Consider the following 51,138-nt stretch of genomic DNA (forward strand, 5'->3'; position numbering starts at 1 on the left):
CTCGACCCGGGTGAGGAAGCGTTCGCGGCACTGACCAGCTTCGCGGTCGAGCAGACGATCGGCAGCGCGTCCCTGACGGCGATCGGCGCGTTCCAACGGGCCACTGTCGGCTGGTTCGACCTGGAGGCGAAGCGCTATCGAAAAATCCCGGTAGACGAGCAATGCGAGGTCCTGAGCGCGATCGGTGATGTCGCGACGGGCGATGATGGCAAGCCAAGTCTTCATGTCCACGCGGTGCTTGGCTTGAGCGACGGCACGACCAGGGGCGGCCATCTGCTCGAAGGCACCGTTCGGCCGACATTGGAAGTCACCGTGGTGGAAACGCCGGGTCACCTGCGTCGCCGCAAGCGCGCCGAGTTCGGTGTGGCTTTGATCGATCTCGGCGGCTGAGGTGTCTTTGCGGGCGCTTCGCCGAGGGGCGCGACGCCCCGGAGAGCGATGGTTCAATGACGCACAGGTTCGCCCTTCCCCTGGACACGCCGCCCATGGAGGCCAAGGCCGCCGACGCCCTGCCGGAGGGGGAAGGCCTTTGGCAATACGAGCCCAAATGGGACGGGTTTCGCTGCCTCGCCTTCAAGGGCGACACGGATGTCGACTTGCGCGCCAAATCCGGCAAACCTCTTGGCCGTTACTTCCCGGAACTCGTCGCCATGCTGCAGCAGGTGGGGGCCCGCAACTTCGTCGTCGATGGCGAAATCGTCATCGAGCTCGATGGCCAGCTATCCTTCGACGCGCTGCAGATGCGGCTTCACCCGGCCGAAAGCCGCATCCGCAAGCTGAGCGCGCAAACGCCTGCCCGGCTGATCCTGTTCGACATGCCGGCCGCGCCGGGCGGGACGATCCTGCTTGGCGCGCCGTTGTCGCGACGCCGCCGGGCGGTCGAGGACTTCGTTCGCGATTGCGCCAAACCCGGCTTGCGGCTCTCGCCCAGCGCGACCGATCCGGCGGCCGCCAGGCGCTGGCTGGAAGGGGCCGGCCATGGTCCCACCGACGGCGTCGTCGCCAAATTGCTGGCCGATCCCTACCGGCCGGGCGAACGCGCGATGGTCAAGGTCAAACGGTTGCGCACGGCCGACTGCGTGGTTGGCGGATTCCGCTATCTGACCGGAAGCAGGGAGGTCGGCTCGCTGCTGCTCGGCCTTTATGATGAGAGCGGCAAACTCGACCATGTCGGCTTTACCTCGACCATCGGCAGGGATGACCGGGCCCGTGTCACCCGAGAGCTGGAAAAGCTGCGTGGCGGACCCGGCTTCACCGGCAAGGCGCCGGGCGGACCGAGCCGCTGGAGCACGCAGCGCAGCGGCGAATGGGAGCCCCTGCGGCCGGAACTGGTGGTCGAGGTCCGCTTCGATCATGTCACCGGCGACAGGTTCCGACATGGCACCAAACTGTTGCGCTGGCGTCCGGACAAGGCACCGCGCCAGTGCACCATGCGGCAAATCGAGTGACGCAGTTCGCGCCACGGGCGCGCCCGCTGGCCGGAGGCGCCCTCCAGGTCGCCTCTTTGCGAAATGGCTGGAACAACCGCCCCGATGGCAAGTTGTGCCCCAGCTACACCGCCGGTGGGCTTCACGATAATTGATAATTGGAGATGACAATCATGGCGACTGCGAAGAAAGCGGCACCGAAGGGCCTTGAAGCCCTGTTCCTCGACGGGCTGAAGGACATTTATTATGCCGAGAAGAAAATCCTGAAGGCGCTGCCGAAAATGGCGAAGGGCGCCGAATCCGAAGATGTTTCGGCGGCGTTCGAGAAACATCTGCAGGAGACCGAGAACCAGGTCGACCGCCTCGAACAGATTTTCGAGCTTCTCGACAAGCCGGCCCGAGGCAAGACCTGTCCGGCCATCGACGGCATCATCGAAGAGGGTTCGGAAGTCCTCCAGGAATATAAGGGCGACCCCGCGCTGGACGCTGGGCTGGTCGGAGCGGCGCAGGCCGTCGAACACTACGAGATCGCGCGCTATGGCACGCTCATCGCCTGGGCCGAACAACTCGGCAAGAGCGACGTGGTCAAACTCCTCAACGAGACCCTTGAGGAAGAGACGGCGACCGACAAGGCACTTTCCAGCCTTGGCGAGGGCGGCGTCAATGAACGTGCCCTGGAACAGGCCGCCTAACTGGCGAGCTATTGCCCCGGGCGCAAGGCGATCCGGGGCAACTCCCCGGATTTCGGAGAACGACGATGGACCCCAGCAAAACAAAGCAACCCGCAGTGCAGCCCGAAGACGCAGTGCAGGCCGAAGACGCGGCAGAAACCGAAGGTCCCGTGATCGAGCAGCAGGACTGGGACGCGCTCGCAGGCGCGAAAATCCTTCCCGACGACGCCGAGGTGGAGGACGAGGCTGAGGGCGACTTGCCCGAGGAAGATGACGACAATGCCTACCAGGAAAGCGACGAGGCATTGCCCGACGACGTCGAGGAGGCGGCCATCTCACGCGATCCTTCAAGGGAAGGCGGCCACGCCGACGACGAGTGACCAAACGACGTCCGCAATCGGGTCAGCCGGCCGCATGCAACGGGGGCTCTTCATTCTCATCAGGGTTGGGTAACGGCGCCTCATCGGGCAATCCGTCCGGCTCCGGTTCGCCGATCGGCTTGGGCTTCCAGTTGGGAGCGGGCATGGGCACGTCGCGGTTGGGGTCGGGTTCTCTCGGATCGGGCATCAAATCTGTCTCTCTTTCGGCGGCCTCTCTTTCGCCGGACCGGGCGGGTTGACCGCAGCACCTATCACCATGCAGAGCCCGTCCCGAGCGCTCGGGACGGGCTCGATGCCACAGGGGTTGGCTAGCGATTTTTGTGGCTTTGCTCGCCAGCTCTCACATGCTGTTCATGGGTCCCGCCGCGCATATTGCCGGAGCTGTCGCCTTGCTGGCGCTGGTTGCCACCGGCCGCCTGCTGCTGGCGGTTCTTGTCGTCCATGTTCTTGTGGCTCTGCTGGCCTGCTTTCACATGTTGCTCATGGCTACCACCTTTATTGGGCATTCTTCTTCTCCTTTGAGTTACCGAGGCGAACGGCCGCCTCGAGGGCCAAAGAAACTGGCGGCCCGGACGTTCCGTCACATAATATTTCGTGAACCGTGCCGCCGAAGCTTGAACGTGTCGAGGAAACTCGATCGGAGTTGAGTTCGAGAGCCCGTCAGCGAACCTGAAACCAACCGATCGCCAAGGCCAGGGAGCCGCGCTGAGGCTCGCAATTAGCCGCCACAATGCCGGTATCGCGTCTTTCCTCTCCACGGATCTGAATTGCGCGCTACCCAGGCACCAACGTCTTCAGCATCGAAGCGACGCGCATAATGATCGGGACTAGGACGATTATCAGGCTCAGCGGAAACAGACATGTGGCCAGCGGAAAAAGCATCTTGATAGGCAAGGCATTGGCCTTTTCCTCGGCGCGCAGGATTCGCATCTGGCGCATTTCCTTGCTGTAGACGCGAAGGCTCTTTGTTACGCTGGAGCCAAGTTCTTCCGATTGCCGGAACAGCACGGCAAGCGACCTGGCCTCGTCGATGCGCAGGCGGGTCGAAAGGTTCGTCAATGCATCGCGCAAGCGCCGGCCGCCGCGAACCTCAAGCATCATGATGGTAAGGTGCAGCCCGAAATCGGGCCGGGTCGACATGAACTCTCGTGCGACACGATCGGCCGCCGCTTCGACGCTCAGGCCGGCGTCGACGCAAACGATCAACATATCCATGAAATCGGGAAAGATCCTGCGATAGGCTCTCTCCTTGGCAACTCCCATGCGTTCGAGCACGACGCCGGCGATGAAAAAAACAAGGCCACCGCACAACATGGATATCGAGGTTGCGAGCGTTCTGGAAACGCTCACCATATAGTGTTCGAAAACCAGAAACGTGCCAAGCAACACCAGTAAGGAAACCACGGCACGCGCGGTCTGAAATATTGCACTCGCCTGCGGCGAAAAGAACCCGGCTCGCAAAAGCCGGTTCGGCAAGGAATTCGAATTCGTGTCCTTCCTGACCACATTGAAATAGTGTTTGACGAAGGCACCATAATTGTCATCGATTATTTCGGAGGCAGGACCGTAATAGGAACTGCCACCCGCCTCACCGTCGGTCACGACATCTGCCAGCCTGGACGCCACTTCGCGTTGGCTCGCAATCCTTCCAACGACGACCGTTGAAAAGAGCAGAACGCCAGCGAAAGTAGCTAGGAGGATCAGTGTTTCAGTCATCTATCGCACTCAAAATTCGAAATTCACAAGTTTATAAAGAATATAATTCCCTATTGCCATCACGGTGAAGGCGATCGATAAAATAACGTTGCTATATCCACTTTGCCATACAGGATCGAAATATGTCGGCACTAGTGTGCTGATCATAAGATAAAGGCCGAACGGGAATGCTGACATAATTATGGCTGTTATCCTGCCTTCAGAGGACAACGCCCTGACCTTCGCCCGAAGGATCGCTCGTTCGCGGACCACATTCGCCAGGTTCTCCAGGATCTCAACAAAGTTGCCGCCTGTTCCACGCTGGACGCTCATCGAGATCGCCAGAAGCTTCAGGTCCTCCGCTCCGACGCGCTCGATCATGTTCAGCATTGCATCGTTGAGATCGGTTCCGTAGGTGAGTTCGTCACTGAGCATGCCGAACTCCGTCCCAATGGGATCGGGCAACTCCCGTGAGACCAGGGAAATCGATATCGGCAATGGATGCCCGGCCGAAAGGCTCCGGGTCACCACGTCTAGGGTGCCGGGTAACTGGGCCGTGAATTTTCTTATCCGCGCTGCCCGCGCGCGCATCATGTAGACAAACGGCAAGGCGACCAAAAAGAAGACTATGAGGATGATCTTCGGAATTGCCGAAACGCCGAAGTAGCTCAGCAACAACCAGACGAGCACCGCAGCCACGGGCGCATAGATCGCCAACCTCAAAACGTTTATTTTCAGCCCGGATTGTGCGAACAGCCGCCGCAGCTGGACCACTGGCTTGATGCCGCCTCGATCATAGTCGAGCGCCCTTTCGCGAACCATCCCCTTGAAGACGCCAAGGCCGTCCTCGTTGCCTTGCAGAAGTTTGAGTCGGTAGTTCAGCGCGCTGCTTCGCCGGAAGTGGTTCGCGATGGTCCCCGTGACCCGTTCGAATATGATCAGGCCACCAATAAAAACCGCTGCGTAGACGAGCATGAGTTCCATTGCACACCTACACCAGGGAGCGAGTCGGATCGAAAATATCGCCCGGCAGTTGGAAGCCCAGTTCGGCGATGTGCTCGAGGAACCGCGGACGGATGCCGGTTGCCCGAAACTGTCCGTTCACTCTGTTCAAGTCGTCGACGCCAAGCTTCTGGAACTTCATGATCTCCTGCATCTGGACGACGTCGCCCTCCATGCCGGTGATTTCGGTAACTGAAACCAGACGCCGCGTGCCGTCGTGAAGACGCTCCACCTGGACGATCAGGGTGATTGCCGAAGCGATCTGGGACTTGATGCTCAGCTGCGACATCGGCATGCCCGCCATGCCGATCATTTGCTCAAGCCTGGAGACCGCATCCCGCGGCGTGTTGGCGTGAATCGTCGTCATCGATCCTTCGTGACCTGTGTTCATGGCCTGCAGCATGTCGAAGGCTTCCTCGCCGCGGACCTCGCCCACGATAATCCTGTCGGGCCGCATGCGAAGTGCGTTCTTCAGGAGTTCGCGCTGGCGGATTTCGCCGCGCCCGTCCAGCGTCGGTGGCCGCGTTTCGAGTCGACCGACATGGGGTTGCTGCAGCTGCAATTCGGCGGCGTCTTCGATCGTGATCAGGCGCTCGCGATTTGAAATCTGCGACGAAAGCGCGTTGAGCATGGTGGTCTTTCCGGAGCCGGTTCCTCCGGAGATGATCATCGACACCTTGCCCTTGACGGCCGCGGTCAGCAGAACCTGCATCGCCTTGGCCATCGAATGACTTTCGACAAGGCGGTCGAGCGTATACGGCCGACGTGAAAACTTGCGGATCGAGACGAGCGGACCGTCGATCGCGACCGGCCTGATGGCGGCGTTCACGCGGGATCCGTCGGGAAGTCGCGCGTCGACCAGCGGCGAAGACTCGTCCACACGTCGCCCGACGGCCGTGACGATCTTGTTGATCACGCGCATAAGGTGATCTTCGTCCTTGAACCGGATAGGCGTATCCTCGATCTGGCCATAGCGCTCGATATAGACGTGCTCGTGGCTGTTGATCAGGATGTCGGAAATAGTATCGTCCTTGAGCAACGGCTCTATCGGACCCAGCCCGAGCATTTCGTCGGTGATATCGCTGATCAGGCCGTCGAGTTCACGCGCATTGAGGGGGAAATTCCGCGCCCGGACGTATTCGCGCACCAGCGGCCGGATCTCCGCCGCGAGTTCGTCATTCTGCGCCGTCTCAAGCAGTCCGAGATTGATACGGTCCAGAAGATAGCGGTGCAGGTTCACCCGCTCCGAAACCATGTCGGGGCCAAGAGAACCTCCCTCCACCGGTTTCGGGTCCTCGGTCAGCGGCGGCACGGAAGGAGCGGCTTCGGTCTTCTCGATGAGCGCAAGGTCTGCGCCTGCGCCAGGTGCCTGTTCCGGCAGGCCCTCGGATCGTGACCTGTAAAATCTCCCAATGATCCCGTTGGCCATACCGCCCGCTCTTCCTATTCGACAATCACTTTTGCGCCAATGCGCACCTCGCCGTAGAGCTCCAGCACATCAGCGTTCGTCATGCGAAAACAGCCGGAAGAAACGAAGCCGCCGATCGAGGGCGCATCGTTGGTCCCGTGGATGCGGTAGAGAGTGTCGCGCTGCCCCTTGAACAGATAGATCGCGCGCGCGCCAAGCGGATTGTAGGGACCCGCCGGCATCATTTCCGGCAGCCGCGGGTCGCGCTGGCGCATCTCGGCCGGCGGTCGCCATTCTGGCCATTCGGCCTTGTCGCCGACGCGCACTGTGCCGGTCCATACGAACCCATCCTTGGCCACGCCGATCGAGTATCGGGCGACCTTGCCCGGCGCCACGACGAAGTCGAGCGTTCGCGCCGCGGTCGAGATCAGGATTGTTCCCGGCTTTTCCCTGGTCTCCGTCGCAATGACGTGCCTGGTGACCGGCCCAAGGCTCTTCGGCACCGGGTCGCTTCGTCGCTCCGTCGCGTCAGCTCTGCCAATACCGGCGACGGCCAATAACAAAAGACCGGCTCCGACGCCGCCGCGCGTGAGGCGGCCTATTCGGCCCAGACCGGTCATTTGACGGCCTCGGCAAGTTTTTCGATCTGGCGGACGAATTTCGAGCGGGGGTTGACTTCGGCCGGCAGCATGCCGCGATTGATTGCCTCGTTCATGGTGCCCCAGTCGTCCTCGACGACCATGGCGCTCGATTGCTTGAAGATGTTGTTGGCGTCCTTCTTGCCGATGCCGAAGCTGAAGAGACGCCTGCGATGCTTGTTGGCGATGACCTTGACGGCAATATCGTCGCTTCTGAGCTTCTTGATCCGGTTGTAGACTTCCTTGGCCTGCTGCAGGCCGGGGATGGTCAATTCGGTGACCAGATGGATGGAATTGACCGCGGCCAGCAGTTCATCCTTCCAGTTCGTCTCGTAATAGGGGATGTCGACCACGGTGTGATTGTTCTGGAGAGACACGACGTCCAGCATCCGCAGGACAAGCTCGCCGCCGGAGGGAGCCATGGAGACGCCGGGTTGCCGGAACGACAGCAGCGAAAAGCCGCGCTGGTGCTTTTTCTTGATAATGTCGATGAATTCCAGATCGACCCGCGATGGTTGGGCGATGATCGGCCGCAAATCATAGTCATTGGGCGTATTCAGGTAATGACCGCAGGCGCCGGTGGTAAAATCGAGATCGAACAGGGCAACGCTGACTTGCGTCTTCTTCGCCGTGCGGGCAAGCGCATCGGCCAGCGAGATGGCGACGGAGGTTCCGCCGGCTCCGCCCACCGCCGAGACGACCGCATGCACATGGTTGCCGCCTGAATGCGCCATCTGCACATTTCCGGTCACGGCTTCCAGGAAGCTCTTGCGGTCCAGCGGCTTTCTCACCCAGTCGCTGCCGTTGAGCTTCAGCAGCAGCCGCATGTGCTGGTCGGTCAGTGGATCGGAAACCACGATCAGCGGAAGCGCGGCGAACTTGCGCCGCAGTTCCTGTGCGGCGCTGCTTTCGAGAAGGGTGCCATCGCCGGCGTCGAGCACCAGCAAATCGTAGCTTGCCGGATCGACCGCCAGGCGCTTGTCGAGCAGCGCGCCGTGATCCTTCACCTCGGAGTCGTATTGCGAGAGCGCCGACAGCGAGCTCTGCATGAACTCGGACGCCGCCTGATCCGCCGAGGCGATCAGCACCTTTATTCTTCTCGAAAAGTTCATATGGCTTGTCATCCGAGAATGCCCGATGTTTCCACTGCCGTGGTCAGCTGCCCGAGTTCGTGTTCAGATCCTCGCTTGTGACGGTCACCGGCAAGGCTGGCACCGTAACATTATTGAGACCTAATAAAGCGCCAAGTAAAGGCAGATTGAAAGTGATGCCGAGAACTTCCATGCGTATGGTTAGCACGGCGCCTGCCGGCCTTCCGTAATAGCCAAGTCCCGACATCATGTAGGTGACGCGAACGTTGTTTATCCCGATGCGCGGGTTCAGTTGGCACATTGCGGGGCTTCCGGTGCCGATCGCTTGGCATGTTGTCGCCCCGGGGGCGCCATACACGATGCGGTTGAGTTCCGAGGTGCAGGCCGGTCTGCCGGTGCATGTCCATGGGCCAAGCGCGCCGACCGGTATGGCCACGCCGCCGTTCGTGCTGCCGGATGCCAGGGCTGTCACGGTGACGGGATCGAAACCGGTTACCATCGAACTCGAAACCGCCACCTTGCGCGCGCCGAATTGCAGCGCCTTGACGGTCTGGTTCCACTGGAACATCGCGTAGCCGAACTCGACGAAGGCGGCGAAGACCAGCAAGACCAAAGGAAATACGATCAGCCCTTCGGCGAGTGTTGCACCGGACTCCTCATGAGCGAAGGATCGGAACGGAGAGGCCTTCACCATCCGATATACCTCTCTTCATGATAGGCCCGGATGGTGAGGTTGGCGAGGCCAAGCCAGCCGAACAGCGGTGAATTGCTATAAGCAAGTGACGTGCTCGCGACTGTGACCGGTTTCCCCGCACGCGTAACCGTGGCGAATACGATCGCACTTCCGCTCGGCCCCCATCCCGGAACCCGCAGCGCTGTGGCGGCGGGGTCGGACGTTCCGTAATAGGCGATACGCCGGGCGACTGTGTCGCTGCATTGCGACACGTAGCCGGAAAGCGCATTGCTTGGCTGGCAGCGCGCAAGATAGCGCGCCGCGTCACGCAGCCCGGTCTCGACCTGCTCCTTCTCCCAGAACATGTTGCCGAATTCGAGGATGCCAACGGAAAACAGCGTGACGAACGGCACGATCAGCAACGCCTCGGCGAGGACCGCGCCGCGCTCGTCGCGGTGGAATCGTTCGAGAGTCCGCTTCAGCCGCGTGATCATCGGACCAATTGCGCCTCCTCGCGCAGGAACGTTTCCCAGGCTTCCGCTGCCGTGCAAGCCAATGACGCCGACAATTTCAGCCGTCTCATCGGCCTTGTCACGAACATGCTGACGAATGCTTTCCGGTTGGTGGTCCAGTTCGACGCCGCCATGGTCATCATCGAACCAGATAGGATTCTTCACGCATGAACTGGTCCAGGGAGCCGTTGCCTTGGCCTCCGGTGACATCGACGATTTCGAACGTGATCGGCTTCACGGAGCCGGTGGAGGATTCAACATCGCTCTTGTCCGTTTTCTCGACGGGGTTCGTTAGAAAAACGCTAGCGAAGCTGTCTGGCTTCAGGGTCGTCTTGCCATTGATGGTGGAGTGTTTTGTGCTGTCTTGGAAGTCGTGGCAGTTGACGATCGCAGCGAAGATCACTCGCCTGTCCGGCAACTTGGTGACACTGGACGGGTCGTGACAGGCGACAGCCCCCGTTTCCTTGTTTTTACCGATTCCCGTCTCGTTGATCAAATTGTTGTCGATCTCGTATTTGTAGACATCATAGCGGGAGGGAGGGAAAGAGGTGCCCAAGGGGTTCGTTGCGCTCGGAATCGCCGGCATTGTCGACTGCGGATGGTTCGTCTTCCAATATAGGTCTCGGCTCTGGCTCCACGTGCTGTCGGTCATTCCGGTGCTCGAGTCGTAGTTGTTCCCCAGCGGGAAACCCATCGCGTTCGCGACAACGTCATCGGATGCAAACTTTGAACAATTACTGGATTTCGAGGCCCCCTTGCGGACGTTTATAGAGGGGCGCCACAGCGGGTCGTTTTTGTACTGAGGCTTGTTGATGCTGTTGGCATACACATCGAACCGAACATTAATGCCGGCGTAGACCGGGCCAAAATTCACGCCGGTTTTTGTCACGACTGACCGTTTGCTGTAACAGGCACCGGCTGCACCCTTTCCAAAGGACTCCCTCAGATCCATGTCGGTGTCCAATAGCCCGAAATTTCCGGCGCCAGGTGTCGCTCCCGCCTGAAGTGACAGTATCTGCCGGCCATAGGTCAGGCCTTGTTTGAACGCATCCGGCAGAGAAAGCCCCTGAGCTTCGAAAGGATTGCAGATGAACATCGGCGTTATGTCACAGGCCGAGGCGTCATAAACGGCTACCGCTTCAGCCTGGAAATTCACCGTGGATCTCGTCAAGCCGACAGGTATCGGAAAGAGCGAGGTCATGGCGCGCGGCGTGGATCTCACAAGCAGATAGACTGCCTGCGTTCCATTCGTCGTCTGGTGCGCGGTTATCCAGGCGCTGTCGATCCGAGTGTCGTCGCTGACCGGAATGGTATCGAGGTAGATCGCGCTAACCTGCGTGTTGTCGATAATCGCCGCACCGCTGTTTCCCCCGCGCGCCTGGTTCTTCACCAGAGCGGCGAGCGCGGCGTTGGCCCTCGTGATCGAATCCGTCCTGCCATCGAGTTCGCGAGCGCCGGCAAGCGCCAGCCCGTCGACGGCATTCTGCAGATCGGTATGGAGATTATTGCCGCGCGACACATCGATGACCAGCAGGCTGAAGCCCAGAAGCATCGGCATGGCAATCAGTGTCAATGCCGTGACATAGCCACGGTCGTCGAACAGCACATCGAGTATCTTCCGTCTCATACCAGACCCCAGTGTCGGCTTTCGCCGCACCCAGCTTCGCAAACCCCGGAGCCGCCGCCTGCTCCCTGTCCTGTCCTCGTTTGTTCGTCCTCAGTTCGTGGCCGCGGCCTCGGTCGTGGCTACCGCCGGCACCGGCACGACCACCGCGGTTGGCGCATAGCGCTGCTGCGCCCTTGCAACCACGCGTCCGTCGCCGCCGATCCTGGTGTTCCACGCGCCCGGCGGGAACGGGTTAATCGTCTGAATGCCGATATTGGCCTGCGGGGCGTCGCCAAGGCCGAGCGTCACCGAATCCCTGTGCGCCATGTAATCGGCGCAACCGCTCATCAGCAGGCATGCGCCGAGCACGGCAGCGGCCGTCCTATTTCTTGCCGACGGCATACGCGCCTCCGAAATCGAGATCGATGATGTGACCGTAGGGCCCGATGACGCCCTTTCCATCCTTGAAGCCCCGCATCATGTCCTTGTCGACTTCCAGCATGCCGAGCATGAACATATCCACGTCGTTGCCCGGCCGCGTCTGGTCCAGCGGCGAATGCAGCTTCTCGTCGGGCGAGGCCGGCCGCACGATGCGCGGCGTGACCACGATCACCAGGTCGCTCTCCCGTTTCTGGAACGAGGTGGAGCGAAACAGCGTCCCAAGCACGGGGACCTGGCCAAGCCAGGGCATTTGCTGGACGTCGCCGGCGTTGACCGTCTGCAACAAGCCGGCCATGGCGAAGCTCTGCCCGTCACGCAGCTCGATCGTGGCGTAGGCCTTGCGCGAAATGAAGCCGGGATTGCCGTTGACGGTAACCGACCGGTCGATTTCGCTGACTTCCGGCTCGATCACGAGATTGACGAGCCCATTGTCGAGGACGATCGGTGTGAAGGAGAGTTTCACGCCATAGGGTCGGTAGCTGATTTCGGTCGCGAGCTGTCCGCCGGTGGTCACCGCGCGCGTAATTGGCACCTCTCCGCCGGCATGGAAGCTGGCCGTGGTTCCGCTCATCGTCACAAGATTCGGCTGCGCCAGCCGGCGGACGAGACCCTTTGCCTCCAGGGCGTTGATGACGACATCGATGCGCCAGCCGGAAACTTCCAGCACCTTGGCGATCATCTCCCCGAACGGGGTGCCGTTCTGCGTGGCGACGGCGCCGACTTCTGTCTGGAGTTGATGCGTGTCATCGTTGACGCCAATGTGAAGCCGGGGAGCCGCGGTAAAGAGACCGCCGCTCGCACTTACACCATTGAACCCGATCCCGAGATCCCGCCCCGCGCTGCGCGATGCCTCGATGATGCGCACCTCCAGCATCACCTGCTGGGCGTCGGAAACGCGAACCTGGTTCAACACGGGTTGGCTCGAATATTGCTGCGCGATCTCGAGCACCCGCGCAAGATCGACGCCGTCCTTGACCACGCCGGTAAGCCGAATGCGGTCGTTGACGTTGGTGACGGTCAGCTTCGAACTCGGCACCGCCGAGCGGATCGCCGTCTGGATTTCATCGAAATCGAGCATGATGCGCACGTCGATGACGCCGAGAAGATTTTTCGCGTCGTCATAGATCGAGATGTTGGTGGCACCCGATCCCTTTCCCTGGATATAGAGCGAGCGTTCCGTCAGCGGCACGACGTCGGCTACCGCCGGATTGCCAACCACGAGATCGGCGAAACGGCGGCTGGTGGTGATCGTCATCGTGCTGCCGGGCGCGACCTTCACATAGGCGACGGTTCCCCCGCCGATCGTGATGTTCTTCTGCTGGGCGTGCACCGGCGCGACGAGGCCCGCGAGAAGAGAGGTGGCCAAAAAGACAATTGCGCCGAGAACACGCGTCAGCCTCGAGATCCCCGCTCCTGTGCCTTCAAGTTGGCGATTGCCCATGCTTCGTTACCCCGTCCTCGGCCGCTCTCGAATGGCTTCTTGTCAGTTTAGCGGCGGGACCCGATATTCTTCCCGCTTGGTATTGCGCGAAACGCCAATTACCACGAAGTCCGGTTTCGGCGCCGCAACCAAAACCGGTTTCTCCACAATAACAGGTTTTTGCTTAAGCTTGTCTTCCATCGCGCCGACGCGCGTGCCAAGCGTGTCGCCCACCTTTCTTACGAGCTTCTCCAGATCGGTAAGTCTATTTTGGTCAGCGCCATCATTCTTCAGCGTCTGCGCCATCGGTCCGCCGCCGAGATCGGCAAGCGTCACCGGCTGCGTCTGTTCCACGCCAGAGGAAGCAACATTGCGCAGCGCCAGCGACAGCGTGCCGACATTGGCGGCGAGCGTCAGCTTTTGCGCCTCGGTGGTCGTGACTTCGAAAGTCACGGTCTTGACGACGGAGGGCTTGTCGGTGCGGTCGTCCGCTGTCTGGTCGGCGGCGAGAACCTTGACCCCCTGAAGCAGCACGTCGACAAAGGTCTGGTCGCTTTTGGCCTCTTCATGGACCACCCGCGTCAGCAGGATGTCGACGCGGTCGCCAGGCAGGACGAAACCGGCGACGCCAAGCACGTCATTGACGCGGATCGACACCGCCTTCATGCCTTCGGTGAGTGCCGCCGACAATGTCGCGCGCTGACCGGCGCCGGTGATCTTGGAGGCGAGCACCGGCTCGTCCTTTTCCATCGCCGACATGACGTAGCGAAGCGTGCCGTCCGTGCCGAGCAGATCCTCCGGCTTGCGGAAGGCGCCGGCCGGCAGTTCTCCGGTCGGCCATGCGAGAGCCCTGACATCCTCGGGCTTGACCTGCTCGCCGAAGCGCAGCGCGCGCGTGGCGACAACGATCGTCTCCCCGGCCGCAGGTTCGGCCAGGCCGGCCTGCTGCGCGAGAATGTCGCGCTGGGTGGCGAGATAGGATCGGACGCCGAAGACCGCCAGCAACGCCAGCGCGACCGAGACAAGCAGACTTATGATGGTGGAGCTTTTCATCTAACGGCCCCCGCCGTAACTTTTTCGCCCAGACGAAAGAATCAATCAATCAAGATAATAACTAGATAACAAGCGGCCGACAAAGCCGCTTATTGTCTATGCAGCATTTGTGCCGCGATCAAAAGGCGGCAGGCAAGCCGCCTTTTGACGCCATCGATGTTAGGACGGGGCGGAGAGATTCGTGCTGAACCATGAACCCCAGCTCGTCCACGCGCTAGCCAGGTTGACACCGACCGCCAGCACTGCGGCGATGACGCCTCCAACAAGCAGGCCGAGGAGAACGAGGTATTCCGAAAGCGCGATGCCGTCCTCTTCGCGGGCGAAGGCACGGAACATGCTGATCAATTTGGTCATGATGATACTCCTAAACATGACGTTTCCATTTACCAGTCCGCGAGAGGAGCCCCCAGCGCCAGACAGGGGTTATTAATATCTCGTTAATAAGCGTTTCGTCAATTAGCTAACACTGATGGTACCTTTCTGACTTGGTTTATGGTAAATTAACAACAATCCCATGCAGCTGCTCTTCCTTGGCGACGAAGTAGCTCCAAAGGAGTAGGTCCAGAGGAGGTGCGCGTCGAAACACGACAACGACCATCCGTTGGCGGCCGCGACGCTGCCCCAGGCTGCGTTCAGCCTCAGGTATCCGACTGCTTAGCCCGCCGTTTCCTGGCCCCGATCAAGTTGCCGATGGCTGCGATCGTGGCGGATGCGCCCGCGGCTTTCGCCGGGCATAATCATACCGCATGATTCGACCGGTCAGGCGTCCGGCAACATGCCAAGATGTGGGGGCAGGCGGGATGGAATTCCTCGGGGTGTTGGCTATCGTAGCAGCGGCGGGATTGATCCTCATTGCCGCATGGCAGGACTTCCAAGCTTGGAAAATACGCAACTGGACGGTTCTGGCGCTTGTTGCGGACTATGCGCTTCTGGCTTTGATCCGCTGGGCGAACCCGGCTGGGGCCGGCATTCTTGCGGGGATCGATAGCGCTTCACCGCTCCAGGGCGACCTTGCCGCCGCCCTGTTGCTGCTGACGATCGGCTTCGTGCTGTGGGCCTTGCGGATGCTGGGGGCCGGCGACGCGAAGCTGTTCTTCCCGATCGGCCTGTTCGTCGGGCTGAACCATCTGTTCTCGTTCGCCGTCGGGCTTGCGGCCGGAGGGGTTGTCGTCAGCCTCGCCTTGCAGTTTCCCGTGCCGCTGCAATATCAGGCATGGCCGGCGCTGTCCCGCATCGAAGAGATCCGAAAATCACGCAAGGTGCCTTATGGCGTCATCATGGCCGCCGCAGCGCTGATTGCGATGTACCTGCGTTATTTCGCGGCTTGACAGCCTTGCGATGCAGCTTTTGTCGAGTTGCTTCGGATTACCTTCAAGAGCTACATAACGCTGGCGTGCGAACATGTGGGACAGTCCGTCGCGACCGTTGATGATCGCGCGTGGGCCCTTGAAGTCCAAATGCTGGAGGTCAATGAAGTTCGTCCAGATCGCGGCCGGTGAACCAGCCTTCCTTCATGCCGGTGACGGCAAGCTTGGCGGCTACGGCAGGATCGAGAGCAAGGGCCGGATTCTGATGGATTGGCTGGCCCGTCTCTCGCTCGGCGCGCTCGTAGTTCTTCTCCCGTGTGAGTTGGACGAAGCCGCGCCCATGCCATGGGTAATAGCGGAGGTTCTTCTTGCGCCACGCTTCGGACAGCCGGTAGGCCTCGACCACCGGACAGATGGTGTGCGCAGTCTCCCAGAAGCTGGTGGGCAGCACATAGGCGCGAACTGGTTGCGCAGCAGGCCCCTGCCGCTTGCATTCATCGATAAGCATGCGGGTGCAGCCCAGGGACAGGTCCACGGCAGTTCCTTTCCGCCCTTGCGGGCAGGTTGAGAATGTGGGGGAGAAATGCTTATATTGGTCGCGTGGGGCGCAATATTTTCATTGTTTTGGCGGTGACGGTCGGCTTCGCGCTGGCCGATTTACTTTGGCTGCCGTTCTCCACGGTCAGCCTTGACCCGCGAAACTTTATCGAACTCGCGAAAACTGCGATTGTCTTAGCCGGCTCCTACGGCATCGGACGCTTCGTAGTTTTCCGCCTGCGAGGCGTTGACAGCCAGGCGGCGCGGATCATGCGGAGGCTCGCGGTGAGCCTGAAGGCAATCGCCGTCGCGGGCGCTCTGTTCATTCCTCTCGGCTTCACCAGCGCCGTTTTTATGTACCTGGCTTCGGCGACAACGAGGCCCCTGATGGATGCGACCTTTGCCGATCTTGACGCCGCCATGGGCTTCGATTGGATGGCATTTTTGGCGCTGACCGACGGAGTGCCCGCCGTCGCTATGACGCTCATCTTTGCCTATCACAGCCTGACGCCGCAAGTGGTACTGCTGTTCGCCGGCCACAGCCTTGCGAGAAAGGCAGACCAGCTATTCGAACTCGTGGCTTTGCTTGCCGTCTCTTCTGCCTTCACCGGCCCGCTTATGGCCTTGATGCCGGCCGCCGGTGCTTATGCATATTTCCGCCCGGCCCCGGACAAGTACGCCAGTTTCACTAGCGATGCCGGAATGTGGCATTACGCCGAACTTCTGCGGCTTCGTTCAGGTGAGGAATTCCACCTCATCGTGGCGCAATCACAAGGTCTCGTGACTTTCCCGTCCTATCACACCGTGCTGGCCATTCTGGTCGTATATTCATTGCGCGAGTTCCGCTGGCTGGCGATCCCTCTTGCCTTGCTCAACGCCACAATGATCGTAGCCACACTGCCTGAGGGCGGCCACCATTTGATCGATGTCATCGTTGGCGTTTTGATAGCTACGGCAACGATCGCAATCGTACGAGGCTTCCAATCTCTTAGAACCGCATCGCCAGCTACTGCCAGCAGTGAAGATGCCCCTTCACCTGCTCGCATGCGTTGATCAGGGGCGAAGGGCCGAACGGCCCCCACTCATTGGCCCAGGTGGCCGTAGCGATGGCGCCGACCACCGCGAGGGCCGCACCGGCCACCACCGCGGAATGCCTGGTCCGCCTCTCGACCTTCTGCTTGGCGGTCGACCGCGCAATCACGTCGCGTATGACGGACAGATGGCTGGCGGCGCAGGTCAGCGCGACGACCGCAAAAAGGCCGACACCAATAGCGGGAAAGCTGCTGAAATCCAGCGTCCAGTCTGTCAGCGATGCCGGGCCGATGCCGATCTCGGCGTTGCCTGCGGAAAAGACCCCTGCCCGGCCCATCGACAGGAACAGCATCAGGAAGGCAAGATGGGCATGGACAAATCGCGCCCTGCCGGTTGGACGGGAATAGAAGGCAATGACGACGCCGGCAAGTGCGGCGGTGGCGAAGACGACGAAGGCAGCGGCATCGCCGGAGCCCGGCAGCCCGGCAACCAGATAGACAGGCTCGCGGACCAGCGGGGCGAGAGCCAGAAAACCCTGCCAGGCGGCCGGATCGGCGGGTGACGCGCCAAGCCGGTAGGCGGCCGCGACGAACGCCGCGCCAAGCCCGAAGGTCAGCGCGGGCCCAAGGTAGATCAACCTGGCGGCATATTTCAGCATCGGTCGTCCCCGCAACATCTTGCAGGGACGATGAACTTCTTCCGTTAAGAATTGGTTCCGCGCAAACCTACTTGCGGACCTTGCTGTAGGTTACTTTTCCGTCGGGCGACACGATCCGCTCGAACTGGACCGGGTTCGCCGGACGGACAGGTTCCGGACGCACTTCCTTCGGCTGTTGCGGCGGAGCGCTCAGAACGATTTCATTTGACGGCTCAGCGACGATACCCGCAGGGTCGCCGGCTTCTCCGAGCGCCTGCAAACGCCCGGCCATATCCCGGTTTTCGCCGGTGAGCTTCGCCACCTGCTCCTCGAGCCGCGCGGTCTGGTCGAGCAGCGCTGAGATCCGCTTGTTCAGTTCCTCGAACTGGCTTTGGACACCTTGGTTGACCGTGTCCAACTGCCTGGAAAGCCGCGTCTCGAATTGGCCAAGGCCGGAAAGCCGATCCTCGAGCGTGGCAACTTCGCGGATCGACTGGAAGAGAAAGATCAGCATGACGACCATGCCGATGGCGAAAGCAAGCGAGATGATGTTCAACGTGATGGCTATGCCACCGGCCACTCCGGCCTTCTGCATCAAGGGCTCCGGCGCCGCCGCCGGCGGCCCCGAGTTCTCAGGATACACCACGGATCCCGGTTGGTTGTCGACGAAGCTAAGCATGGCCGCCTCGCCGGACTGGTTCTTTCAAGGGAGGAGGCCGAGCCGTCCGGTCCATGTCAGTGCAGCCGTCCTTCGGAACCCGCCGCGAAGACATGGCGTCACGTCCGCTTCGCCAACGACGTGCTGTTGGCCAGTAGCTGGAGGTTGTTTGCGGTCGTCTCGTTCGACGGGTCGAGCTCGTAGGCTTTCAGGAAATTGCGACGGGCCTGCCGGAGATTTCCACGCAGAAGATAGGAGTAGCCGACATTGTTGTAGTATTCCGGCCGCCCCCCGATCATCGATGCAAGCTGGCGATAGGCTAGGTCGGACGTGTCGAAACGGCCGATCTCGTCGGCCGAGGCGGCAAGGCCGAGCCAAGCCTGCGGGTCCTTGGGAAACAACTCGACCGAACGCTTGAAGAGCGCGTAGGACATTCCGTAGTTCTTTTCCTTGAACTGGGTTTTGCCCAGTGCGATCAGCTCGTCGGTCTTGTAGAACGACACGTCGGGCAGATCCTTCACGGAGGCGGCGCTGTCGCCATAGGATGACATATCTCCGGTCTGGCAACTGGCCAGAAACAAAACGGCGACGGCAACTGCCGCCAAACTCCCCAGTCCCCTGAACACGCTTCTGGACCTTTCCCCGTCCCCAACACCCAATCTTACCGTCCCAAGACTCATCCTACCAAAACTTGCTATAGGCCGGATAAGGAAAATCCAACAGCGCCATACAGTTTATTAGATACTTCTGAACAAGATGTTGCAAAAATGCCCCGCTTCCCGACCGGACTACGACATGCTGGCTGAGAACCTGTTCATGTGCGCCACTGCTGAAGTTGACCGGGCGGTGCTTTCGCGCCGCCGGCATTGTTTGGGTGAAGCACTAGGCCTTGACGATTTGTTCCAGCGAAGGATAGCCGTGTGGTCTGGACTGCTGCTGGTGGCATTCATGATCCTCGCCTTTCCGCCCCAGGCGCTCGCGTTCAAGCCCGGCGGCTGTCTTAGGGTGGTTGGCGTCGATCGTTGGGACTTCCTTTATATACGGGAGCAACCGGACCACCGTTCCGCGAAGGTAGGAGCGATCGACCCGGAAAGCATCTCTCCGATTGTGATCACCGGCGCCTGCACCCCGCCCGGCGCGCCGCCAAGACGGCTTTGGTGCCCGATCAAATACTATGTCACCAAAGAGGCAATCCGCAGCGGGTTCGTAAAGGCCTTCTATACGAAGGAAGTGCCCTGTCCTCCGAGCCTTGACTTCTATCGGGAGTGACTTGAGCGCGGCCGGATCAGGCCGAGGCATGCAGCCGCTTCGTCTCAAAGCGATCCCCGTCCCGAATGATCGCGCGATTGACACATGCGCTCATGAGGCCGGTGCCAAGCTTCCACTCGCATTGAGCAGGAAGCCGGCCAATGAAAACGCCGGCCGCCACGATCAGGAGGCTGACAAAGACCACCAGAATTCGCACAGATTGCCGAAGCATAAGCTACAGCGCCCCAAGGTTCGATCCACCCAAGTTAGGGAGCTTCGGCTAATTCGACGTTAAGAGCAGCGTTAACGCTTTCTTAAGAACGAAGTTGCGGGCGCGGTTAAGAAATGCTTCATTCTCCGCTGGGCAGGGAGGGTGGCTCATGAAAATCTGGTCGTTCGACTTCGCGGGGCGCCTGATCCTCATGCTGGTTTTTGCATTTTTCGTGCTTAACGGGATTGGGCGTCTCGTCGCACTCGTTGGCGACGCGCAAATGTCTCCAGACGACTTCATGCTCCAATTCGTCTCGCGGGCGTCTTCGCTCGTCTTCTCCACGCTGATGGTCACTTTTACCATCATCCGGCTCCCGCCGAAGGATATCAGCCTTGGCTGGGCGCCGCGCATCGCGGCTGTCTGCGGAACCTTTATGCTCACGACTATCGCCATCATGGTTCGCCCAACACCGGCAGAGGGTATGCAAACCATCGCGGCATTGCTGGTTTTCGCGGGCATGACGGGCTCTGCTTATTGCCTTCTCTGGCTCGGCCGATCGTTTTCGATCGATGCGCAGGCACGCCGATTGGTAACGCGCGGTCCTTATGCCATTGTCCGTCATCCACTTTATCTCGCGGAATCGCTCTTCATGGTCGGAGCCGTCGCGGCCAATCCGTCACCCCTGGTCATCACGTCGGTCGCGATGAATTTCGCGATTCAATACTGGCGGATCTTGAACGAAGAACGCGTCTTGTCCTTGGCCTTTCCAGAATATGTCTCGTACTCGCGAAAGGTGCCGATGCTCGTTCCTTTTTCGCGAAGGTTGACGCTAGCCGCGCATTGATGGCCAGCAGTCGCGGGTCGGTTCCGGTAGGGGAGCGACCCCACATTCATCGCTGATCCGGTGCCGCTTGGCATTGCGCTGGGACTGTTCATTGAAAAGCAAACGGGCTTTTTGTGGCGCGCTTTTAAGGGCAGCACGTGTCGTCATCGGCATTGGCCAACGAGAACTGGCGAAGCTCACCGGAATGGCCGGCGTACGATCCTGCGCATCGAGCGCAATGACGAAACGGTCGCGGTGGAAACCCGCCGCAGCATCGTGCGGCCGCCGTACCGACGCGGGTCGAATCTATCCGGCCACGACGGCGTCGTGAAGCCAGTCGCCGGCGATTGTCCCGCGCAGTCCCAAATCACGTACGCTATCCATGTGGTTGCGATCCTTGAGCACGCCCTTCGACACATCTAGGCCCTGCCCCGTCAGGCGGTCAGCAAACAAGCTGGCCTGCTGGTGAAAAGGTTCCGTCTCCCGCTCGCCGACCAACACCGTGACTTTCGTCCGGGGAGAGTGGGATTTGCTCAGCGGCGAAAATGCCTCAACTTCCGTGTCGGTGAGACCTATCAAAGGCTCGAGGAAGGAATGCTGAAGGGGCTTCAAATCGTAAAGCCCGCCGAGCAGGAGTGCCGCCGAAGGGGCCGAACCCTCGTTGAACAAAAAGGTCGCCAGATGCGCCCCGGCGGAATGGCCGCTGACGCTTAGCCGGCTGGGATCGCCGCCATGGCCGGCAATATTATCCAGCACCCATTGCCTCGCGCGCCGGACCTGGTCGACGATTGCCGCCATCCTGACGGCAGGCATCAGCGCATAGTCGATCACGACCGCGATTGCCCCCGCGCTCGTCACCGTTTCGGCAATGTAGGAATAGTCGTTTCTGGTGAACATGCGCCAGTAGCCGCCATGGATGAAGATGTGCACAGGAAGGTCCTTACGCGGCCCCTCCGGAAAGAACAGGTCGAGGCGCTCGGCCTCGTGCGGGCCATAGGCGACATCCGCCAGCATGGGCAGCGCTGCCCGCGTCGCGGCGCTGCGGGCGACGATATCGGCCACGATGTCATCGAAATCGGCAACGTGGTCGCGGGTGCGAAAAGGATCCTTCGACATGGTGTCCGCTCAGAAGGTTACAGCGATGTATTTGGCCTCCATGAACTCGGCGATGCCGTGATGCTGGCCCCCTTCCCGCCCGAGGCCGCTCTGCTTTACCCCGCCGAAGGGCGCGGCGGGATCCGACATCAAGCCGCGGTTGAGGCCGATCATGCCGGCCTCGATCTCCGAGGCCACCCGCATACCGCGGGCCACATCGCGCGTGTAGAGATAGGCGGCGAGGCCGTATTCGGTGTTGTTGGCGTGGAGGATGGCTTGCGCCTCGCTTTCGAAGCGGGTGATGGGCGCCACCGGGCCGAAGATCTCCTCATGCGCCATATTGGCGTCCGGCGAGACTTCGGACAGGACGGTCGGAGGATAGAAAAAGCCATCTCCTTCAAGCACCGAGCCGCCGCACAACACTTTGGCACCCCGATTGACCGCATCCTTGACCAGCCGGTCGATCTTGTCGACCGCCTTCCTGGTGATCATGGGTCCACATTCCGTCTCTGCCCTGGTGCCGGCGCCGATCTTGAGCGCGGCCATGCGCCGGGACAGGCCATCGGCGAACGCATCGTGGATGCCCGACTGGACGTAAATGCGGTTGGCGGCGGTACAGGCTTCGCCGGCATTGCGCATTTTGGCGATCATGGCGCCATCGAGGGCCGCATCGAGATCGGCATCGTCGAAGACGATGAAGGGCGCGTTGCCGCCAAGCTCCATGGAACAGGAGATCACATGCTTGGCGGCCTCGGCAAGCAAGGCCCGGCCGATCCCGGTCGAGCCGGTGAAGGAGAGCTTCCTGACGCGCGGATCGGCCAGCATGGCCGACGTCAGGGGGCCGGGTGTCGACGTCGTCAGCACGTTCACGACGCCGTCCGGGACGCCGGCTTCGCTGTAGAGCGCGGCGAGTGCATAGGCGGTCAGCGGCGTCTCGCTGGCCGGCTTCAGAATGACCGTGCAGCCTGCCGCGAGGGCCGGTGCGATCTTGCGTGTCGCCATCGCGGCGGGGAAATTCCACGGCGTGATGAGGACGCAGATGCCGATCGGCTGATAGTCGACCACGATCCGGTTGGTTCCGGATGGAGCGATGCCGAACTCGCCGGTAATGCGAACCGCCTCCTCGGCGTTCCAGCGGAAGAATTCGGCTGCATAGGCGACCTCGCCGCGCGCGTCGCGCAGGGCCTTGCCGTTCTCCAGCGAGATCAGCATGGCAAGCGTCTCCGACCGCTCGACCATCAGCTCGAAACAGCGCCTGAGAATTTCCGAGCGCTTGCGCGGCGCTGTCTCGCGCCACCCCTTGGCGGCCTTGGCCGCTGCCCCGACCGCGGCGGCGGCATCCTCCAGGGTCGCATCGGGGACCGCCGCGATCACCGCGCCGGAGGATGGATCGGTGACCTCAATGAGCCCGCCGTCGGACGACGGCAGCCATTGTCCGCCAATGTAGAGCCGGTGCGGGAAACCCCGCACATCGTAGAGGTCCTGGTCGAGCTGGAAGGCATTGTGGGGAAGGTTCATCGTCTTGGTCCTGACATTCACATGGCGCAAGCGGTGAGATCGCCGTCATAGGCCGCCTGGACAAGGCGGCGCATGGCGGCGAGGTCGAACGGGCGCGGGTTGTTCTTGATCAGGCGATCGATGCCGAGCGCCTGCTCGGCGGTCCAGTCGAGCTTGTCGGCCGGAAGCCCCAGACCGGCCAGCGTCGGAGTGATGCCGACCGCCGCGAACAAGCGCCTAATCTCCTCGATGGTCGCGCCGGCCATTTCGTCGATGCCACGACCGTTCGGCTCGAGGCCAAGAGCAATCCCTATCTCGGCGATCTCAGCCGCGGCCACACGCCTGTTGTAGCTCATGACATAAGGCATCATCGTCGCCACCCCTAGCCCATGCGGCGTTTGTGTGAGCGCGCCGGCCGGGTATTGCACCGCGTGCGCCGCCGCGGTGCCGGCGGTGCCGAACGCGCAACCCGCCGCCAGCGCGCCCATCATCACGTCAGAGCGCGCCTCTGCGTCGCCGCCGTCAGTAAACGCCTTCTCCAGGCTGCGGCCGAGCAGTTTGACGGCCAGCAGCGCGAAATGGTCGGTCAGCGGCGTCTTGCCGATGAAGACGTGGCGCTGCGGCAGGCTGAAGTCACCGTCCCGGCGCATGGCCGTGAAGGCCTCGATCGCATGCGTGAGGGCGTCTGCACCGGCGATCGCCGTCAAGCCCGGCGGACAAGTCATTGTCAGTTCGGGGTCGCAGATGGCAACGGCGGCAATGAGGTGAGGGCTCGATATGCCGACTTTGAGCGTGCGGTCCGGATCGGATATCACCGCGACGGGTGTCACCTCCGACCCTGTGCCCGCCGTGGTCGGCACGGCGATGAGCGGCAGCGTCGGCCCCGGAACCTTGAACTCGCCGTAGTAGTCCTGCAGCTCGCCGCCGTGGCTGATCAGCAAGGCTGCGCATTTGGCGAAATCGAGACAGCTGCCGCCGCCGATGCCGATCACCATATCGGGCCCAAAGCCCCGCGCTTGCTCGACGCACACCGCCACGGAGTCGCGCGGCACATCCGGCAGGACATCGTCATGGACCAGCACTTCGATCGACGCTGCCTGCAAGGATGCCATGATTTCGGCGAACACGGCCGTACCGGCGAAACGCTCGTCGGTGCAGACCAGGGCGCGTCGGCCGTAGCGAGCGGCCACGACTGGCAGTGCATGGCGTTGCCGCTTCCCGAATAGAATTTCGCGTGGGAGCCGGAGGGCTGTGAGAAGGCTCATGACAGGCTGCATCCTTGAGGAGTGTCGGAGAACTCGCATTGCAAAATCCGCACCGAAGATCCTGAACTGAACGGCACCGATAAGATCGTATAGGATATAGTATTGCATCGGTCAAACCCTCGTGTTAGCAGTCTCCCCTGTCGAGAGGCGAAAGAATGCAACCTGTCATTTTGAGCAATAATGGTGAAGCACCCACGGGAGCGGGTCGCATCCAGCGCGCGAGCAGCCTGGCCGAGGACGTCTACGAGGCCATTTTCGCGCAGCTGATGTCGCTGAAGATCGCGCCCGGTTCGCGCATCACCGTCGACAATCTGGTCAAGGAGTTCGACGTTTCCCATACGCCGATCCGCGAAGCGCTCGGGCGTCTGGAAGGCGAAGGCCTGGTTCTGAAGACGCATCTGATCGGATACCGCGCCGCACCGCAGATCAGCCGGCGCCGTTTCGACGAATTGTACGAAATGCGTCTCCTGCTCGAACCGCACGGCGCGGCGAAGGCCGCTGCCGCGATGGACGAGGCCAAACTCGGCACGCTGCTGGAGGCAGCAGGCGTGATGTCGCGCCGCGAGGGCAAGGACGAGCGTCTGCGCTACTCAAACTTCGCCCGGCAGGACGCGATCTTCCACGACAAGATCATGGAATATGCCGAAAACGAGCTCATTCGCGAGACGCTGGGTTATCAACACACCCACTTCCACATTTTTCGCCTGATGTACCACTCCCGCGTGACCGAGGAGGCGCTGGACGAGCATGAGGCGATCCTTGCCGCGTTCGGTTCGGCCGATCCCGATGCGGCCGCGAAAGCAATGCGCGCCCACATCGAGCACTCGCGCGATCGCCTGCTGCCGGCCTTCGATTGAGGCTAAACCGATGTCCGCGCCGCTGACCACCAACGATAACGCCGAGGGATACTACTTCCCCAACTCACCATTCTGAGGACGGACAAAGCCAATGCGGGGTGCCGCATGGCTCGCCCGGCTTTTTTTCACACGACAGAGGAACCGACTATGTCAGGCAAGAAAATATTGATGCTCACCGGCGAGTTCACCGAGGAGTACGAGATCTTCGTCTACCAGCAGGCGATGGAAGCCGTCGGTCACACCGTCCACGTGGTCTGCCCGGACAAGAAGGCCGGAGATCTCATCAAGACCTCCCTGCACGACTTTGAGGGCGACCAGACCTACACCGAGAAGCTCGGCCATTTTCAGGTGATCAACAAGACGTTTGCCGAGGCGGAAAAGCAGCTCGATCAATACCACGCCGTATACTGCGCTGGCGGCCGCGGCCCGGAATACATCCGCACGGATAAGCGTGTGCAAGCCATGGTGCGCCACTTCCACGACACCCGGAAACCGATTTTCACGATCTGCCATGGGGTCCAGATTCTGATTGCCGTGGACGGCGTCGTGCGCGGCAAGAAGGTCGGCGCGCTCGCCGCCTGCGAACCGGAAGTGACGTTGGCAGGCGGAACCTATGTCGACCTCTCGCCGACGGAGGCCTATGTCGACGGCACAATGGTGTCGGCCAAGGGTTGGACAGCCCTCGCTGCCTTCATCCGCGAATGCCTGAAGGTGCTCGGGACCGAGATCCGCCATAACTAAACAAGGCCGGCGCACGTCAACAATGCGCCGATTTCCGTTGTTGCAAGGTGTGCAGGCCACGCTCCAATGGTAGCCGCTCGCATCCGCACTTTGAAGTATGCCCTTGGTCGATGAGATCGAGGCCCACCGGCGCCAATCAATCGAAGAAGCCGGCATCCTCCGCCAGCAAATACTTCCTGGCGCCTTCGACGTCGATGTCGAGACCTAGCCCCGGTGCTTCCAGCAGATCCACCATGCTGTCCTTCACGATCTGCTTGGGCAGGCCGATGACGATGTCGTTCCACCAGGGGTCCGAGGCGCTGGGATATTCGAACGCGACATAGTTGGCGGGCAAGGTGGCGCAGACATTGATCAGCGCGCCTAGGCCCAGCAGGCCGTTCGCGGTGCCGTGCGGCGCCATCAGGATTGAGTGCATATAGGCGTGCTCGGCGACCCATTTTAGCTCCGCAATGCCGCCAATGTCGGCAGGATCGGGGCCGATGACGCGCACCGCCTGCGTCTCGATCAGCTCCTTGAAATTGTGCCTGAGGTAAATCTGCTCGCCGGTATGGATCGGCGTCGAGGTGGAGCTGGTCAGCTCCCGGTAGGCCTGCGGATTGACCCACGGTACATAGTCGCCGGTCAGCATGTCCTCGAGCCACATCAAATTGTATTTCTCGACCGCGCGAGCGAACTTGATCGCATCGGGCAGCATCCAGCCCGGGCCGCAGTCGAGTGCCAGGCTGACCTTGTCCCCCAGCACTTCCTTCATCGCGATCACGCAGTCGAGCATGTGGTTGAAACCACGTTCGCTGATCACGCCCTGATCCATCGCACCATGATAGCCGGCCTTCTTCTGCGTCACGCCGTAATGGAAGTCCTCGATAGTGTCCTTCATGTTGGAATGGAACGAGATTCCTTGCTTGACCATGAAGAAGTTCTGCGGCTGCTCCATCATCCATTTGACGTCGGCAGCGTAGTCCTCCGGACGGTCGCCCGTGCGCTTTTGGCGGATCGAGCCGTTGTAGACGCGCACCTTGTCGCGCACCTTGCCGCCTAGCAGCTTGTAGGCCGGCACGCCAGCGGCCTTGCCGGCTATGTCCCACAGCGCATGTTCGATGGCGCTGACCGCCGCACCATAGGGCTTGAAAGAGCCGCGTTGGCGGATCTTCAACATGACCCGCTCGACGTCGGTCGGATCCTCGCCGATCACGGCCTCGCGGAAATGCAGCACCCATGGCTTGAGATAAGGCTTGGTGTACTCGACCTCGCCAAGGCCGTAGAGACCTTCGTCGGTGACGATACGGACGATGGGATGTTTGCCGATTACGGCGCACCGCAGGTCGGTGATCTTCATCATGGCGCAGTCCTATTTCACAGACGAGAACGCTGTCGGCGTGAGCAGCTGGCTGCTGATATTGGCAATGATCTGCCCGTCGCGCTCAGACTCGTCCCGGGCCCTGTGCCATGCCGGATCGGTGACGAAAGCCGCCCATTTCGCCTCACGCTCGGCCAGCGATTCCCAGGCGAGGAAATAGGTGAGGCGATTGCTGTTTTCGCCGATCGCCGTGGTGAAAAACCCGGCTTGGCGGATGCCATGCCTCTCCCAGATGGCCAGCGTTTGGTCGGAAAAGCGCTTGAGCAAAGTCGGCAGTCTGCCCGGCAGGCAGTCATAGATACGCAGTTCGTAGATCATGGTTTCGTCCGTTTCTTTCTTCGCCTCTCCCTTGGGAGCAGTCGACACGAATGGTCGGTCGTTGGCCCTGTGAGCCTGGGAATGAGGGCAAGGGGTCTGGGCTAACTCCAGGTCCGGTCCCAGCTATATTCATTGTCCCAATGCTCGGTGGATTGCCATATCCCCGTGACACCGGGCTGCAGATGCTGGGTGAGCACCTCGTCGATCACATCGTCTATGCCCAGCCCCGGCTTGTCGGACACGGTGATGAAGCCGTCCTTGACAAGCGGCTTGGGCAGGCCGGTGACGATATCGTCCCACCAGCCGACATCGGCGGAGTGGTATTCGAGCGCCATGAAGTTCTCGGTCGCGGTGGCGACATGCGCGGCGGCCATCGCGGCGATCGGACTTTCGGCCATATGGATCGCCATGGCGACACCGTGATCCTGCGCCATATCGCCGATCTTCTTGGTCTCGAGAATGCCCCCACTGGTGAGCAGGTCGGGGTGGATGACCGAGAGGCCGCCGCTCTTGAGCAGCGGCTCGAAGCCTTCCTTGAGGTAGATGTCCTCGCCGGTGCAGATCGGCACCGTGGTAGCCTGCTGCAATTGCCGGTACTGCTCGGTGTATTGCCAGGGGATCACGTCCTCCAGCCATGCCGGAACGTATTTCTCGATACGGCGCGACAGGCGTATACCATCCTGCAGCGAGATGTGGCCGACATGGTCGATGGCAAGCGGGATCTCGTATCCGATGACCTCGCGAACCTCGTGGATATACTGCTCGAGCAGGTCTATCCCCTTTTCGGTGAAATGCAGGCCTGTGAACGGGTGCTGCACGTTCTGCGCGTCATAAGCGAGATTGCGGGCCTTTCGCTCCTCGAACGAGCCACCGCGGCCGCGCGGGTTGCCGTGAAACCCTTCGAGCGCGCCGGCGGGTGCGACCACGGCGCCCGGGACATGGGCGATCTGCATCAAGCCCAGGTCCATCTTCAAGAAGGTGAACCCGCGGCCCATCCGTTCCTTGAGGCGCTTGCCGGTTTCGGTGCCGCTGGGTTTCTCGGCGTCGGTATCGCAATAGACGCGCACGTGATCGCGAAACTTGCCGCCCAGCATCTGGTAGATCGGCACGCCATAGGCCTTGCCGGCGAGGTCCCACAAAGCGATTTCGACCGCCGAGACGCCGCCGCCCTGCCGGCCGTGCCCACCGAACTGCTTGATCCGGCGAAACAGGCGGTCGATGTCGCACGGGTTCTCACCAAGCAGCCGGCTCTTGAGCATCAGAGCGTAAGTGGCGCTGGCGCCATCGCGCACCTCGCCAAGCCCAACGATGCCCTGGTTGGTGTAGATCTTGAGCAGCGCCGAGGTGAACGGCGCGCCGACGATTTCGGCCACCCGCATGTCGGTGATGCGAAGCTCGGACGGCTTCGAGTTGGTGTTGACCCGGTTGAGGGCCTCGTCGGCTCCATCCGTCTTTGGCATGACTTATCCCCGTTCTGATTTGCAGGCTTGTCGCCCGCATGCTGCCGATAACGTTGCTAGCCCAGTTCGATCTCATGGGCTTGCAGGTAATCGCGGTTCATCTCGATGCCGAGACCCGGCCTCAACGAGAGCTTGAGGCTGCCGTTCGAAACGTCGAGCGGCCTGTCGATGAGATGATCGTACTTGCCCAAGTTCCACTCCGACGTTTCGAGCTTGTAGAAGTTCGGAACGGTCATCATCACCTGTGCTCCCGCGACCACGTTGATCGGCCCGGCGGCGTCATGTGGCGAGACCGGGATGTAATAGGCTTCGCAAAGAGCGGATATCTTCTTGAGTTCGGTAATGCCGCCGGTCCAGGTGACGTCGGGCATGATGTAGTCGGCGAGCTTGTTCTCGAGAACCGGCACGAAATCCCACTTCGTGTGGCCGCGCTCGCCCCACGAGATGGCCGCACTGACCTTCTCGCGCACCTGCTTGAGGGCGTTAAGGCTTTCGGGCGGGCACGGCTCCTCGAACCAGTCGATCTGGCCAGCTTCCTCCAGGCTGCGACAGAGGCGAATGGCGGTCGGAACGTCGAACCGCCCATGCGCATCGATGAGGATGTCGACATCGGGTCCCGCCGTTTCGCGGACCAGAGCCGTGAGTTCGGCGGCCTCGCGTTCGTCCTTGCGGGTCATGCTGCCATCGAGATAGCCGTCCCGCTGTTCGCGCGACACACCGCCGGCACCGCGACCCTGGTGGGGGAAAGGATCGAACTTGAGAGCAGTGTGTCCGGATTCGACGATGTCCAGGATTTCGCGGACCACAGCATCCTTGCTGGTGAATTTGGCCTGGTTGGGGTGGGTGTAGAGCGCGATTTCATCACGGACTGGCCCGCCCAACAGCTCGTAGATCGGCTTGCCGAGAGCTTTGCCCCTGAGATCCCAGAGGGCTATGTCGATAGCGCTCACGCATTCGACCGCGGCGCCACGACTGCCCATATAGGTGAAGCTGCGGAAGATCTTGTGCCAGAGATACTCGATGCGCGCCGGATCCTCGCCCGTCACCGCGGCTCCGATCTGTCGAAGGATCGTGCAGAGGGCGCGGTTGGCGAGCTTGGTGGTGGTGGTGATCTCTCCCCAGCCGCTCAGCCCCTCGTCTGTCGTCACCTCGACGAACAGGAATTCCCCCCAATAAGAAGCATCGGACTTGATCAGCCACGGCCGAACGCTCGTGATTTTCATTTCAACTACCTTTGCCAGTGAGGGTCAGCCACGATGTTCCAGACCTGACCCTCGTCCTATCCGGCCCGAGCGGCGTTGCGCGCACGCATGTGTTCGAGAACATGCCGGCCGGAACCCTCGACATGACGGGAGATGAGTTCGGCTGCCCTGTCTGCCTCTCCCGCCTTGATGAGCGCAATGAGTTCGCGGTGCTCGCGAATGATCGCGGCACGCCGCGCGAGCGTGAAATTGAAGCGTCGGCTCACCGCTCGCAGCACTTCGCGATGCTTCCACCAGAGCTCGGCGGCATGGCGGTTATAGTGCCGCTGGTACATCACGGTGTGAAAGGCGGTATCCAGCTCACTGTGCCTGAATGTGTCGGCAAAGTTGTTCTCTTCAATCAGGCCTTGGATACGTTCCAGTTCGGCGATGTCCTCGCCGGTGGCCATGCCCACAAACCATCGCGTCAAGGCTGGTTCGATCAGAACACCGATCTCGTAGATGTCGCGGACAAAGTCCTGATCAATGGGCCTTACACGCGCGCCGCGATTGGGAGAAAAGATGACGAACCCCTCGCCCCGCAACAGTTGCAGGGCCTCGCGCACGGGGTTGGTCGAAGTGCCGTGGCGGCGCGCGAGATCGGTGACGACAAGCCGTTCGTTGGCGGCGAGCCGTCCCTCGATGATGTCTTCCCTTATTAGTTCGTAAAGGGAGGCGCCCTCGCTGGAGGCTCCGATGGCATCGATCCCCGGAGGTGGCTTTGCTTTGAAATCGTCTGTTTCGGCCAAGGGCCGGCTCCCCAGATTGATACACAGTCTGTCCGATATCACGCACGGTTCCCATAAACAATGTACGATCCTGTGCGTTGACAGGCAATCCATGTTCTGAAAACGTACTAAGCGGTCGAGAGGATACACCGTACTGAAAGAACCATCCTCGCGATCGCAGGGCGGAGAACCAGGGAGGATACCTATGACGAGAATCATGCTCGGCAGTGCGGTCCTGCGCGGCACTGTCGCCGGTATTTTGACGGCATCACTTATGTCCAGCTCAGCGCTGGGTGCGCCACCGGTCGACCTGAGCAAATGGTCGCCTGAATATGTGCGCTCCATCGCGGGAACACAGGATTTCGACACGGCCGGCGATTGCGCCAAGGTCACGCCGCTGGATTACAAGGGGCGACTGACTTTCTGGTATCAGGGCGTGTTCGAGGGCGATCCCGACCTGCTGCGCCAGTACTACAAGGATTTCTTCGAGACTTTCCGCAAGACCTATCCGAACATCAAGCTCGAGGAACAGGCCCTCACCTATAACGACCTTCTCGACAAATTCCGCACCGCGCTCCTGGGCAATGCCGCGCCGATGGCGGTGCGCCTGCAAATCCTGGGTGGCACCGAATTCGCCTCGAAGGGCTATCTGCAGCCGCTCAAACCAGAGGATGTCGGCTATTCGACCGAGGATTTCTGGCCGGGCGCCATGAAGGCCGTGACCTGGGATGGGGTGACCTACGGCATACCGACGAACAACGAGACGATGGCGTTCATCTGGAACGCCGACATCTTCAAGCGCGCGGGTCTCGATCCGGACAAGGCTCCGGCAACATGGGACGATGTCGTCAAATATTCCAAGCAGATCCATGACAAGCTCGGCATTGCCGGCTACGGCCTCGTGGCTCGCAAGAATGCCGGCAATACGCCCTATCGCTTCATGCCGCAGCTGTGGGCCTATGGTGGCGGCGTCTTCGACGAAGCCACCGCGAACCCGACTTACAAGGAGGTGGAGCTCGACAGCCCGCAGAGCAAGGCGGCGCTGCAAGCCTCATACGACATGTATGTCCGCGACAAGTCGGTTCCGGTCTCGGCACTTACCAACCAGCAGGCCGACAACCAGCCTCTGTTCGTCGCCGGCCAGTTGGGCATGATGATCTCGCACCCATCCGACTACAACGTCATGCTCGATCTGCAGGCAAAGGCAACGGGCACCGACAAGCAGAAGGCGCAGACCGTCATCGACAATATGCGCTACGGCCTGATCCCGACCGGCCCCGACGGCAAGCGCGCCGTCGTGTTCGGCGGCTCGAACATTCACATCCTGAAGCCCGAATACGTAGAGGGCGGCAAGGTGGACGAGCCGGCCGCGAAGGCGATCATCTGCATGTGGACGAGCCCGGAATGGTCGCTGAAGATGGCCTATGCCGGCTCGAACCCGGGCAACCTCAACGGCTTCAAGACCAAATGGATGAAGGAACGTCTGGACCACATCAAGTTCCTCGATGTCACGACCTCGATGCTGCCGTATGGCATCCCGTTCCCGGCGCTGCCGGAGTCGCCCGAGATCATGAACATCATCGTCCCGGACATGCTGCAGAATGCCCTGACCGGAGCGATGACCGTCGACCAGGCAGCGGACGACGCGGCCAAGAAGGTGAAAGACCTGATGGGCGGACTCTAGTCCGGACCTGACCTCCGATCTGGCCGGCTGCACCGAGAGTGCAGCCGGTCCATCCCGAAGAACAAGGGCACGCCACAGTGACGATCGTGACCGGCAAGGCCGAGGCTCGCCGAAAATCGCAACCCGGCAGGTCCGGCGCGTTGCGGAACATCTGGGAGCATCGCGCCGACTACGCATACGTGCTCCCCGCGATCGCCGTGATGCTCGTCGTCATCGCCTATCCGATCTACTACACGATCGAGCTGTCGTTCTATAAGACGCCGCCCGGCCTGCAGCTCCGCGACAAGACCTTCATCGGCTTCGACAACTACACCACCATCCTCACCAGTGAGGTGTTCTGGAAAGTCACCTGGAACACTCTGATCTGGACATTCGGGTCGACTTTCATCTCCTTTGTCCTGGGGTTTGCCACGGCGCTGGCGCTGCACCGCGACTTTGTCGGCCGTGGCATCCTGCGTGCCATCCTGATCATTCCCTGGGTGATCAGCGCGGTCGCCGCCTCCTATATCTGGAAGTGGATCTACCATTCGGATTTCGGCATCATCGGCGCGGTGCTGGTGGGCCTTGGATTGACCGACCGGCCGCCGAATTTCATCGACAACGTCAGCACGGTGCTCCCCGCCCTGATCGTCGTCAATATCTGGCGCGAGTTTCCATTTGCCATGATCATGATGATGGCCGGCCTGCAGACTGTACCCGACCAGTTGTTGCGCGCCGCGAAAGTCGACGGGGCCAATGCATGGCAGCGTTTCTGGCACGTCACCTTCCCGCACTTGCGCAACGTCTCGGTGGTGACGATCCTGCTGCTTGCGGTGGCCAACTTCAATTCCTTCATCATCCCCTGGATCATGACCGCGGGTGGACCATCGAACGCATCGCATATCTGGATAACCCATATTTACGAGCTCGCCTTCGGCCGGCAACGCTGGGGCGTGGCATCGGCCTATTCGGTGCTCCTGTTCCTCATCCTGATGATGCTGGGCTACTTCTACATCCGTGCGCTGAGCGGCAATGAGCGGAAAGAGGGTGGCGCATGAGCACGATCGCCGAGACAGCCTCTCGAGGCCAGACCCATCGCCGCATGCGCGTCGACGGATGGCGGTGGGCCGGGCGCATCTTCCTTCTGTTCATGCTGCTTTACACAGCGCTGCCGATGATCTGGATGCTGATCACCTCGATCAAGTCGGGCTTCGCGGCGACGCAATTCCCGCCGCAATGGTGGCCGGACGAGCCCACGCTTGCCAGCTACCAGAAGCTGCTCGATCCGCAGAACAGTGTCGGCCAGGACTTCCTGCGCTTCTTCTGGAACAGCCTGTTCGTGTCGACCGTCACGACAATCCTTTCGGTGATCGTGGCTGTTCCCGCGGCCTATGCGTTTTCGCGCTTCACTTTCCCGGGCCGGAACTTCCTGTTCTTCGCCGTGCTGCTGCGCAACATGTTCCCGGCAGTGATCTTTCTCGTGCCGCTCTTCATCCTGATGCGCGCGATCGGGCTGGTGAACACGCATGGCTCGCTGATCCTGACCTACCTCACCTTCGGCCTCCCCCTGGCGATCTGGCTGCTCAAGGGTTTCTACGACAATATCCCGGTGCAGCTCGAGCAGGCGGCGCGCATCGACGGGGCAACGCGGCTCCAGGCCTTCATCATGATCGTGATGCCGCTCTCGACATCGGGGATCATCGCCACCGCGATCTATTCCTTCATCGGCGCGTGGAACGAGTACATCTACGCCTACACCTTCCTCTCCAAGAACGACCAGTTGACGCTGCCGGTCGGCATCCAGCGCTTCTTCTCGGAAAACACGACGGACTTTCCGGGCCTGATGGCGGCGAGCTTCATGATGAGCGTGCCCGTCGTGGTGCTGTTCCTCGTCCTGCAACGATACTTCGTACGCGCCCTGACAGAAGGCGCGGTCAAGCATTAGGGAGTTGCCGATGGCCCACGTGGTCCTCAAAGATCTCGTCAAGACCTACGGCAACTTCAAGGCCGTCAACGACGTTTCGCTGACGGTCAATGACGGCGAGTTCGTTGCGCTCGTCGGCCCTTCAGGCTGCGGCAAGACAACCACGCTCAATCTCATCGCGGGGCTGACCCCGATCACATCGGGCGACATCGTCATCGGGGAACGGGTGGTCAACGATCTCGACCCCAAGGACAGGGACATCGCAATGGTGTTCCAGAACTACGCGCTCTATCCGCAAAAGTCGGTCTATATGAATCTCGCCTTCCCGCTGCAGATGCGCAGACTGCCCAAGGACGAGATCGACAAGAAGGTCAAGGAAGCGGCGCGCGTGCTCGACATGACGCACCTGCTCGAGCGCAAACCGCGTGAACTTTCGGGCGGCCAGCAGCAGCGCGTGGCCTTGGGCCGCGCCCTTGTGCGCGACCCCGCCGTGTTTCTCATGGATGAGCCGCTCTCCAACCTCGACGCCAAACTGCGCGTACAGATGCGGTCGGAGATCAAGCGCTTTCATCAGGACCTCAAGGCGACGATCATCTATGTGACGCACGACCAGCTCGAAGCCGTGACGATGGCCGACAAGATGGCGGTGATGAACGGCGGCTTCCTGCAGCAATACGATTCACCGGCGCAGGTCTTTGCCCATCCGGTGAACATGTTCGTCGCCAGCTTCATCGGCAGCCCGGCGATGAGCCTTATTCCGCTGGAGGCATCGACGGCACCGGGCGGTACCGTGTTGACCAGCGCGGACGGCTGGAGCCTCGGGCTCTCGCCGCGCAACGTTCAGAAGGTCGCGCGGGCGACAACCCGGAAAATCGTGCTCGGCGCACGTCACTCCACGATCAAGCTGCACAAGAGTGCGGTGCCAGGCAGCATCCCGGCCAAGGTCTACACAGTGGAACCAACCGGAGACGTCACCTTCGTGCAGGCGTTCCTGTCCGGCGCCGTCGTCAACGTCAGCGTGCCGCCGAACATTGCCGTCGCGCCCGACGAGCGGATCTGGCTCGAGTTCGACCAGGAGCGGATGCATCTGTTCGACGGCGAAACTGAAATGGCCCTCGAGGCCAGCTGAGCAGGCGGATGCGTGTGGAACGTGGGCGTGGATGACTACGAAGCTTAAGATCACCGCGATCAAGCCTTATCCGGCATGGGTGGGAACGCGCAACCAGATGCTGGTCAAGGTCGAGACCGACCAAGGCATATTCGGCTGGGGCGAGAGCGGCCTGAGCGGACGCGAGAAGGCCGTGGCCGGCGCGGTCGAGCACTATCGCGAGTTCCTGGTCGGCCGCGACCCCATGCAGATCGGGCGCATCTGGCAAGAGGTTTATCGCAGCCAGTATTTCGAAGGCGGGCGGGTTCTGCAGGCGGCGATATCCGCCATCGACATCGCCCTTCACGACATAAAGGGCAAGGCGCTGGGGGTGCCGGTCTACGAGTTGCTGGGCGGGAAACAGCGTGACCGGATCCCCACCTTCGCCTCGACCGGAGACGAGGCCGAGGGCGACATTGCCATCGAGCGGGCCCGCGAGCTATGTGCGCAGGGCTGGCAGGCCATCCGCTTCTTTCCCGCCGGGCAAAACAGCAGGGACATCTTCGAGCCACGCCAGTCGATCGGCGCTACCGCGAGCATGCTGAACAAGGCGCGCCGGGCGCTGGGCGACGATGTCGTCCTCGGCATCGACTATCACCACCGGCTGTCGGTGGCGGAGGCAGCGAGCTTCTGCAACAAGCTCGACCGCGGCGTGCTCGATTTCCTCGAGGAGCCGATACGCGACGAGACGCCGGAGACCTACGAGTCCCTGCGCACCATGACCGACATCCCCTTTGCCATCGGCGAGGAATTTGCGAGCAAGTGGCAGTTCCTGCCCTACATCGAGCGCGGTATCCACCAGTTCAACCGGCTCGATATCTGCAATGTCGGCGGGTTCACCGAAGCGATGAAAGTCGCCGGCTGGAGCGAGGCGCATTATGTGGACCTGATGCCACACAATCCGCTTGGTCCAGTCTGCACGGCCGCGACCGTGCATTTGGCCGCCGCGGTACCCAACTTTTCGTGGCTCGAGACCAGGGCGCCCGAAGCAAAGCTTGGCTTCGACAATTCCGAATTCTTCCCGGTGCAACCACGGCTCGACGGCCCCGATTATCCCGTCAGCGATCTGCCGGGGCTCGGCGTCGAGGTCAACGAAGAGGCGGTCCAGGCGCAGAGCTTCCGTTTCTGGGAAGCGCCCCACCTCAAGCGCCGCGATGGTTCTGTCACGAACTGGTAGTTCCCTTTCAATCGGAGTCCACAATGACGCATACTTCCGACATCACGCGGCCGCCCAAGGATCTGATCGACGCGCTAAGGGAGATCGGCGCCGCGACGGTTGCCGGCACGCTTGGCCATATGGGCTTCCGCAATCCGCACATGGTCGGCCCGGTGGCGCAGAACCACGGCAAGTCGATCGTCGGGCCGGCGCTGACGCTGCAGTTCATGCCGCAGCGACCGGACCTCTTCACCGAGGGAGAATATGCCGATCCGGAGACGCAACTGCACCGGCACGTGCTCTACCACGCACAGGCGGGGGATGTGGTCGTGGTCGACGCGCGCGGCGACATGAGCTCGGGCGTCTTCGGCGATATGATGTCGACGTATTTCAAGGGCAGAGGCGGCGCGGGTATCGTGATCGACGGGTGCATGCGCGACCGGCCCAATGTCGAAAAGCTCGATCTGGCGCTATGGCTGCGCGGCTGGACGCCCAACTACCATGTGCAAACCAGCATCTATCCCAACGCCGTCAACGTTCCGATTGCCTGCGGCGGTGTCACGGTGATCCCCGGCGACATCATCGTCGCCGATGATGACGGGGTGGTCGTGCTGCCCGTCGCAATGGCCGCAAAGGTGATCGAGGAATCCCAAAAGCATCACGACTGGGAGGAATTCTCGCGCATGAAGCTCATGGAGGGCGGGTCGTTACAACGCTATTATCCGCTGCACCCAAGTGCGAACGACGAGTATGAAGCTTGGCGGACAACCAACCCGAAATTTTGATGGACTGACGAGGTCATGGGATGCCCCTCCAATGCAGGCAGCCGCACGTCGCCAGAACATTGTCGGCGCGATCCAGTAGGTCATGTCCGCCGCCTTATCGGCGATCATGACTGGGAGCGTGCGTTGGCTGCTGTACGGCTACCCGCGCTCGACCAGCCAAACAGATGCCAGCCGGGTGAGTGGGCCGATGATTACGCCAGCCCAGGTGGTGTCTCGCGCTCGTCGATCTTTGTATTCTTTGCGGATTATTTTTTGTACTTCAGAACAGCCCACCGCCGTAAGTATCCAGCTGTTTAGCTGAGACGATTTCCTCCACATTGGGCTGTCGCCGTCCGGGGGGCCGATCGACAGATTGAGACGCTCCGCCTTCCGGACGAGCCGCCGCGTTTTTATCTCTGCAATCTGTTCATAGTATAGTAATGTTTCCCAATAATGTCGGTACTGAGCCTTTTCCCGCTCCACAGGCGTGCAAGCATTTGCCAGGTCGACGTCATAGGCGTGGTCGAGCGTCTTGATGGTTCGCCGGTACGCCTCGATTTCCAACAACTCTCTGATTTGTAACGGTATGGTCATACGACCTCTCAACCCCCGCAGCCAAAAAGAATGCTACGGCCCGGTATGGCGTCCAGTCCATTCGACTACTTGGATGAGGTCACAACGCAAAAGAACTAGACGCGCCTAGCTGACCGATTGAGACGGAGGCGTGTTCGCTGTGTATGCGACGGTTGGAATGCGCAGGGGTATCATGATCGATGTTGTGGCCTCCGACGACAGGCCTGGTTTGAGGCGATCGCGGCAGCATGACGGCTACGCCCAAGTCGACGACCTGCGTATGGCGGTGGCAGGAAGGGTTCACGGCCGAGGCGTCGACGATCTGCGGCGCCCCTAGCCAGGGACAGCGACCGACAACCGAGCCGGAGCTTCCGCAACCATATCGTCAGACGGGGGCACTGATAGCGCACGCCTCCCGATAGGAAATGTGCCATCGACCGAAGTATCGGGCACCACAAATCGCTCTAGAAAAGAGTCTCGCCAAGACGGAGGGCGTACGATCCCGTCTGTATTTCCCTGACCTGGACACCACCGATTGGCGTAATTGCCTGGTTGCAAGTATGCGTTAGATTGACCAGTACGGGTGCGTAGCGTTAAGCCCGCCGCAGTGGCCGGTGCGGTCTTCACGTCCCCGGAAGGCTGCCCCTCCGCACCGGCCATTTCCTTTACGGCTCTGCATCGCCTACGGCTCGGTCGTTGAGCCTCGGCGAGGTCGGTGCGCAGTTGAGACCGGTTTTGCGCCATCAACTCGAAATGTAAGACCGATCAAATCCGGCTATTTTGATAAGTCCCGCGTGGTCATGCAACTCGACCACACCATTGCGGAACGAAACCAATCCGTTTTCTCGCAAATCCTTCAACACGCGACTTACATGCACAGCAGACAGCCCCAACGCGTCGGCCAGCTGGGCCTGGGTCAGCGGGCATTCAAAGCGCTGCGGATAACCTGTGACCGATCTATGTGCGCGGCAGCCCAGTTCGAGGAGAAGGTGAGCCGTGCGTTCAATAGGTCCTCTTCTACTGACTCCCGCCAGATGTTCGGTAACCCTTGAGTACCGCCGTGCCTCAGCCAGCATGATGGCCTCGCAAATGGACGGCGGATAGCGCGAAAAACATGTATGGACCGGACCCGTCAATTCGATCGCGGTCACGTCCGAGAGAGCCGTTACCGTCTCGCTCCCGTCTCCGCAGAACTCGATGAAGGCAATTTCGTGAGGGAGCGCAAAATCGACGATGAGACGAGAGCCATTCCGCAGCGTTTTGGCGAATGCGGCCCACCCCGCGGTCATAACTAGGATAAAGGATCTAGCCTGATACTCCCGTGCAATCGTCGTGTTCGCCGGATAAAGGCGCCGGACAGCGCCAGGCAGTACAGAGATTCCCATTTCTGAAATTGGTTCAGCAAGGGTAGGCTCCCTCGCCAATCCAAGAGCCTGCTTTGATAAGCTCATTTTGTGTGATTACCCCAGCCGTGATCGTCCCTCAGGTCCAAACTACCAGCTACATATAAAGTTCCATTTATAGTTTCATCCGAATGGAGGCGCAACCTACCACCGTTGGGCACTATCTTACCACCTTCGGAGGATATCGGCATGCAGCAAAGGTCATAAAGAGCCGCAATGCCTGCTGGGGCCACTCATGCCGGTACAGCGCTGAAAGCCAAGAGCGTCGGGCGCACTGGGCCAGTCGGGGGTCACGATTTTCATTGTTTTGGCCGCGGCACCTTTATTCCGCTCGGCAGCGGTGCGGTCCATCGGCAAGGATTTGTGACGAACCAGCTGCCGTGCATCTCCGCCGAAGCCGGCTCTTATGATCTCTACCGGATCGACTTCTGCAAGTAGCCCGTGGGTCCGCCAGCAGCAACCCTGTCGCCCGCAGTTGACCTTTTCCTTTGGACTGCGCGCAGCCGGAGCATCAGCGCTAGCTGGCGGTCACTTCACTTGGCTGAAACTATCCAAGGCAGACCTACTCAACTTGACACCAGTCTTGTTCGACGTCTTTCTTCTGAAAGAACGTCGGATCCTGTTGGTGGAGTTAATGCCGAAACCGCCGATCCCACTGGCGGATCTAGCGGTTGGAACTCTTGCCAAGGAGGCCCAGGGATCACCTGCGTCCCACTTTCGAGACCCTCTGTCATGCCCCCCGCAACGACCGGCTCCATTGTTCTAGCTGCCGGTTTCCGGCGAAGCCGCGAGGTCGAGGGGTGCTTGGCCTTGTAGGTCTGGCGTCTTTCCTCGGCAACTTCCAGGTCATCGAGTACCGATATGGCCGATGCAAGGCGATTTTCGATTTCGGCAAGTCGCCTGCTGGTGGAAATCAGGGCAACTGAAACCAGCAAACTGTAGGCGAGCACGACAATGGCTGCTCCTGCGGGGCTTTCGATGCCGAACACGATCAAGGCCCCAACTCCAATAAAAAAGGCAAGGGCACCATAGCCCAGCAACCGGCCCTTGTTTAGAAGAAGCATCAACGGCCAGGTTGCGGACAGCATCAGAATGGCTAACGGTCTGTTGACCGCCCAATCTACAAGTCCCGGAACAATGTCGCTGTAAGTGTCCATATCAACCTCGAAACAAACGGGGCCGGCCGGCCTCTTCGTCGTGTGGGAGCGTAGGCCGTCCCGCGCGCGCCGGCTCGGTGGCCGCGTCATAGAGCACCCGGACGAGCGATAGATGTCCCTGCGAACGTCCTAAGGTCTGAAAGGCTCATCGGGTAGACCAGATCGACCTTTAGCCGAATTACTACTCAATAATGGTAATGGCGGCGGTGTGCGCGAAGCTGTTATGTTTTCGGCTGACCGGCGACGCGATCGTTGGTGGGCGGAAGCGATTTGTACATGCCGGTGGCGGGGTGCAAACCCTGTCAGCAGTCTCATCGCGCCTAACAGGCAACTGCCCAAACAATTTTGAAGTGAAGCACATTCAGCCGACGCTGAAGGGTGGGCGTTGTTCTGTTGATCGCTAAGGATTCGGCAATGGCAAGTTCAATTGACAGTCCGACCATGACCAGAGAATTACTGCCGCTCGACGTGCGGGAGATTCTTGATTTCTTTCTCCGCCGCTGGAAGCTGGTGTGCAGCATTGCTGTAATCACCTTCGCCCTATTTGTCGCCGCCGCTTATCTCCTTCCACCATCCTACACGGGCGTCGCACAAGTCTTACTCGATTCCCCGGTCGACTATATGACCCCGCAGGATTATTCCAATTCTGATTTTGCCGACAATTCGACATTTATCGAAAGTCAGATTGCAGTTCTGAGATCCGCCTCGCTCCTTCAGAAGGTCGTCGACAGCGAAAAACTGACGGAAGACCCGAAGATCGGGCCGGGGGCATTAATATGGCTACAGGGCGCCCTTGGGGTTTCGCGTGTCGGATTGGCGGATGTTATTGAGATCTCGGTGACCGCCTACGACCCGGGGAAAGCAGCATCGCTGGCGAACGCAATCTCCCAGGCCTACCTCGCTGATCGAGTAAGGTCCCGTTACGAAGGGGCCAGGAAAGCGTCCACATGGCTCAGTGAGCGGGCTGCATCTCTGCGAGCGGAACTGAGCCTTTCGGAACAAGCTGTCCAGAAGTTTCGGATCGATCACAATCTATTGGCGACACCAGCAGGCAGTTTGACTGATCAGCAGCTGTCTGAATTGAATGTCGCATTAATCACCGCACGCGCCGAATTGTCGGAGAAACGGGCACAATATCAACAAGTTGACAAATTGCTGACTAGCGGAGGCGACATCCAGTCGATGCCGGACGTCTTGCAGTCCGTGGTTATCAGCGCGCTTCGGGCCCAGATCTCTGGAGTGACACGGCGGGAAGCCGACCTTAAATTGAAATATGGCGATCGGCATCCGGATGTCCTGGCGGCGCAAGCCGAGCGCCGCGACATCGAGGGGCAGATTACCGCCGAAGTCCAGCGTCTCATCGGCAATCTGAAGAATGAAGTGGACGCTGCCGAGGCCCGGGAAGCTTCTCTCAGCCGAGCCTTGAATTCGGTATCCAACCGATCCGAAGTCGAAGGTCAGGTTGGCGTGCAGTTGCGCGACCTAGAAAGGATTGCCGCCGCGAACAAGGAGCTGTTTGAGACATTCCTTTCACGCGCCAAGCTCACCGAGGAGAAGTCTACCCTGCTGAACAGCGGCGTGCGCGTGATAACCGATGCGGTTATTCCTGCTTCGCCAAGCTTTCCGAACAGGCCTCTATTCGCGGCGTTGGGACTTGTGCTCGGCTTCTTCGTCGGGGGCGCAGGCGCCGTTCTTCGTGAACTTTTCGCTTCCGGCTTCTTGGCAAAGAAGCAGATAGAGGAAGAGCTGTCCGTTCCGGTTCTTGCATCCATCCCACGGATGGCGGGCTGGTCGAGAGACGCCCAGTCCCAAGCCCAACCTGTGGCTTATCTCGAGCGCAGACCGCTATCTAGGTTTAGCGAGGCCGTGCGGCGGCTCCGCCTGGGCATTGATGCGACGCCCGAACAGGCCCGCTTGCCGCGCCTTATGCTGGTGACATCGGCGATGCCCGGCGAAGGAAAGACAACCCTGGTATTGAGCTTGGCCTGCTCCGCAGCGGCCGACGGCGAACGGGTTCTGGTCGTCGATGCGGACTTGCGGCTTTCGGCCACCACGGCCTTCTTCGGCATGGCAGACAAGGTCGGGCTGGTCGACCTTCTGACGTTGCCGGTAAAGGCAGCAAACGCAATTCATCTGGACGAACGCTCGGGGATATCCCTGCTCCCCGCGGGCGCAAGGACCCGGAACCCGCCTGCCCTTCTTGCTTCGGCACGGATGCGCTCGGTTCTCGAAGAGCTTCGCGGAAAGTTCGATACGGTGATCGTTGACGCACCTCCTGTTGGAGCTGCGGCCGACGCCACGATCCTGGCGCGGTATGTCGACAAGGTCCTCTTTGTCGTGAAGTGGCGCGAAACCGCGCGCGAGGCCGTTGCAGAAGGAATTCGACACCTTGGCGGTCGGTCGAAGATTGCCGGCATCGCCCTGACAATGGTGGACGAACCAAAGCTGCCAAAATATGGCCGATACACGTCCCTCGAAAGTAGTGTCTCGGACAGTTACTATCTCAACTAGAGAAATGTTTCGCCATGCAGCACGCTGAATTATACCATGATCGCTGCCCGGAGCCGGTTGGAAAGACTTACGGCGGGGACCTTGCGCGTTGGTACGTTGTCCAGACGCACCAACATTCCGAGAGCTTGGCGGAGCGGCACCTGCTATCACAAACCTTCCGAACATACCTGCCCAAGCGAAGGCGAACCGTTCGCCACGCTCGCATCGTCAGAACCGTCGCCAGTGCGTATTTCGACTGCTATCTGTTCGTCTCGCTGGCTGCTCAGCAGAGTTGGTACCCGATCAACTCAACCGTCGGCGTGCGAAGACTTGTCATGAGCAAAGGAATGCCGGTCCCCGCGCCATACGGCGTGATCGAGTCCTTGATAGCCGCAACAGACGACGACGGAATTTTGCACCCCGATATCTTATTGAGGCCAGGTCAAAGAATCCGAATCATAGATGGACCGTTTTCGGAACAGCTTGGCGTTCTTGATCATGTTGGAAGTGCTGGAGCAGTCAAAATTCTTCTTGATATAATGAACCGCTCGATTCCGATCACGATCGACCGAGATAAACTTTCGGTTATATCCTGAATTCTATACGTTAATTTTCGTATAATGTCTTTTTGTCGGAAGATGCCGAAACCACCCGGCAAAGGAAGGATGAGTTGGCACCCAATTCACCCTCGATGCGGCAGCTTGCAAGGTAACATCCAAGGCTGCAGGCCGGCGTTGAAAACATTGGGTGCTGCGTGTCAACGAAATCAGCGCCAATAGGTTGGATATACCTCGCCGATACGATGACCGGCGACGATGAGCGAATGACGCTCGACGCGATCAACCAGGGGAAACCCCTTGCAACCTTCACGTAAATCCAAACCCGGAAGCTACCGTCCGACGGATCCCGGAGAGCCTCGGGACGGCCTGCAGCCGCAACAATATCGTCGCTGGGTTCCAAAAGGCAAGGCAAGCATGCTGGTCGAAGCGTTGACGCCGGGGGTGAATGTTCCAGCGCCAGCCAGGGTGGTTGCGGCGAGCTCGTCGATCAACAAAGCAGATCCCGGTGTTTCCCAAACCGACGCAAGCGCCTCCTTGCTGCCCCTCGAAACAGTCCCGGCCCTCCCGATCGCTATCGAACTGTTTCGAGCATTCAATGAGAGCGGCCTGAAGTACGGAATAATTCAGGATCTCGCATCCCTGCAAAGCGGACTTGCGGGCCGCGATGACCTGGATCTCCTTCTGGACAAGCACGACTACCCGGTCTTCTGCTCGATCGTGAGCAAGCTGCACGGCTGTCGCAGCGTGAGCCTGTCTTGCTACGACAATGTCTGTGCCGGCCGGGAGGACTGGTTCCTGCCTGACTTTCCAAATGGCCGCTATCTCCACCTCGACATGCATATCGGGATCCGTGTCGGCTGGGAATTTCGCAAGCGATATCCGGTATTCGACTATGCGGCGATTACACGATGGGAGTCGATTTGTGTGGATGGGGTGTCGATTCCAGTCGTCTCACCCGAGGACGAGATTCGAATAACCATTGCCCGCTTCGCCTTCCGGACCTGGGCATTGCCTTGGCGACAGTGGATCACCGTCGGTGGTGGTTGGAGGGAGCAATTTGCACGCCCGCCACTTCCGTCAGGCCAGCAAGGCTTGGGTGTCGCGGAATACACGCTTGGCGGCGGCAGACTGGCGAGCTGCAGGTTTCTGCAAAGCGCAGACGGTTTGATGGTAAACCGCAGAGATCTTGCCAGACTCCGGCGTTCAATCCGTGAAGCCTGCGGTTTTACAGGAGGTTACGGGATCGCCGATGCCGGCGTTCATCTGGCCCGCAAGACCTCATATCTGGCGTTGAGGTCCCTTCAGCGCCTGATGCCCGGCACATTCCCACCAAAGAGGCGGCCTGCGGCTGGCGGCTTTGTAGTGGCGCTCGTCGGCCCTGATGGCATGGGAAAGAGCACTCAAGCTGATCGGCTGACACGGATATTTCGATGGAAATTCGGGTGTGCGCAAGCATATGTCGGAATCGGAGACGGCAATGGGTGGTGGCTCCGCAAGGCGTTGCAGACTCTGGTTTTTCCCTACAGACGCCGCCTAAAGTCGTTGGCCCAGCACGACGGCAACAATTCCTTCAGCCGAAATTGGTCGAAGGGAGGACTCGCCGCTGCCGCGCTGGCATTCTGGGCAGTCTTGATCGCGTTAGAGCGATACGCTGTCGTGAAACGTGCGCATCGATGGGCTACGCGCGGCCTGATCGTCATTTGTGACAGGTGGCCGCAGGCGCTGTGTAGCGGATATCTGGACGGGCCAACCGTCCCACCGCACCTCTTCTCCGTCCCCGGCCTGTCGGTTCTCGCCCGCCTCGAGCAAAGGCTCTATCAAAAGATGGCAGAATGCCAGCCACAACTCACTTTGCATCTCGTTTCAGATTTTGCCGTCTCCGAGCAGCGCAAGCCGGGAGAGATCAGGAAAGAAGCGTTCGATGCGAGGCTATCGCTGATGGCGGAGTTGCGAGACAGGGACAAGAACATCCGAACCATTGACGCGAGCGCCGGCATAGAGGCGGTCGGCCAGGAACTGTTCAGGCATATCTGGTTGTCCTTCTGAGAACAGCTGGCGACTTAACGCCGGCATTCACCACAGCAGACGCGCTGGCCAGCTTGCCACGATCGCGCCAAGCAACAGCCGATCCAGGCCGTGCCAGGGAAGCCGCCGAGGAGCCCTCAACGCTCCGCCTCCAGGCGCTCGCTCACCCGGATGCGTCTCCCCGGATTCATGTTCCCTGAGGTATAAGCAATGAAGATTGTTCATGTGCTCACCAGACTGCTTCGGGCAGGCTCCGAAGAGAACACATTGGCCTGTTGTCTCGCTCAGGCGCGGCATGGCCACGAAGTGCTTTTGGTTCACGGCCAAGAATACGATCCTGGATTACGGGCGTCGGTCGCCGGAGCCATCAGGGTGGTGACACTGGAAAAACTGATCAACTCGATTTCGCCATCCCGTGACATTTCCGCATTCGGGCAACTCACTCGCCTTATACGCGATTGGCAACCTGACATCGTGCACACACATCAAAGCAAAGCCGGGATCGTCGGTCGCCTTGCCGCCAAGGAAGCCAATGTCCGTTGCATTGTACATGGCGTGCACATTTTACCTTTCGTGCATGTGGGCAACGCGCAGAGGCTCATGTTCCTGGCTGCCGAACGCCTGGCCGCGAAAGTCACGCGCGCTTTCATCGACGTCAGCCAGGCCATGCGCGACATTTGCATCGCCAATCATTTGGGCAGTCCCGATCAGCACCACGTCGTCCATTCCGGTTTCGATCTGACACGCTTCGCGAACGCGCAATGGCCGCAGGAGCCGCATCTGCTCCTGGGAACGGCCGCCGGAGAGCCTAAGCCGCCGGTAATCCTTATGCTGGCCGCACTGGAACCGAGAAAACGCCATGTAGAGTTCATTGAAGCATTTGGGCAAGTCGTCGACCGAATCCCAAACGTGCGACTGATCCTAGCCGGTGAAGGGCCGACTCGGTCCGCTGTTGAAGCGGCGATTGAACGATCCCCGTTCGCCAACAACGTTCGCATGATCGGCTACCATTGCGAGCCTGAACGACTAATCAGCCTGGCCGATGTATGTGTTCTGACGTCCATGCGAGAAGGACTGCCTCGGGTCGTAATGCAGTATCTGGCGGGTGGTCGAGCCAGCGTGGTCTCGCACCTGCCGGGCGTGGAAGAAGTGGTGAAGCATGGCGTGAACGGAATTGTGACGCCAGCAGAAGATGTTGGCGCCGCAGCGGCGGCGATCGCCGACCTTCTGCAAAATGAGCGCTATCGCGCTCAACTGGCTGCCAGCGCGAAATTCACCGACCTTTCGTCATGGGGGATGGATGCCATGTGCGACAGGGTCGAGTCGATTTATCAGTCCGTTCTTGAGTCGGCTCTCTCAGCCGCAAGGCCGAATGACCCGCGAATTCGCGATGGCCTCGCCAAGCAGACCGTAGGACTGCACGGATTTTGATCCCTTTTGCTCCTTCGACGGAGCCCAGATTTCCAAGGCTTAATTCTCGACAACGAATACCTGCCGTGACGTTCCGCCGATGAATGTCGACTGGTCCTGACGGCAGCATGACAACGGGAGTACGACGATGCGTTTGCGTGCCAACCAGCAATTTCCATCCAAGCCTTCTCTGCAGGATTGGTGCCGATGGCTATTTCCAAGATCCGGACCCGTGGCCGGCCGCATGCTCGCAATGATTGGTGGCCTCGCCATTGCCGTGGTTCTGCTCGCGGCAGACGCTTCCCATGCCGATGGCTACACATTCGACACCGGCGACGTCCTGCGAGTATCCGTGATTGGCGAGACAGCCTATCCTCTGGAAGTCGTGGTCGATGATCGGGGCTCGATATCACTTCCCATGTTGGGTGATGTCCAAGCCCGCGGCCTCAGCAGCGTTGCCCTTTCGCAGGCCATTCAGCGTGCATTCCAGCAGCAGAAGCTCATCCTCGAGCCCTACGTGAAAGTGGAGATCGGCCAGTACCGGCCATTCTTTATTTCCGGGACGGTTGCTCATCCAGGATCGTACCCGTTTCAACCCGGCATTACGGTTCGCCATGCACTCGCCATAGCAGGCGGCTTTCGGGCTACGACCGCGGGAAACACGGAGCCGGCCCTGCAAATAGCGGATCTACGCAGTGCGCGCGCAGGTCTGGCGATCGAGGAATACCGTCTGAAGGTTCGGCTTGCCCGGCTCCAGGCGGAAAGCCGACAGGACAAATCCTTCGTTGCCCCGCCGGATCCGCCAGTCGAGTTTGGCGTCCACTTGATTGACGACATCGTAGCATCCGAACAAGCGCAGTTGGACGCCCGCCTTGCCGCATATCGGGACGACATTTCCTACCTTGATGTCTCGTTGGAGCGGGCCAGGAAGGAAGCGGATATGGTCGCTGCCACTCGAAAGGAACGGGAAAAGACCGCGGACATTCAACTCGAGGAACTGCAGTCTGCCCGGTCATTGCGGGAAAAAGGCCTGGTCACCAATTCGAATGTCATGACGGCCGAACGAGCACATACCAGCTATCGCGCCGAACTTTCGCAGACCGAGCTGCAGCAGGAGCAGGCGCAGCAGGCGATGCTGACCGCTGAAAGCGAGCTGCGAAAAAAGAAGCAGAGTTATGAAATGGACTTGATCTCGCAGACCCAAGACACGCAGGTCGAGTTGGGGAAAATTCAAAGTCAAATAAGGTATGTCGCCGACAAGCTTCTCTTTATATTTACATATGGCGAACAGAGGACCTTCGACGACTTGCAAGGCTCCGTGAAGATTTCGATCTTCAGGCGCGACCAGAAAGCCGCCCACGACATCGTCGCGGATGAAAACACGGAAGTCAGAGCTGGCGACGTCATTGAAGTCTCGATTGTGGCCAACAAAGGGTTCTACGCCCCGGACACTTCCGGAACAACGGCGATCCCGAATGCGAAAGGCCCGGCGCTTCAGCCAAGCCTTATCGGTCAATAGCAAGAACACATGCCCGCTTCCTCGGTCACGGCTTCGCTTCAGGCTGCGGCCTCACTCCGCAACGATCGTGGGTTCGTTGGGCCATGATCGGGCGGACCTTTGAGGGACCAGATCATGCGTGCGTTCAGAGAACAGTAGCGGCGCGGCAGAGCTTTTCACGCCGGTCGGCGCGATCCTGGCTAACCTTTAGAGACGGAGACCTCTCATGACAGCAACAGAGCTGAAACCTCCGATTTTCCTGATCGGCAACTATCGGTCTGGAACCACAATCGCACAAAAATTAATCGGGCTGCACCCCGACATCGTCACCTGGTACGAGCCGAAAACAGTGTGGCTATACGCCGATCCGGCGCGGCGTCATGACGAATTCGTCGAAACCGACGCTACTGATAGGGTCGCTCGCTACATTCGCGGCAGATTCCTTGAATATCAGTCGCAACACGGCGACAGACAGATCATGGAAAATACGCCTGCCAATGTCCTGCGGGTGCCGTTTGTTCACAAAATATTTCCAGACGCGATATTTCTCTATATAACGAGAAATCCTTTTTCTTACATAAGCTCGATGGAACTTAAATGGCAGCGAGCTAAATCTTTAAAAGGTCTAATACGTCTCCTGAAGATGACGCCCGTGTCACAGATTCACTATTATGCAAGGGACGTTCTGAAGCAGGTGGTCACAAAAAGGCTGCTGGGGAAGAAATACACATCGATCTATGGGCCACGATACAACGGGATAGATCGGGATTTAAAGGAGAACGAGAAACTGACGGTGATCGCGCGCCAGTGGGCGCGCGGCAATCGAAAGGCTCGCGAAGACCTCGCCAAGCTGGGCAATGGCCGCGTTCTGTCTTTTCGCTACGAGGATTTGATACAGGACCCCGAGTTGGTCTTGCGGCGAATCTATGAGCATTGCGGGCTGAACTGTACTGACGATATCGTCCACAAGGCCAAGGAGATGATCGATCCCGGCCGCCAGCAGAAGTGGCTCCGCCTCGAAAAGAAGGATTTGACGGCGATCATACCGGAGATCCGGGACGAGATGGAGTTCTATCGCTACGAAATCCCTCCGCTCCTTCAATAGGGAAGGCGCGCTGGGCGGGCAAGCGAGACCGCTGCCGAGCGCCCTTGATGACCTCATGCGATCACGCAACTGCAAAATAGGTGCGGTGAAGCTGAGTGTCGAAGGGCACGGATGACCCTTACGCCGTCATCCCGGCAATGACGAAAATGACCATGGCGCCGATGATCGCGGGCGCATTGCCGAGAATCGCCTGCGGCTCGGCGGATCCAGTAGGACGCAGTGGTCGCCTTTTTGAACCGGCCGACGAGTGGAGAGAGATGTGAGCAACAATCGGCGGGGGCTGGCAAAACAGAGTGTCGTGGGCATGTTCTGGACGGCCCTGTCAATGGGCGCCCTCGCGGTCGCCGAGCTTGTCGCACTTCTCGTCCTGGCCCGATTGCTCTCGCCCAATGAGTTCGGCCTTTACTCCGCAGCGCTGATCGTCATCAAGTTTTCGGCGATCTTCCAGGGACTTGGCATTAGCCCCGCAATCGTCCAGCGCCCGGTCCTGGAAGAACGACATCTTCGGGTAGGGTTCACCTTGTCGTGCCTCCTCGGCCTTGTTGTGTCCGCCCTGGTATGGGCGATGGCACCGGCAATTGGCGGTCTGCTTCGGCTCTCCGATCTTGCTCCGATCGTTCGTGCCATCTGCTTTGTGTTCCTTTTCCAAGGCGCTTCCATGGTGGCATTGGCCGCAGCGCAGCGCGCGCTGCGGTTCCGCTGGCTGGCGCTCGTCGACGCCTGCGCCTTCGCCGCTGGCTACGTCGTTGCCGGTCCAATACTGGCTTGGCTCGGCTTCGGTATCTGGGCCCTTGTCGGCGCGCTCCTGATCCAGCAATTCATCCGCATGGTCGTGCTGCTCGCCGGCCAGCCGCATCCGATGCTACCTTTGCTGGAACGCCGCGCCACCGTCGAGTTGCTTTATTTCGGAAGCGGTTTCACCATTGCCCGGATATGCAATTACCTCGCCACCCAGGCGGACAGGCTTGTCGTGGGCCGCTGGCTCGGGGCAGATGCGCTTGGCCTGTACGGCCTGTCGTCACAGCTGATGACGACGCCGGCGGTCATCGTCGGCCAGGTTCTCGATCGAGTGCTGTTCCCGACCATGGCTCTGGTCCAGGAGCAGCCGGCGCGGCTTGCTCGTGCCTATCGCAGCGCGGTCGCGGGTTGCGCTCTGCTGGTCCTGCCGGCCAGTGTGGTCGTAGCGATCGTCGCGCCGGAGTTGGTTGCGGTCATTCTCGGGCGGGGATGGGTG

The 51,138-nt window shown here is 60.3% G+C and carries 51 protein-coding genes (1 of these 51 only partly in view); 23 read left to right on the forward strand and 28 right to left on the reverse strand.

What is annotated here, in order from left to right:
* From FJ960_RS14875 to FJ960_RS14890, 4 genes are all read left to right on the forward strand, one after another.
* Positions 1 to 390, forward strand: partial view of a PPC domain-containing DNA-binding protein gene (locus tag FJ960_RS14875; protein WP_140714901.1) — the 3' portion only. 54 nt of this gene lie to the left of the window's left edge; 390 of the gene's 444 nt are visible here — the last part of the coding sequence; its start codon lies off the left edge, out of view; its stop codon occupies positions 388 to 390.
* 56 nt (positions 391 to 446) lie between these two features.
* On the forward strand, positions 447 to 1,448 hold the full coding sequence (locus FJ960_RS14880) for an ATP-dependent DNA ligase (RefSeq protein WP_140714903.1): 1,002 nt from the start codon (positions 447 to 449) through the stop codon (positions 1,446 to 1,448).
* Between the two features lie 152 nt (positions 1,449 to 1,600).
* Positions 1,601 to 2,119, forward strand: coding sequence for a ferritin-like domain-containing protein (locus FJ960_RS14885; RefSeq protein ID WP_140505807.1), 519 nt, complete (start codon positions 1,601 to 1,603; stop codon positions 2,117 to 2,119).
* A gap of 65 nt (positions 2,120 to 2,184) precedes the next feature.
* Positions 2,185 to 2,478, forward strand: coding sequence for a hypothetical protein (locus tag FJ960_RS14890; protein ID WP_140714905.1), 294 nt, complete (start codon positions 2,185 to 2,187; stop codon positions 2,476 to 2,478).
* Between the two features lie 308 nt (positions 2,479 to 2,786).
* Here the strand turns inward: FJ960_RS14890 and FJ960_RS14900 are convergent, their stop codons facing one another.
* The 13 genes from FJ960_RS14900 to FJ960_RS14960 all read right to left on the reverse strand — a co-directional run bounded on the left by FJ960_RS14900 (position 2,787) and on the right by FJ960_RS14960 (position 14,371).
* Complete coding sequence (locus FJ960_RS14900) at positions 2,787 to 2,984, reverse strand: hypothetical protein (RefSeq protein ID WP_140505812.1); 198 nt, start codon at positions 2,982 to 2,984, stop codon at positions 2,787 to 2,789.
* A 268-nt stretch (positions 2,985 to 3,252) separates the two neighbouring features.
* Positions 3,253 to 4,080 (reverse strand): type II secretion system F family protein, encoded by an 828-nt coding sequence (locus FJ960_RS14905; protein ID WP_246672821.1) that lies wholly within the window; start codon positions 4,078 to 4,080, stop codon positions 3,253 to 3,255.
* A 123-nt stretch (positions 4,081 to 4,203) separates the two neighbouring features.
* On the reverse strand, positions 4,204 to 5,157 hold the full coding sequence (locus FJ960_RS14910; RefSeq protein WP_140714909.1) for a type II secretion system F family protein: 954 nt from the start codon (positions 5,155 to 5,157) through the stop codon (positions 4,204 to 4,206).
* Positions 5,158 to 5,164: 7 nt separating this feature from the next.
* Positions 5,165 to 6,604, reverse strand: coding sequence for a CpaF family protein (locus FJ960_RS14915; protein WP_140714911.1), 1,440 nt, complete (start codon positions 6,602 to 6,604; stop codon positions 5,165 to 5,167).
* A 14-nt stretch (positions 6,605 to 6,618) separates the two neighbouring features.
* Positions 6,619 to 7,203, reverse strand: coding sequence for a L,D-transpeptidase (locus tag FJ960_RS14920; protein ID WP_140714913.1), 585 nt, complete (start codon positions 7,201 to 7,203; stop codon positions 6,619 to 6,621).
* Positions 7,200 to 8,333 carry a pilus assembly protein gene (locus tag FJ960_RS14925; RefSeq protein WP_140714915.1) on the reverse strand — a complete coding sequence of 378 codons (1,134 nt, stop codon included), beginning with the start codon at positions 8,331 to 8,333 and terminating at the stop codon, positions 7,200 to 7,202. Before FJ960_RS14925 ends, FJ960_RS14920 begins: the two co-directional genes overlap by 4 nt.
* A 43-nt stretch (positions 8,334 to 8,376) precedes the next feature.
* On the reverse strand, positions 8,377 to 9,006 hold the full coding sequence (locus FJ960_RS14930) for a TadE/TadG family type IV pilus assembly protein (RefSeq protein WP_140714917.1): 630 nt from the start codon (positions 9,004 to 9,006) through the stop codon (positions 8,377 to 8,379).
* Positions 9,000 to 9,662 carry a TadE/TadG family type IV pilus assembly protein gene (locus FJ960_RS14935; protein ID WP_246672823.1) on the reverse strand — a complete coding sequence of 221 codons (663 nt, stop codon included), beginning with the start codon at positions 9,660 to 9,662 and terminating at the stop codon, positions 9,000 to 9,002. Before FJ960_RS14935 ends, FJ960_RS14930 begins: the two co-directional genes overlap by 7 nt.
* Positions 9,637 to 11,103, reverse strand: coding sequence for a TadE/TadG family type IV pilus assembly protein (locus tag FJ960_RS14940; protein ID WP_181174245.1), 1,467 nt, complete (start codon positions 11,101 to 11,103; stop codon positions 9,637 to 9,639). Before FJ960_RS14940 ends, FJ960_RS14935 begins: the two co-directional genes overlap by 26 nt.
* Before the next feature lie 111 nt (positions 11,104 to 11,214).
* Positions 11,215 to 11,505, reverse strand: coding sequence for a pilus assembly protein (locus FJ960_RS14945; protein ID WP_140714921.1), 291 nt, complete (start codon positions 11,503 to 11,505; stop codon positions 11,215 to 11,217).
* Positions 11,486 to 12,910 (reverse strand): type II and III secretion system protein family protein, encoded by a 1,425-nt coding sequence (locus tag FJ960_RS14950; RefSeq protein ID WP_246672824.1) that lies wholly within the window; start codon positions 12,908 to 12,910, stop codon positions 11,486 to 11,488. The genes FJ960_RS14945 and FJ960_RS14950 overlap by 20 nt, the downstream gene beginning before the upstream one ends.
* 117 nt (positions 12,911 to 13,027) lie before the next feature.
* Positions 13,028 to 14,017, reverse strand: coding sequence for a Flp pilus assembly protein CpaB (gene cpaB, locus FJ960_RS14955; protein ID WP_140714925.1), 990 nt, complete (start codon positions 14,015 to 14,017; stop codon positions 13,028 to 13,030).
* A 159-nt stretch (positions 14,018 to 14,176) separates the two neighbouring features.
* Entirely contained in the window at positions 14,177 to 14,371 is a 195-nt protein-coding gene (locus FJ960_RS14960; protein ID WP_140714927.1) for a hypothetical protein, read from the reverse strand.
* 446 nt (positions 14,372 to 14,817) lie between these two features.
* On the opposite strand from FJ960_RS14960, the gene FJ960_RS14965 reads away from it, so the two are divergent.
* Entirely contained in the window at positions 14,818 to 15,345 is a 528-nt protein-coding gene (locus FJ960_RS14965; RefSeq protein ID WP_140714929.1) for a pilus assembly protein CpaA, read from the forward strand.
* A 139-nt stretch (positions 15,346 to 15,484) separates the two neighbouring features.
* Here the strand turns inward: FJ960_RS14965 and FJ960_RS14970 are convergent, their stop codons facing one another.
* Positions 15,485 to 15,859 (reverse strand): hypothetical protein, encoded by a 375-nt coding sequence (locus FJ960_RS14970; protein ID WP_140714931.1) that lies wholly within the window; start codon positions 15,857 to 15,859, stop codon positions 15,485 to 15,487.
* A gap of 35 nt (positions 15,860 to 15,894) precedes the next feature.
* Between FJ960_RS14970 and FJ960_RS14975 the strand changes: the two genes are divergently transcribed.
* Positions 15,895 to 16,914 carry a phosphatase PAP2 family protein gene (locus tag FJ960_RS14975; RefSeq protein ID WP_140714933.1) on the forward strand — a complete coding sequence of 340 codons (1,020 nt, stop codon included), beginning with the start codon at positions 15,895 to 15,897 and terminating at the stop codon, positions 16,912 to 16,914.
* On the opposite strand, the gene FJ960_RS14980 is transcribed toward FJ960_RS14975, so the two are convergent.
* The 3 genes from FJ960_RS14980 to FJ960_RS14990 all read right to left on the reverse strand — a co-directional run bounded on the left by FJ960_RS14980 (position 16,868) and on the right by FJ960_RS14990 (position 18,739).
* The gene (locus tag FJ960_RS14980; protein ID WP_140714935.1) at positions 16,868 to 17,551 is read right to left on the reverse strand and encodes a hypothetical protein; all 684 of its coding nucleotides are present in this window, start codon (positions 17,549 to 17,551) and stop codon (positions 16,868 to 16,870) included. The genes FJ960_RS14975 and FJ960_RS14980 overlap by 47 nt on opposite strands.
* Positions 17,552 to 17,618: 67 nt before the next feature.
* Entirely contained in the window at positions 17,619 to 18,209 is a 591-nt protein-coding gene (locus FJ960_RS14985) for a hypothetical protein (protein WP_140714937.1), read from the reverse strand.
* 98 nt (positions 18,210 to 18,307) lie between these two features.
* On the reverse strand, positions 18,308 to 18,739 hold the full coding sequence (locus tag FJ960_RS14990) for a tetratricopeptide repeat protein (protein ID WP_245262326.1): 432 nt from the start codon (positions 18,737 to 18,739) through the stop codon (positions 18,308 to 18,310).
* Positions 18,740 to 18,983: 244 nt separating this feature from the next.
* On the opposite strand from FJ960_RS14990, the gene FJ960_RS14995 reads away from it, so the two are divergent.
* Both FJ960_RS14995 and FJ960_RS15000 read left to right on the forward strand, forming a co-directional pair.
* Positions 18,984 to 19,457: a hypothetical protein gene (locus tag FJ960_RS14995; RefSeq protein WP_140714941.1), complete on the forward strand. Its 474-nt coding sequence runs from the start codon at positions 18,984 to 18,986 to the stop codon at positions 19,455 to 19,457.
* Positions 19,458 to 19,816: 359 nt separating this feature from the next.
* Positions 19,817 to 20,491 (forward strand): isoprenylcysteine carboxylmethyltransferase family protein, encoded by a 675-nt coding sequence (locus tag FJ960_RS15000; protein WP_140714943.1) that lies wholly within the window; start codon positions 19,817 to 19,819, stop codon positions 20,489 to 20,491.
* A 285-nt stretch (positions 20,492 to 20,776) separates the two neighbouring features.
* On the opposite strand, the gene FJ960_RS15005 is transcribed toward FJ960_RS15000, so the two are convergent.
* The 3 genes from FJ960_RS15005 to FJ960_RS15015 form a co-directional block, all read right to left on the reverse strand.
* A complete protein-coding gene (locus tag FJ960_RS15005) occupies positions 20,777 to 21,532 on the reverse strand; it encodes an alpha/beta hydrolase (protein WP_348642361.1) in 756 nt (251 codons plus the stop codon).
* A gap of 63 nt (positions 21,533 to 21,595) precedes the next feature.
* Complete coding sequence (locus FJ960_RS15010) at positions 21,596 to 23,083, reverse strand: NAD-dependent succinate-semialdehyde dehydrogenase (RefSeq protein ID WP_140714947.1); 1,488 nt, start codon at positions 23,081 to 23,083, stop codon at positions 21,596 to 21,598.
* 17 nt (positions 23,084 to 23,100) lie between these two features.
* The gene (locus tag FJ960_RS15015; protein WP_140714949.1) at positions 23,101 to 24,327 is read right to left on the reverse strand and encodes an iron-containing alcohol dehydrogenase; all 1,227 of its coding nucleotides are present in this window, start codon (positions 24,325 to 24,327) and stop codon (positions 23,101 to 23,103) included.
* A 155-nt stretch (positions 24,328 to 24,482) separates the two neighbouring features.
* On the opposite strand from FJ960_RS15015, the gene FJ960_RS15020 reads away from it, so the two are divergent.
* Entirely contained in the window at positions 24,483 to 25,184 is a 702-nt protein-coding gene (locus FJ960_RS15020) for a GntR family transcriptional regulator (protein ID WP_140505842.1), read from the forward strand.
* 147 nt (positions 25,185 to 25,331) lie between these two features.
* A complete protein-coding gene (locus tag FJ960_RS15025; protein ID WP_140505914.1) occupies positions 25,332 to 25,925 on the forward strand; it encodes a DJ-1/PfpI family protein in 594 nt (197 codons plus the stop codon).
* Positions 25,926 to 26,061: 136 nt separating this feature from the next.
* On the opposite strand, the gene FJ960_RS15030 is transcribed toward FJ960_RS15025, so the two are convergent.
* The 5 genes from FJ960_RS15030 to FJ960_RS15050 all read right to left on the reverse strand — a co-directional run bounded on the left by FJ960_RS15030 (position 26,062) and on the right by FJ960_RS15050 (position 31,050).
* Complete coding sequence (locus FJ960_RS15030) at positions 26,062 to 27,261, reverse strand: mandelate racemase/muconate lactonizing enzyme family protein (protein ID WP_140714990.1); 1,200 nt, start codon at positions 27,259 to 27,261, stop codon at positions 26,062 to 26,064.
* A gap of 12 nt (positions 27,262 to 27,273) precedes the next feature.
* Positions 27,274 to 27,600, reverse strand: a complete 327-nt coding sequence (locus FJ960_RS15035; protein WP_140505846.1) for an NIPSNAP family protein — start codon at positions 27,598 to 27,600, stop codon at positions 27,274 to 27,276.
* 101 nt (positions 27,601 to 27,701) lie between these two features.
* Complete coding sequence (locus tag FJ960_RS15040; protein ID WP_140714951.1) at positions 27,702 to 29,060, reverse strand: mandelate racemase/muconate lactonizing enzyme family protein; 1,359 nt, start codon at positions 29,058 to 29,060, stop codon at positions 27,702 to 27,704.
* A gap of 56 nt (positions 29,061 to 29,116) precedes the next feature.
* The gene (locus tag FJ960_RS15045) at positions 29,117 to 30,283 is read right to left on the reverse strand and encodes a mandelate racemase/muconate lactonizing enzyme family protein (protein ID WP_140714953.1); all 1,167 of its coding nucleotides are present in this window, start codon (positions 30,281 to 30,283) and stop codon (positions 29,117 to 29,119) included.
* 56 nt (positions 30,284 to 30,339) lie between these two features.
* Entirely contained in the window at positions 30,340 to 31,050 is a 711-nt protein-coding gene (locus FJ960_RS15050) for a GntR family transcriptional regulator (RefSeq protein WP_140714955.1), read from the reverse strand.
* 184 nt (positions 31,051 to 31,234) lie between these two features.
* On the opposite strand from FJ960_RS15050, the gene FJ960_RS15055 reads away from it, so the two are divergent.
* The 6 genes from FJ960_RS15055 to FJ960_RS15080 all read left to right on the forward strand — a co-directional run bounded on the left by FJ960_RS15055 (position 31,235) and on the right by FJ960_RS15080 (position 37,704).
* Entirely contained in the window at positions 31,235 to 32,713 is a 1,479-nt protein-coding gene (locus tag FJ960_RS15055; RefSeq protein WP_140505853.1) for a sugar ABC transporter substrate-binding protein, read from the forward strand.
* Between the two features lie 77 nt (positions 32,714 to 32,790).
* Positions 32,791 to 33,750 carry a sugar ABC transporter permease gene (locus FJ960_RS15060; protein ID WP_140714957.1) on the forward strand — a complete coding sequence of 320 codons (960 nt, stop codon included), beginning with the start codon at positions 32,791 to 32,793 and terminating at the stop codon, positions 33,748 to 33,750.
* Positions 33,747 to 34,637, forward strand: coding sequence for a carbohydrate ABC transporter permease (locus FJ960_RS15065; protein WP_140714959.1), 891 nt, complete (start codon positions 33,747 to 33,749; stop codon positions 34,635 to 34,637). Before FJ960_RS15060 ends, FJ960_RS15065 begins: the two co-directional genes overlap by 4 nt.
* Before the next feature lie 10 nt (positions 34,638 to 34,647).
* The gene (locus tag FJ960_RS15070; RefSeq protein WP_140714961.1) at positions 34,648 to 35,745 is read left to right on the forward strand and encodes an ABC transporter ATP-binding protein; all 1,098 of its coding nucleotides are present in this window, start codon (positions 34,648 to 34,650) and stop codon (positions 35,743 to 35,745) included.
* Between the two features lie 31 nt (positions 35,746 to 35,776).
* On the forward strand, positions 35,777 to 36,940 hold the full coding sequence (locus tag FJ960_RS15075) for a mandelate racemase/muconate lactonizing enzyme family protein (protein WP_140714963.1): 1,164 nt from the start codon (positions 35,777 to 35,779) through the stop codon (positions 36,938 to 36,940).
* Between the two features lie 23 nt (positions 36,941 to 36,963).
* The gene (locus tag FJ960_RS15080; protein WP_140714965.1) at positions 36,964 to 37,704 is read left to right on the forward strand and encodes a ribonuclease activity regulator RraA; all 741 of its coding nucleotides are present in this window, start codon (positions 36,964 to 36,966) and stop codon (positions 37,702 to 37,704) included.
* A gap of 138 nt (positions 37,705 to 37,842) precedes the next feature.
* On the opposite strand, the gene FJ960_RS15085 is transcribed toward FJ960_RS15080, so the two are convergent.
* From FJ960_RS15085 to FJ960_RS15095, 3 genes are all read right to left on the reverse strand, one after another.
* Positions 37,843 to 38,277, reverse strand: a complete 435-nt coding sequence (locus FJ960_RS15085) for a hypothetical protein (RefSeq protein ID WP_140505863.1) — start codon at positions 38,275 to 38,277, stop codon at positions 37,843 to 37,845.
* Positions 38,278 to 38,999: 722 nt separating this feature from the next.
* Positions 39,000 to 39,707, reverse strand: coding sequence for a Crp/Fnr family transcriptional regulator (locus FJ960_RS15090; protein WP_140505864.1), 708 nt, complete (start codon positions 39,705 to 39,707; stop codon positions 39,000 to 39,002).
* 518 nt (positions 39,708 to 40,225) lie between these two features.
* Positions 40,226 to 40,816 (reverse strand): hypothetical protein, encoded by a 591-nt coding sequence (locus tag FJ960_RS15095; protein WP_140714966.1) that lies wholly within the window; start codon positions 40,814 to 40,816, stop codon positions 40,226 to 40,228.
* Between the two features lie 414 nt (positions 40,817 to 41,230).
* Between FJ960_RS15095 and FJ960_RS15100 the strand changes: the two genes are divergently transcribed.
* The 7 genes from FJ960_RS15100 to FJ960_RS15130 all read left to right on the forward strand — a co-directional run.
* Positions 41,231 to 43,327 (forward strand): polysaccharide biosynthesis tyrosine autokinase, encoded by a 2,097-nt coding sequence (locus tag FJ960_RS15100; RefSeq protein WP_140714968.1) that lies wholly within the window; start codon positions 41,231 to 41,233, stop codon positions 43,325 to 43,327.
* A 14-nt stretch (positions 43,328 to 43,341) separates the two neighbouring features.
* Positions 43,342 to 43,902, forward strand: coding sequence for a transcription termination/antitermination NusG family protein (locus FJ960_RS15105; protein WP_140714970.1), 561 nt, complete (start codon positions 43,342 to 43,344; stop codon positions 43,900 to 43,902).
* 378 nt (positions 43,903 to 44,280) lie between these two features.
* Positions 44,281 to 45,912, forward strand: a complete 1,632-nt coding sequence (locus FJ960_RS15110) for a hypothetical protein (RefSeq protein ID WP_140714972.1) — start codon at positions 44,281 to 44,283, stop codon at positions 45,910 to 45,912.
* A 189-nt stretch (positions 45,913 to 46,101) separates the two neighbouring features.
* Positions 46,102 to 47,322 (forward strand): glycosyltransferase, encoded by a 1,221-nt coding sequence (locus FJ960_RS15115; RefSeq protein ID WP_140714974.1) that lies wholly within the window; start codon positions 46,102 to 46,104, stop codon positions 47,320 to 47,322.
* Positions 47,323 to 47,449: 127 nt separating this feature from the next.
* On the forward strand, positions 47,450 to 48,820 hold the full coding sequence (locus FJ960_RS15120; protein ID WP_246672826.1) for a polysaccharide biosynthesis/export family protein: 1,371 nt from the start codon (positions 47,450 to 47,452) through the stop codon (positions 48,818 to 48,820).
* A 205-nt stretch (positions 48,821 to 49,025) separates the two neighbouring features.
* Positions 49,026 to 49,904 (forward strand): sulfotransferase, encoded by an 879-nt coding sequence (locus tag FJ960_RS15125; RefSeq protein WP_140714976.1) that lies wholly within the window; start codon positions 49,026 to 49,028, stop codon positions 49,902 to 49,904.
* 325 nt (positions 49,905 to 50,229) lie between these two features.
* Positions 50,230 to 51,138 (forward strand): oligosaccharide flippase family protein (locus FJ960_RS15130; RefSeq protein WP_246672831.1); only part of this gene is annotated, 909 nt, incomplete at its 3' end.

It is taken from the genome of Mesorhizobium sp. B2-3-11, from assembly GCF_006442215.1.
GTDB classification, from domain to species: Bacteria; Pseudomonadota; Alphaproteobacteria; order Rhizobiales; family Rhizobiaceae; genus Mesorhizobium; species Mesorhizobium salmacidum.

Excerpts from the sequence above, each read along its gene's own strand:
- FJ960_RS14965 (WP_140714929.1), top strand. The coding sequence starts at position 14,818 with ATGGAATTCCTCGGGGTGTTGGCTATCGTAGCAGCGGCGGGATTGATC.
- FJ960_RS15095 (WP_140714966.1), bottom strand. The coding sequence starts at position 40,816 with ATGGACACTTACAGCGACATTGTTCCGGGACTTGTAGATTGGGCGGTC.
- FJ960_RS15015 (WP_140714949.1), bottom strand. The coding sequence starts at position 24,327 with ATGAGCCTTCTCACAGCCCTCCGGCTCCCACGCGAAATTCTATTCGGG.
- FJ960_RS14890 (WP_140714905.1), top strand. The coding sequence starts at position 2,185 with ATGGACCCCAGCAAAACAAAGCAACCCGCAGTGCAGCCCGAAGACGCA.
- FJ960_RS14975 (WP_140714933.1), top strand. The coding sequence starts at position 15,895 with ATGTGGGGGAGAAATGCTTATATTGGTCGCGTGGGGCGCAATATTTTC.
- FJ960_RS14990 (WP_245262326.1), bottom strand. The coding sequence starts at position 18,739 with ATGTCATCCTATGGCGACAGCGCCGCCTCCGTGAAGGATCTGCCCGAC.
- FJ960_RS15125 (WP_140714976.1), top strand. The coding sequence starts at position 49,026 with ATGACAGCAACAGAGCTGAAACCTCCGATTTTCCTGATCGGCAACTAT.
- FJ960_RS14960 (WP_140714927.1), bottom strand. The coding sequence starts at position 14,371 with ATGACCAAATTGATCAGCATGTTCCGTGCCTTCGCCCGCGAAGAGGAC.
- FJ960_RS15030 (WP_140714990.1), bottom strand. The coding sequence starts at position 27,261 with ATGAAGATCACCGACCTGCGGTGCGCCGTAATCGGCAAACATCCCATC.
- FJ960_RS15070 (WP_140714961.1), top strand. The coding sequence starts at position 34,648 with ATGGCCCACGTGGTCCTCAAAGATCTCGTCAAGACCTACGGCAACTTC.
- FJ960_RS15045 (WP_140714953.1), bottom strand. The coding sequence starts at position 30,283 with ATGAAAATCACGAGCGTTCGGCCGTGGCTGATCAAGTCCGATGCTTCT.
- FJ960_RS15010 (WP_140714947.1), bottom strand. The coding sequence starts at position 23,083 with ATGAACCTTCCCCACAATGCCTTCCAGCTCGACCAGGACCTCTACGAT.
- FJ960_RS14880 (WP_140714903.1), top strand. The coding sequence starts at position 447 with ATGACGCACAGGTTCGCCCTTCCCCTGGACACGCCGCCCATGGAGGCC.
- FJ960_RS15080 (WP_140714965.1), top strand. The coding sequence starts at position 36,964 with ATGACGCATACTTCCGACATCACGCGGCCGCCCAAGGATCTGATCGAC.
- FJ960_RS15090 (WP_140505864.1), bottom strand. The coding sequence starts at position 39,707 with ATGAGCTTATCAAAGCAGGCTCTTGGATTGGCGAGGGAGCCTACCCTT.
- FJ960_RS15035 (WP_140505846.1), bottom strand. The coding sequence starts at position 27,600 with ATGATCTACGAACTGCGTATCTATGACTGCCTGCCGGGCAGACTGCCG.
- FJ960_RS14910 (WP_140714909.1), bottom strand. The coding sequence starts at position 5,157 with ATGGAACTCATGCTCGTCTACGCAGCGGTTTTTATTGGTGGCCTGATC.
- FJ960_RS15000 (WP_140714943.1), top strand. The coding sequence starts at position 19,817 with ATGAAAATCTGGTCGTTCGACTTCGCGGGGCGCCTGATCCTCATGCTG.
- FJ960_RS14925 (WP_140714915.1), bottom strand. The coding sequence starts at position 8,333 with ATGAACTTTTCGAGAAGAATAAAGGTGCTGATCGCCTCGGCGGATCAG.
- FJ960_RS14900 (WP_140505812.1), bottom strand. The coding sequence starts at position 2,984 with ATGCCCAATAAAGGTGGTAGCCATGAGCAACATGTGAAAGCAGGCCAG.
- cpaB (WP_140714925.1), bottom strand. The coding sequence starts at position 14,017 with ATGAAAAGCTCCACCATCATAAGTCTGCTTGTCTCGGTCGCGCTGGCG.
- FJ960_RS15105 (WP_140714970.1), top strand. The coding sequence starts at position 43,342 with ATGCAGCACGCTGAATTATACCATGATCGCTGCCCGGAGCCGGTTGGA.
- FJ960_RS15055 (WP_140505853.1), top strand. The coding sequence starts at position 31,235 with ATGACGAGAATCATGCTCGGCAGTGCGGTCCTGCGCGGCACTGTCGCC.
- FJ960_RS15115 (WP_140714974.1), top strand. The coding sequence starts at position 46,102 with ATGAAGATTGTTCATGTGCTCACCAGACTGCTTCGGGCAGGCTCCGAA.
- FJ960_RS15110 (WP_140714972.1), top strand. The coding sequence starts at position 44,281 with ATGCTGGTCGAAGCGTTGACGCCGGGGGTGAATGTTCCAGCGCCAGCC.
- FJ960_RS15085 (WP_140505863.1), bottom strand. The coding sequence starts at position 38,277 with ATGACCATACCGTTACAAATCAGAGAGTTGTTGGAAATCGAGGCGTAC.
- FJ960_RS15075 (WP_140714963.1), top strand. The coding sequence starts at position 35,777 with ATGACTACGAAGCTTAAGATCACCGCGATCAAGCCTTATCCGGCATGG.
- FJ960_RS15040 (WP_140714951.1), bottom strand. The coding sequence starts at position 29,060 with ATGCCAAAGACGGATGGAGCCGACGAGGCCCTCAACCGGGTCAACACC.
- FJ960_RS14885 (WP_140505807.1), top strand. The coding sequence starts at position 1,601 with ATGGCGACTGCGAAGAAAGCGGCACCGAAGGGCCTTGAAGCCCTGTTC.
- FJ960_RS14920 (WP_140714913.1), bottom strand. The coding sequence starts at position 7,203 with ATGACCGGTCTGGGCCGAATAGGCCGCCTCACGCGCGGCGGCGTCGGA.
- FJ960_RS15020 (WP_140505842.1), top strand. The coding sequence starts at position 24,483 with ATGCAACCTGTCATTTTGAGCAATAATGGTGAAGCACCCACGGGAGCG.
- FJ960_RS15025 (WP_140505914.1), top strand. The coding sequence starts at position 25,332 with ATGTCAGGCAAGAAAATATTGATGCTCACCGGCGAGTTCACCGAGGAG.
- FJ960_RS14915 (WP_140714911.1), bottom strand. The coding sequence starts at position 6,604 with ATGGCCAACGGGATCATTGGGAGATTTTACAGGTCACGATCCGAGGGC.
- FJ960_RS14930 (WP_140714917.1), bottom strand. The coding sequence starts at position 9,006 with ATGGTGAAGGCCTCTCCGTTCCGATCCTTCGCTCATGAGGAGTCCGGT.
- FJ960_RS14995 (WP_140714941.1), top strand. The coding sequence starts at position 18,984 with ATGCTGGCTGAGAACCTGTTCATGTGCGCCACTGCTGAAGTTGACCGG.
- FJ960_RS15065 (WP_140714959.1), top strand. The coding sequence starts at position 33,747 with ATGAGCACGATCGCCGAGACAGCCTCTCGAGGCCAGACCCATCGCCGC.
- FJ960_RS14985 (WP_140714937.1), bottom strand. The coding sequence starts at position 18,209 with ATGCTTAGCTTCGTCGACAACCAACCGGGATCCGTGGTGTATCCTGAG.
- FJ960_RS14980 (WP_140714935.1), bottom strand. The coding sequence starts at position 17,551 with ATGCTGAAATATGCCGCCAGGTTGATCTACCTTGGGCCCGCGCTGACC.
- FJ960_RS15120 (WP_246672826.1), top strand. The coding sequence starts at position 47,450 with ATGCGTTTGCGTGCCAACCAGCAATTTCCATCCAAGCCTTCTCTGCAG.
- FJ960_RS14945 (WP_140714921.1), bottom strand. The coding sequence starts at position 11,505 with ATGCCGTCGGCAAGAAATAGGACGGCCGCTGCCGTGCTCGGCGCATGC.
- FJ960_RS15100 (WP_140714968.1), top strand. The coding sequence starts at position 41,231 with ATGGCAAGTTCAATTGACAGTCCGACCATGACCAGAGAATTACTGCCG.